The sequence below is a fragment of the Streptomyces sp. NPDC048590 genome, assembly GCF_043199535.1.
GTDB lineage: Bacteria > Actinomycetota > Actinomycetes > Streptomycetales > Streptomycetaceae > Streptomyces.
The window spans coordinates 341,351-399,021 of record NZ_JBICWC010000002.1 but is presented as its reverse complement, the minus strand read 5'-3'; the positions used below and the strand labels follow the sequence as shown (position 1 = coordinate 399,021).

41 protein-coding genes (2 of these 41 running past the window's edge) are annotated in these 57,671 nt (G+C 71.2%); 23 read left to right on the top strand and 18 right to left on the bottom strand.

The window, feature by feature from the left end:
- The 4 genes from ACGFNN_RS06100 to ACGFNN_RS06085 all read left to right on the top strand — a co-directional run.
- Positions 1-528, top strand: the 3' portion of a protein-coding gene (locus tag ACGFNN_RS06100) for an SDR family NAD(P)-dependent oxidoreductase (protein WP_393553425.1). It extends 240 nt beyond the left edge of the window; the window shows 528 of its 768 coding nt (coding positions 241-768); its start codon lies off the left edge, out of view; the stop codon is at positions 526-528.
- A 132-nt stretch (positions 529-660) separates the two neighbouring features.
- The gene (locus ACGFNN_RS06095) at positions 661-1,143 is read left to right on the top strand and encodes an Lrp/AsnC family transcriptional regulator (RefSeq protein ID WP_393553423.1); all 483 of its coding nucleotides are present in this window, start codon (positions 661-663) and stop codon (positions 1,141-1,143) included.
- A 24-nt stretch (positions 1,144-1,167) separates the two neighbouring features.
- Entirely contained in the window at positions 1,168-1,857 is a 690-nt protein-coding gene (locus ACGFNN_RS06090) for an HAD family hydrolase (RefSeq protein ID WP_393553421.1), read from the top strand.
- A gap of 241 nt (positions 1,858-2,098) precedes the next feature.
- Positions 2,099-3,280, top strand: coding sequence for a serine/threonine-protein kinase (locus tag ACGFNN_RS06085; protein WP_393553419.1), 1,182 nt, complete (start codon positions 2,099-2,101; stop codon positions 3,278-3,280).
- A gap of 10 nt (positions 3,281-3,290) precedes the next feature.
- Here the strand turns inward: ACGFNN_RS06085 and ACGFNN_RS06080 are convergent, their stop codons facing one another.
- Positions 3,291-4,283 (bottom strand): aldo/keto reductase, encoded by a 993-nt coding sequence (locus tag ACGFNN_RS06080; RefSeq protein WP_393553417.1) that lies wholly within the window; start codon positions 4,281-4,283, stop codon positions 3,291-3,293.
- Positions 4,284-4,341: 58 nt separating this feature from the next.
- Positions 4,342-5,259 (bottom strand): family 16 glycosylhydrolase, encoded by a 918-nt coding sequence (locus ACGFNN_RS06075; RefSeq protein ID WP_393553416.1) that lies wholly within the window; start codon positions 5,257-5,259, stop codon positions 4,342-4,344.
- 369 nt (positions 5,260-5,628) lie between these two features.
- Here ACGFNN_RS06075 and ACGFNN_RS06070 point away from each other — a divergent pair, with 369 nt between their 5' ends.
- Positions 5,629-6,186 carry a DNA polymerase ligase N-terminal domain-containing protein gene (locus ACGFNN_RS06070; RefSeq protein ID WP_393553414.1) on the top strand — a complete coding sequence of 186 codons (558 nt, stop codon included), beginning with the start codon at positions 5,629-5,631 and terminating at the stop codon, positions 6,184-6,186.
- A gap of 48 nt (positions 6,187-6,234) precedes the next feature.
- On the opposite strand, the gene ACGFNN_RS06065 is transcribed toward ACGFNN_RS06070, so the two are convergent.
- The 4 genes from ACGFNN_RS06065 to ACGFNN_RS06050 form a co-directional block, all read right to left on the bottom strand.
- Positions 6,235-9,330, bottom strand: coding sequence for a HEAT repeat domain-containing protein (locus tag ACGFNN_RS06065; RefSeq protein ID WP_393553412.1), 3,096 nt, complete (start codon positions 9,328-9,330; stop codon positions 6,235-6,237).
- A complete protein-coding gene (locus tag ACGFNN_RS06060) occupies positions 9,294-10,712 on the bottom strand; it encodes a hypothetical protein (protein WP_393553410.1) in 1,419 nt (472 codons plus the stop codon). The genes ACGFNN_RS06065 and ACGFNN_RS06060 overlap by 37 nt, the downstream gene beginning before the upstream one ends.
- 132 nt (positions 10,713-10,844) lie before the next feature.
- Positions 10,845-11,525 (bottom strand): class F sortase, encoded by a 681-nt coding sequence (locus ACGFNN_RS06055; protein ID WP_393553409.1) that lies wholly within the window; start codon positions 11,523-11,525, stop codon positions 10,845-10,847.
- Between the two features lie 210 nt (positions 11,526-11,735).
- Positions 11,736-12,440 (bottom strand): hypothetical protein, encoded by a 705-nt coding sequence (locus tag ACGFNN_RS06050; protein WP_393553407.1) that lies wholly within the window; start codon positions 12,438-12,440, stop codon positions 11,736-11,738.
- 426 nt (positions 12,441-12,866) lie between these two features.
- Between ACGFNN_RS06050 and ACGFNN_RS06045 the strand changes: the two genes are divergently transcribed.
- The 7 genes from ACGFNN_RS06045 (at position 12,867) to ACGFNN_RS06015 (ending at position 23,033) form a co-directional block, all read left to right on the top strand.
- Positions 12,867-14,081: an ROK family protein gene (locus ACGFNN_RS06045; protein ID WP_393553405.1), complete on the top strand. Its 1,215-nt coding sequence runs from the start codon at positions 12,867-12,869 to the stop codon at positions 14,079-14,081.
- The gene (locus ACGFNN_RS06040; protein WP_393553403.1) at positions 14,078-14,905 is read left to right on the top strand and encodes an ABC transporter permease; all 828 of its coding nucleotides are present in this window, start codon (positions 14,078-14,080) and stop codon (positions 14,903-14,905) included. The genes ACGFNN_RS06045 and ACGFNN_RS06040 overlap by 4 nt, the downstream gene beginning before the upstream one ends.
- Positions 14,902-15,681 carry an ABC transporter ATP-binding protein gene (locus ACGFNN_RS06035; protein ID WP_393553401.1) on the top strand — a complete coding sequence of 260 codons (780 nt, stop codon included), beginning with the start codon at positions 14,902-14,904 and terminating at the stop codon, positions 15,679-15,681. The genes ACGFNN_RS06040 and ACGFNN_RS06035 overlap by 4 nt, the downstream gene beginning before the upstream one ends.
- 76 nt (positions 15,682-15,757) lie before the next feature.
- Positions 15,758-16,741, top strand: coding sequence for an aliphatic sulfonate ABC transporter substrate-binding protein (locus tag ACGFNN_RS06030; protein WP_393553399.1), 984 nt, complete (start codon positions 15,758-15,760; stop codon positions 16,739-16,741).
- On the top strand, positions 16,738-18,249 hold the full coding sequence (locus ACGFNN_RS06025) for a sulfatase-like hydrolase/transferase (RefSeq protein ID WP_393553397.1): 1,512 nt from the start codon (positions 16,738-16,740) through the stop codon (positions 18,247-18,249). The genes ACGFNN_RS06030 and ACGFNN_RS06025 overlap by 4 nt, the downstream gene beginning before the upstream one ends.
- Complete coding sequence (locus ACGFNN_RS06020; protein WP_393553395.1) at positions 18,246-20,606, top strand: family 43 glycosylhydrolase; 2,361 nt, start codon at positions 18,246-18,248, stop codon at positions 20,604-20,606. The genes ACGFNN_RS06025 and ACGFNN_RS06020 overlap by 4 nt, the downstream gene beginning before the upstream one ends.
- 246 nt (positions 20,607-20,852) lie before the next feature.
- The gene (locus ACGFNN_RS06015; RefSeq protein WP_393553393.1) at positions 20,853-23,033 is read left to right on the top strand and encodes a discoidin domain-containing protein; all 2,181 of its coding nucleotides are present in this window, start codon (positions 20,853-20,855) and stop codon (positions 23,031-23,033) included.
- Positions 23,034-23,120: 87 nt separating this feature from the next.
- Here the strand turns inward: ACGFNN_RS06015 and ACGFNN_RS06010 are convergent, their stop codons facing one another.
- Positions 23,121-24,740, bottom strand: a complete 1,620-nt coding sequence (locus tag ACGFNN_RS06010; RefSeq protein WP_393553391.1) for an FAD-dependent monooxygenase — start codon at positions 24,738-24,740, stop codon at positions 23,121-23,123.
- Between the two features lie 114 nt (positions 24,741-24,854).
- Positions 24,855-27,569: a cellulose binding domain-containing protein gene (locus ACGFNN_RS06005; protein WP_393553389.1), complete on the bottom strand. Its 2,715-nt coding sequence runs from the start codon at positions 27,567-27,569 to the stop codon at positions 24,855-24,857.
- A 939-nt stretch (positions 27,570-28,508) separates the two neighbouring features.
- On the opposite strand from ACGFNN_RS06005, the gene ACGFNN_RS06000 reads away from it, so the two are divergent.
- The 4 genes from ACGFNN_RS06000 to ACGFNN_RS05985 all read left to right on the top strand — a co-directional run bounded on the left by ACGFNN_RS06000 (position 28,509) and on the right by ACGFNN_RS05985 (position 34,757).
- A complete protein-coding gene (locus ACGFNN_RS06000; protein ID WP_362672133.1) occupies positions 28,509-28,736 on the top strand; it encodes a type A2 lantipeptide in 228 nt (75 codons plus the stop codon).
- A 78-nt stretch (positions 28,737-28,814) separates the two neighbouring features.
- Positions 28,815-29,621, top strand: coding sequence for an HlyD family efflux transporter periplasmic adaptor subunit (locus ACGFNN_RS05995; RefSeq protein WP_393553387.1), 807 nt, complete (start codon positions 28,815-28,817; stop codon positions 29,619-29,621).
- The gene (locus ACGFNN_RS05990; protein ID WP_393553385.1) at positions 29,618-31,897 is read left to right on the top strand and encodes an NHLP family bacteriocin export ABC transporter peptidase/permease/ATPase subunit; all 2,280 of its coding nucleotides are present in this window, start codon (positions 29,618-29,620) and stop codon (positions 31,895-31,897) included. Before ACGFNN_RS05995 ends, ACGFNN_RS05990 begins: the two co-directional genes overlap by 4 nt.
- Before the next feature lies 1 nt (position 31,898).
- On the top strand, positions 31,899-34,757 hold the full coding sequence (locus ACGFNN_RS05985) for an NHLP bacteriocin export ABC transporter permease/ATPase subunit (protein WP_393553383.1): 2,859 nt from the start codon (positions 31,899-31,901) through the stop codon (positions 34,755-34,757).
- A gap of 110 nt (positions 34,758-34,867) precedes the next feature.
- On the opposite strand, the gene ACGFNN_RS05980 is transcribed toward ACGFNN_RS05985, so the two are convergent.
- From ACGFNN_RS05980 to ACGFNN_RS05965, 4 genes are all read right to left on the bottom strand, one after another.
- Positions 34,868-36,313: an amidase gene (locus tag ACGFNN_RS05980; protein ID WP_393553382.1), complete on the bottom strand. Its 1,446-nt coding sequence runs from the start codon at positions 36,311-36,313 to the stop codon at positions 34,868-34,870.
- 105 nt (positions 36,314-36,418) lie between these two features.
- A complete protein-coding gene (locus tag ACGFNN_RS05975) occupies positions 36,419-37,765 on the bottom strand; it encodes a purine-cytosine permease family protein (RefSeq protein WP_393553380.1) in 1,347 nt (448 codons plus the stop codon).
- A gap of 485 nt (positions 37,766-38,250) precedes the next feature.
- Positions 38,251-40,431, bottom strand: coding sequence for a transketolase (gene tkt / locus ACGFNN_RS05970; RefSeq protein WP_393553378.1), 2,181 nt, complete (start codon positions 40,429-40,431; stop codon positions 38,251-38,253).
- A 251-nt stretch (positions 40,432-40,682) separates the two neighbouring features.
- Entirely contained in the window at positions 40,683-42,386 is a 1,704-nt protein-coding gene (locus ACGFNN_RS05965) for an IclR family transcriptional regulator C-terminal domain-containing protein (protein WP_393553376.1), read from the bottom strand.
- Positions 42,387-42,608: 222 nt separating this feature from the next.
- Between ACGFNN_RS05965 and ACGFNN_RS05960 the strand changes: the two genes are divergently transcribed.
- The 5 genes from ACGFNN_RS05960 to ACGFNN_RS05940 all read left to right on the top strand — a co-directional run bounded on the left by ACGFNN_RS05960 (position 42,609) and on the right by ACGFNN_RS05940 (position 48,778).
- Positions 42,609-43,379, top strand: a complete 771-nt coding sequence (locus tag ACGFNN_RS05960; RefSeq protein ID WP_393553374.1) for a CoA transferase subunit A — start codon at positions 42,609-42,611, stop codon at positions 43,377-43,379.
- On the top strand, positions 43,379-44,026 hold the full coding sequence (locus ACGFNN_RS05955) for a CoA transferase subunit B (RefSeq protein WP_362672155.1): 648 nt from the start codon (positions 43,379-43,381) through the stop codon (positions 44,024-44,026). Before ACGFNN_RS05960 ends, ACGFNN_RS05955 begins: the two co-directional genes overlap by 1 nt.
- Positions 44,023-45,237 (top strand): thiolase family protein, encoded by a 1,215-nt coding sequence (locus ACGFNN_RS05950; RefSeq protein WP_393553372.1) that lies wholly within the window; start codon positions 44,023-44,025, stop codon positions 45,235-45,237. Before ACGFNN_RS05955 ends, ACGFNN_RS05950 begins: the two co-directional genes overlap by 4 nt.
- Positions 45,238-45,702: 465 nt before the next feature.
- The gene (locus ACGFNN_RS05945) at positions 45,703-47,526 is read left to right on the top strand and encodes a SpoIIE family protein phosphatase (RefSeq protein ID WP_393553371.1); all 1,824 of its coding nucleotides are present in this window, start codon (positions 45,703-45,705) and stop codon (positions 47,524-47,526) included.
- A gap of 148 nt (positions 47,527-47,674) precedes the next feature.
- Positions 47,675-48,778: a serine hydrolase domain-containing protein gene (locus tag ACGFNN_RS05940; RefSeq protein WP_393553369.1), complete on the top strand. Its 1,104-nt coding sequence runs from the start codon at positions 47,675-47,677 to the stop codon at positions 48,776-48,778.
- Positions 48,779-48,857: 79 nt separating this feature from the next.
- On the opposite strand, the gene ACGFNN_RS05935 is transcribed toward ACGFNN_RS05940, so the two are convergent.
- The 3 genes from ACGFNN_RS05935 to ACGFNN_RS05925 are packed head-to-tail and all read right to left on the bottom strand — an operon-like array spanning position 48,858 to position 52,170.
- On the bottom strand, positions 48,858-49,760 hold the full coding sequence (locus ACGFNN_RS05935) for a polysaccharide deacetylase (protein WP_362550989.1): 903 nt from the start codon (positions 49,758-49,760) through the stop codon (positions 48,858-48,860).
- 14 nt (positions 49,761-49,774) lie between these two features.
- Positions 49,775-50,929, bottom strand: coding sequence for a GAF domain-containing protein (locus ACGFNN_RS05930; RefSeq protein WP_393553367.1), 1,155 nt, complete (start codon positions 50,927-50,929; stop codon positions 49,775-49,777).
- On the bottom strand, positions 50,926-52,170 hold the full coding sequence (locus ACGFNN_RS05925) for an MFS transporter (protein WP_393553365.1): 1,245 nt from the start codon (positions 52,168-52,170) through the stop codon (positions 50,926-50,928). The genes ACGFNN_RS05930 and ACGFNN_RS05925 overlap by 4 nt, the downstream gene beginning before the upstream one ends.
- 234 nt (positions 52,171-52,404) lie before the next feature.
- On the opposite strand from ACGFNN_RS05925, the gene ACGFNN_RS05920 reads away from it, so the two are divergent.
- Complete coding sequence (locus tag ACGFNN_RS05920; RefSeq protein WP_393553363.1) at positions 52,405-53,091, top strand: GntR family transcriptional regulator; 687 nt, start codon at positions 52,405-52,407, stop codon at positions 53,089-53,091.
- Between the two features lie 8 nt (positions 53,092-53,099).
- Here the strand turns inward: ACGFNN_RS05920 and ACGFNN_RS05915 are convergent, their stop codons facing one another.
- Positions 53,100-54,542, bottom strand: a complete 1,443-nt coding sequence (locus ACGFNN_RS05915) for an amidase (RefSeq protein ID WP_393553361.1) — start codon at positions 54,540-54,542, stop codon at positions 53,100-53,102.
- 30 nt (positions 54,543-54,572) lie between these two features.
- Positions 54,573-55,895 carry a purine-cytosine permease family protein gene (locus tag ACGFNN_RS05910; RefSeq protein ID WP_393553359.1) on the bottom strand — a complete coding sequence of 441 codons (1,323 nt, stop codon included), beginning with the start codon at positions 55,893-55,895 and terminating at the stop codon, positions 54,573-54,575.
- Between the two features lie 258 nt (positions 55,896-56,153).
- On the opposite strand from ACGFNN_RS05910, the gene ACGFNN_RS05905 reads away from it, so the two are divergent.
- Positions 56,154-57,056 (top strand): DUF3626 domain-containing protein, encoded by a 903-nt coding sequence (locus ACGFNN_RS05905; protein ID WP_393553357.1) that lies wholly within the window; start codon positions 56,154-56,156, stop codon positions 57,054-57,056.
- Positions 57,057-57,098: 42 nt separating this feature from the next.
- On the opposite strand, the gene ACGFNN_RS05900 is transcribed toward ACGFNN_RS05905, so the two are convergent.
- A protein-coding gene (locus ACGFNN_RS05900) for a heavy metal translocating P-type ATPase (RefSeq protein WP_393553355.1) crosses the window boundary here: on the bottom strand, positions 57,099-57,671 show its 3' end. It continues 1,407 nt past the right edge of the window; the window shows 573 of its 1,980 coding nt (coding positions 1,408-1,980); its start codon lies off the right edge, out of view; the stop codon is at positions 57,099-57,101.

Here is a 57,671-nt window from a genome sequence, read left to right as displayed (position 1 = left end):
GTCCGGGAGTTCGGCGGGATAGACGTTCTCGTCAACAACGCCGGGATCATGGACAGCATGTCGGCGGCCGCCGACACGGGCGACGACGAGTGGGAGCGTGTCATCGGCATCAACCTCACCGCCCCCTTCCGCCTGACGCGGGCCGCGCTTCCGCACATGCTCGAGGCCGGCCGCGGCGCGATCGTCTTCACCGCGTCCGAGGCGTCCCTGAGGGGCAGCGCGGCGGGCGCCGCGTACACCGCGTCGAAGCACGGCATCGCCGGCCTGACCAAGTCGCTGGCCGTCATGTACCGCGACAAGGGCATCCGCACCAACGCCATCGCGCCGGGCGGCACCGTCACCAACATCCGGGTCGAGGCGGACCGCGAGGCCCATGGCCCCGCCGCCCTCGCCCCCTACATGGGCAACGTCGGCAAGCCCGCGCAGGCGGAGGAGCAGGCGGCCGCGATCGTCTTCCTCGCGTCGGCCGCGGCCGGCAACATCAACGGGGCGATCCTCCCCGTCGACAACGGCTGGTCGGCGGTCTGAGCGACGGGCACCAGCTCCCCGGCCCGGCCCGCGCCACGGCCGGCCGGGCGCGGACCGCTCCCCGCGCCCTGCCGCGGCGCCCTGGGTACAGTCGGGCGACCGGTCCCCGAGCCAGGAGGAGAACAGCCGGACATGGCGGTGGACACCCTCGACACCCGCATCCTCCGGCTGCTCATCGAGCAGCCGCGCACCAGCGTGCGCGAGTACGCACGTGTCCTGGGCATCGCGCGCGGCACGCTCCAGGCCAGGCTGGACCGTCTGGAGCGGGACGGGGTGATCACGGGTACGGGTCCTTCCCTCTCCCCGGCCGCGCTCGGCCACCCGGTGCTCGCGTTCGTCCACCTCGAGGTCACCCAGGGGCATCTGGACGAGGTGGGTGACGCGCTCTCGGCCGTGCCGGAGATCATCGAGGCGTTCTCCACCACAGGGGGCGGCGATCTGCTGACGCGGGTGGTGGCCCGTGACAACGGTCATCTCGAGGACGTGATCCAGCGGCTGATCCAGCTTCCCGGCGTGGTGAGGACCCGGACCGAGGTGGCTCTGCGCGAGCGCGTGGCCCACCGCGTCCTGCCCCTGGTCGAGGCGGTGGGGCGGACAGCGAGCGGCTCCGGCTGAGCGCCCTCGGGCATGCTGGGAGCCATGAGGATCCAGCAGCTCCCGGCCCCGGCGGTCATCTTCGACCTCGACGGCACGCTCATCGACAGCGAGCCGAACTACTACGAGGCCGGGCGCCGGCTTCTCGCCCGTCACGGTGTACATGACTTCAGCTGGGCGAACCACACCCGCTTCATCGGTATCGGCACGCGCGAGACGCTCACCGTCCTGCGCGAGGAGTACGGGATCGAGGCGCCGGTCGAGGAGCTGCTGGCCGGCAAGAACGCCCTCTACCTGGAGCTCGCCGGCAGTTCCACCGCCGCCTTCCCCGAGATGCGGGCCCTCGTGGAACGTCTGCACGGGCAGGGGGTCCCGATGGCGGTGGCCTCCGGCTCGTCCGGAGCCGCCATCGAGGCCACGCTCGCGGTCACGGGGCTGAGGGACTACCTGCCCGTCCTCGTTTCCGCCGAAGAAGTCGCCCACGGCAAGCCGGCACCGGACGTGTTCCTGGAGGCCGCCCGGCGACTGGGGGTGGCACCGGATTCCTGCGTGGTGCTGGAGGACGCGGTACCGGGCGTGAAGGCCGCCCGCGCGGCAGGAATGCGCTGTGTGGCGATTCCCGACACCGAAGTAGTCTCGGACCGGGCCGCGTTCGGAGAGGCCGACCTCCTCTTCCCGGGCGGCCAGGCCGAGTTCACCGCCGAGGCGGTACTCAGCTGGCTGAACACCGGCTGAGAACGGCTGTTTCCGGCCCACCGGTCGGGCCGATCCGCGGTTCCTGGCCAAGGCCGGGCGAACCGCGGTCCCTGGGGCGGATATCCTGATCATGCCGCGCACCCCGAAGCACCGTACCGGGGCGATGAGTCCGATGGGGTCACCGCCGCGGCAGTCGGAGCGGGCCACGATTCGAGATTGGTGTGCACAGGTGCTGGTTGCTGGGCGGTACCGGCTGATATCCCCCATCGGCCGTGGCGGAATGGGCGAAGTGTGGCGCGCCACCGACGAGGTGCTGGGGCGCGCCGTGGCGGTGAAGCTGCTGCTGGGCGACCAGGCCGACGCCTCGTCCACCGCGCGCTTCCGCCTGGAGGCGCAGACGGCCGCGCGACTGAGCCATCCTCACCTGGTGGCGGTGTTCGACTTCGGCGCGTGGGAGGACCGCTTCTTCCTGGTGATGGAGCTGGTCGAGGGCCGAAGCCTCGGGGATCTACTGGAGAGTCAGGAACGGGTCCTGCCCGAACAGGTCGCCCACATGGCCGGGCAGGCCGCCGCGGGCCTCGCCGCCGCTCATCGGCAGGGCATCGTCCACCGGGACATCAAGCCGGGCAACCTGATGCTCGACGCCGACGGCTCCGTGAAGATCGGGGACTTCGGTATCGCCCAGTTCGTGGACGATCCCGCCACAGCGCTGACCACGGCGGGACACATCGTGGGCACCAGCCTGTACCTGGCGCCCGAGCGGGCTCTCGGGCGGACCGCCGACTCGGCCTCGGACATGTACTCACTCGGCTGCGTCATCTACCAACTTCTGGTCGGACAGCCGCCGTTCCGTTCCGACACCGCGACGGCGACCCTGTACCAGCACGTGGACACACCGCCGGTGCCGGTCCGGCAACGGGGCGTCGACATCTCCCCCGCGTTCGACTCCTACTTGTTGGGCCTGCTCGCGAAGCAGCCGGAGGACCGGCCGACCGCACAACAGGTCGCGGACTGGTTCCGTACCGACGCCTGGCGGGGGCACCCCGAGCCTCTCCCCCGGCACACATCGCCGGTCGCTCCGCCCGCCCGGCCGCGAACCGCCCAGGCGTCCGCTCCGGCCCCGGCCTCCCCGCCCGACGGCGGCGCGTCGAGACACCGGCTGCCACAGGCCACCGGACGGAGGCGGGCGGCGCCCGCGGCCCGCACCGCCAGATCCGCCGCGCGTCCGGCGGCGGGGCGCCGTTTCAGTACGGGGGAAGCCATCCGTCGCCGCCCCCGCGTGGCGAGCGCGGTGGCCGGAACGGTCGCCTTCCTGGCGGCGGTCTACCTCGGCACGGTCATCTTCGCTCCGGACACCGGGGCGGCGAACACTCCCGAGCCCGGTTCCAGCCCGACCGCCGGCATCGAATCGCCCTCGGCCGCACCCGTGATGGATCCCGCCGAGGGCGACGGGGACGACTGAACCCCTCGCTTCACCAGCGCGCGTGTACCTCCGCGCGGATCCGGCGGTCGTAGAGGTCACGTACGGCGTCCAGCGTGCCCTGCGTGAGCGGCGGGAGGGCGGCGGCCGAGGCGTTGGCACGTGCCTGGCCGACCGAACGCGCACCGGGGATCACGGAGGTGACGCCGGGCTGCTGGATGATCCAGCGCAGCGCGGTCTGGGCCGGGGTGGCGTTCTCGGGCACGAGACCGGAGAACTCGGCGGCGGCCGATACCCCCGTGCGGAAGTCGACCCCCGAGAACGTCTCGCCCTGGTCGAACGCCTCGCCGTGGCGGTTGTACGTGCGGTGGTCCTCGGGCGCGAAGACCGTGTCGGCGGTGTACCGGCCCGACAGCAGCCCGGAGGCGAGCGGCACCCGGGCGATGATTCCGACCCCGGCCTCCACGGCTGCGGGAAGGACCTCGTCCAGGGGCTTGAGCCGGAACGGGTTGAGGATGATCTGGACACTGGCGACGCCGGGCCGGGAGATCGCCGTCAGCGCTTCCGCGCACGTCTCGACACTCACCGCGTAGGCGGCGATCCGCTGCTCGGCGACGAGCGTGTCGAGGGCGTCGTACACGGCGTCGGAGGAGAGCACCGAGGCCGGCGGGCAGTGGAGCTGCACGAGGTCGAGGATGTCGACGCCGAGGTTGGTACGGGAACGGTCGTTCCAGCTACGGAAGTTGTCCAGTACGTAGTTCTCCGGCAGCTGTTCGGCGCGGCGGCCCATCTTGGTGGCGACGAACACATCGGCGTCCGGACGGTCCTTCAGATAACGGCCGATGATCTGTTCGCTGCGGCCGTCACCGTAGACGTCGGCGGTGTCGAAGAAGGTGACGCCGGATTCGACGGCCGCGTCGAGGACACCGAAGGCGTCGGCCTCCTCCACCTCGCCCCAGTCCCCGCCCAGCTGCCAGGTTCCCTGCCCCACGACCGATACGTCACGGCCGGTCCTGCCGAGTGTGCGCTGCTCCATGCGGATCATGCTACGCCGGGCCGCCCGGTCCGGCGGCGGTCACCGCCGCGGGACCGGGCGCACGTCCTCAGTCGCCGGTCGTCACACGGACGTAGTCCACGACTAGCTGCTGCGGAAGGACGGTGCTGCCGTCCGGGTCGCCCGGCCAGTAGCCGCCTACGGCGAGGTTGAGGATGAGGAAGAACGGCTTGTCGAAGACCCAGGGGTTGCCGCCCAGGTCGGCGGGGGTCCTGCGCTGGTAGACGGTCCCGTCGACGGACCAGGTGATCGAGTCGGGGGCCCAGTCGACGGCGAAGGTGTGGAAGTCGTCGGCGAAGGCCGCCCCTCCCGGAAGGGAGTAGGCGGCGCCGATCCCGCCTGAACCGGAGTAGCCGGGGCCGTGCAGGGTGCCGTGGACGGTGCCGGGTTCGAAGCCGACGTTCTCCATGATGTCGATCTCGCCGCTGTTGGGCCAGCCGACGCTGCCGATGTCCGCACCGAGCATCCAGAACGCCGGCCAGATGCCCTGCCCGCGCGGGATCTTCATCCGGCTCTCGACGTGACCGTAGGTCGCGGTGAACTTGCCGGACGTGTTGAGACGGGACGAGGTGTACTCGCAGGTCCCGTACCAGCACTGATAGTTGCCGGGATTCTCCTTGCGTGCGGTGATGACGAGGTTGCCCTGGCCGTCGAGGGCGGCGTTGCTGGTTCCGGCCGTGTAGTACTGGCGCTCGTGGTTGGAGACGTTGTCACCCGTCTCGGTCAGCCACTTACCGCCGTCGACGGCGGACCCGGCGGGGCCGTCGAAGCCGTCCTCGAAGGCCACCGCCATCGTCCGGGCGGCGGGGGCCGGCGCGTCGGCGTGGGGGCCTGACGCGGCCGAGGCTCCGGCGGGCAGTGCGGTCATGACCACCGAGCAGCAGAGCAGGGAGAGCGCGGTGTAGAGCGTCGTGCGGCGCCTCTTCGAGGAGCGGTGCGGTGCGGCCTGGGGGGAAGGCACAGTCATCACATCTTTTCCGGTGGGGGGAAATGACGGTCATGCACATGACAGATGGATGTCGAGAGGTGAACGCTTGGCGCAGCTGCCCCACGCGTTTCTTTCAACACTTGATTTAAGGCAGGGCCCCGTGCCCCCGTCAAGGAGTTGGTACGGACCGCGTGCGAAGGGAAGCCGTCGGCCGTCCCGGCCTCGCGGTGCGGCACGCGGTCCACGGCAGCACAGTGGAGGGAGGGACATCGGCTCACCGGCGGCCGGGTCGGGTGGTCAGGCATCGCCGGAACGGCCCGTACCACCGCGTGAGGGAGCGGCTGGACGCGTTGTCCGGGCGTTGACGGGTCAGCGCCGTCCCACCGCTCACCGGCGGAAGGATCAGGGATGGACAGCGAGAGCGGGACCCTGCGTTTCGTGGTGCAGATCCATGACGCCCGGCGTATGCATTTCGACTTCCGTCTGGAGGTCGACGGCGTCCTGAAGTCATGGGCGGTGCCGCGTGGCCCCTCGGACAACCCGAGCGACAAACGGCTCGCCGTGCCGACCGACGACCATCCGCTGGAGTACCGCGAGTTCGAGGGCGTCATCCCCCAGGACGAGCAGGGCGGCGGCACGGTGATCGTCTGGGACCAGGGCACCTACAGCCCGACCAGCCATGACCTCGAAGGGGCACCCGTACCCTTCGCCGAGTCTCTGGAGAACGGGCACGCCACCTTCCGGCTGGAGGGGACGAAGCTGCACGGCGAGTTCGCCCTCACCCGGTTCCACATCGACGACGAGGACGGGATCCGAGGTCCGGAGGCCTGGCTGCTGATCAAGGCCAACGACCGTCAGGCCGTCCACGACCGGCCGGGCACCCCTGATCCCTACCACGCGCGATCCGCCCGCACCGGACGCACCCTGCACCAGGTGGCCGTGGCGGCGCGCGACGGCGCCGGTTGAGCGCTCGGCACAGGGTCCACCCGTGTTCGGCCCGCCGCTGTCCTCCGGTCACCCGGCCATGCGCTCCAGGACCCCTGTGTAGCGGGAGCGCCTGTCCGGACGCGCGCGCCCGGCGGCACGGCGCAGTGCGGGAACCGCCGCGTCGCCTACGCCCAGCAGGCCTTCGGCGGCCTCCTCCCGCACGGCCGGGTGACTGTGTTCGAGCAAGGCGACCAGTGTGGGAAGGGCGGGCTCCCAGGCCGCGCGGCAGAGCGTTCTGATCGCCATGCGCACGATGTCCGGCTGCGGATCGTCCAGCAGCGTGGTGGTGTGGGCCAGGTGGGAGCGCCGGTCCAGCATGGCGCGCGAGGTCCGGTGGGCGTGCAGCCTGATCCTCGGCCTGGGGTGCGTCAGCAGGGCGGCGATCACCTCCCCCAGTGCGGGGTCCCGATCGGGTTCCCGGCCGTCGTGCTCCTCCGCAAGTCGGGACAGCGCCCTGCGTATCTGTTCCGGTCCGCCGGTACGCGCCAGTCGCAGCAGTTCCGCACGTCCCGGCCGCAGCGTCCTGGCGGGTACGGAGTCGGTCGCGAGGTAGGCGGGGGCCGGTGTTCCGCCCGGGAGCAGCGTGTCCGCGAGGTCATGGCGCCCCTCCGTCCGCAGGCGCTCGCGGATCCGCCTCATCCGCGGGGAGTCGTACGGGCCCCTGCCCGCGAGAAGGTCGAGGAATCCCCAGGCACCCGCGTCCAGCCGGTCGCCGAGATGTTCGGCGAGTACGTCCACGGGCACCGAGCGCAGAGCGTGGCCGGCTTCCGTACGCAGGTCCGCCGGGCCGTGCTCCCACCAGTCCAGCAGCAGGGGGACGAACCCCACGAGCTCCCAGGGCGCCAGCCGCCGTGCGAGGCCGGCGACCCTCAGCGCCTGGGTCCCGGGGCTGCGGAGATCCGCCGGGTCGGATGTCGCGAGCGTCCGTACGGCGCCTTCCCCCGACCGGTCGATGCGCCCCCGGAGGTAGGCGTCGAGGACCGCCCGTGCCGCCTCCGGTTCCGGCCAGGACGCGAGCTCTCCGGCCGCCGCCTCTCGACGCGCCCGGTCCGATGCCTCCAACGCCACCAGCAACTCCGCACGCCGCGCGGCGGAGCGCGGGAGGTCGGCACCGGGGGTGCGGACGGTCTCCGCGGCGGGGCCGGACGTCTCGCCCAGGTTCCACGGCGGGACTCCGAGCGGCTGAAGTTCCGTCATCCAGTCGACGAGGAAGTCCCGGACCTCGTCACTGCCGGCTTCGGGATGGGCGGCCATGAGGGCGGACAGCCGCCGGCGTGAACCGGGCGGGCGGTGCTCGTGGTACCGAAGTCGTTCCAGCGCGCGGACGTCGCCCAGGGCGGAGTTCAACGCGGCCCGCCATGGCTCGGCGCGGCTGTCCCCGGCGGGCGGGCCTGGCGAGCCGAATGCCTCAGTCAGGACCTCGGCGCAGGCCTGCCGGGCGTCAGGGGCGTACCGCGCGGCCCTGAGGGCGCGGTCCAGATCGGCTCGCACCCGCACCACCCCGCAGGCCTTCAGTACCCGCAGCCCTCTCACGGCGGGCGGGGGTGACATGCCCCGTACCGCGGCGGCGACGGCGGTGCGCTCGGTGCCGGGCAGCCGGGGCGCCACGGCCTCGAGCAGGCGCAGAAGCGCCGGGTGGTACTCCTCCCGGCAGTCGAGACACCGTGTCAGAGTGCGCGCCGACCCGGCGAACAGGTCGAGCTCGAAGGGCTGCCAGGGTGCGGGGTACAGCTGGAGCAGAAGGCCCAGCACGCTGTCCCTGGCGGCTTCCGGCGCCGTCCTCGCCAGCCGCAGCCAGTCCGGAAGCATCGGCCGAAGCGCCGACAGACGGGCAGGTCGCAGAGCTGACGGGTCGTCCGCGAGACGGAGTGCGGTCCGGTCACTCCATCCGACGTCCACGAGAGCGGCGGCGCAGGCCTCCGCGTCCTCTGCGAACGCGTGCCCCGCGGACACCGCGATCCCGTACTCGCCCGAAAGCTCCGCGAGGTCGGCGATGCGCCCAGCACCGAGACGGATCCGCCCGTCGGCGATCAGGACGAGCAGATCCCGGACGAGGGGCCAACCCTGATCGGCCAGGGCGAGAACCGTGCGGGCGGTCAGACTGCCGTCCAGCGCCCGCAGCAACAGCGCGCGCTCACGGGGATCCTGACGGTGTACGGCAGCGGCCAGGACCGTGGCGGTGCGCGCCTCACCGAGGATCGCGCCCAGGGCGGCCACCATCCCGGCGCGGAGCCCGGGGTTGTCGTGCCGGCCGAGACCACGCAGCAGGCCGGGCACCTCCGCCGGTGTCCCCGCGCTCTCCAGGACCGAGGCCGCCGTCTTCCTGATGTTCATGTTGGGGTGGTCGAGAAGAGCGGTGACCGCCGGGCAGGCCCAGCTGGCTTCCGCGCGGCCGAGGGCCAGCAGAGCCTGCCGGACGGTCCGGATGTCGTCGGCCCGTGTCAGGGGGATCAGCGAGGCGGAGAGCGTCCGCGCGTCCACGCCCGAGCCGCCGGAGGCCAGGAGCGAGATGACCTGCTTGCGCACCTGCGGGTCCCGGTCGCGCAGCAGTCGGTGGATCCGGTGACGGATCCGCGCGGACGGCGCGTGCCGCAGCGTTTCGAGGAGGACGGCCCGTCGGCGTGAGGGCACGCCTACGGCCTCCACCAGGCCGAGTATCGTCCAGGCCAGCAGCGCGTCCCCCGCCTCACTGGCGTCGCCCACGTCGAGCAGGCATACGGGCCTGATCGCGCGGCGCTCGTACAGCCGGGCTCCCAGTCCGCGTACGGCGTCGACGACTTCCTCGGGAAGGGTGGGCTCCCGGGCGGCGTCCGGCCCGGGAACCCGCGCTGTTTCGACCGTCTCCCACGAGGTGGCCGCCTCTTCCGCGGCACGGGACAGCAGAGCGGTGACGACGGGCAGGACCGACGCGGTGCCGAGCGCGGCGAACGCGCGCACGCCCGCCGCCGGGTCCGCGTGTTCTGCGCTCGCGGTCAGCAGGGCGATCTCCCGCTCGTCCGGGTCCCCGAGCCCGGCCGCGACGGCCGGCGGCAGATCCATGGGGTCGACGCGGGCGAGGATATGGCGTCGGAGACCGGGGTCGGTGTTCAGCCGCCACAGGAGTTCCAGGGCCTCCCTTCGCACGGGGCGATCATGCTTCCGTCGGTCTCCGGGCCGAGTGCCGCGGTCAGCGCTTCGACCGTGCGGTCCCCGCCGATCGCTTCGAGGGTGCGCAGAGCTGCCGCCGGCACCGTGGGCAGGAGGGCGAGCACCGCCTCCTCCGCCTCCTCGTGGCGGAGTTCGCGCAGGGCGTCGAGGAAGGGCACGGGCAGCCGGGCGGACGGGAGGAGGCGGGTGATGGCCTGCCCGACGGGCAGATCCCCCGCGCCCTGTGCGGCCAGGGCTACGAGCAGTGCGAGCCTCCGGGGCATGGACGGGGCGTCGGCGGGTGCGTCGACGAGGACGCCCAGGGTCGTGCGGCGGACGGTGTAGAGGATCGTCGCGACGGTGACCGGATCGATGGAGTGGTCGTCCAGCGCGAGAGCGACGACGGCCGGGGCGTGCGACGCGCCGGGGAAGTGCCCTCTCCGGTGGAGCCCTTGGAGACAGGTCATCAGGGGTCCGCCGAGGAGCAGCGGATCCCGGGTGGCGAGGTCGAGGAGAGCGCCGATGTCGCTGCGTCCCGCCAGACCGGCGAGGAGTTCCAGCGCCCGTCGGCGCACGGCCGGTGGTACGGCCGTGTCGGCCGCCGCTTCCCGCAGCAGCGCGGCGTGACCGTGCCGTGCCGCCGTGGCGAGCGCTTGGACCGCCAGCGGGGCGGGCCGGGAGGGCGCGAGGTACGGGGCGAGACATGTGGCAGGCAGTGGGTCCGACGCCGCCCAGGGTTCGGCCAGTTCCTCCAGAGCAGCTGACGCGGCGAGCGTGTCGGTGCCGTCGGGGGCGTCGAGAAGTCCGGACAGACGGGCACGGGCCCGATCGGGCGCGAGAGTGCCCGCCCGCAGACTCTGCCGGATCAGCCTGACGGCTTCCCGCCGCAGGAAGGGAACTCCGGTCCCGGCGAGCAGAGTCACGAGCCGGTCCGGACGCGCTGCGCTGCCTCCGTCGATACCCCGCACGGCCTGGTAGAGGAGTTCACCGGGGTGCTCCTCCTCCAACACCGAGGGATGGGTGAGGATTTCAGCGGTCAGCCAGGCGATCCTCACCTGTTCCGGCATCCGGACCCCACGCCACCGGGCGAGTCGCTTGCGCGGGAGGTGGCTGCCCAGCCGCTGGTGGAGCCTCGCCAGGAGGAGGGACTCGTCCGGCGACTCCGGGATCGCGCTGGGCAGCAGGCCCGCGAGGCGGGCCTCCTCGGCGCGGGACAGCAGGGGTCCGTTCGCCCGCTCGGCGAGCAGGGTGAGGCCCCGGTGGCGCGTACGGGGGTCCGGGTCCGCCACGAGTGCCCCGATCCCGGAGACCGGGCAGACCTCTTCCGGACCGTCCTCGGGCCGCCGGGGTGTCCTCGTACGGGAGGGGGTGCTGGTCACCGTCGGATGGTAGACAGGCGTGGGAGGGCCGGGCGAGCGGATTCCTGCCCGGGTGGCCCGGGCCACTGCCGTGACGCACGCAGGCTCTCACCCGTACGTCACGGGTGAGAGCCTGTCGAACGGGGCGCCGCGTCAGGACTTGCTGACCGAGGCCAGGTGCCCGAAGACGACCACGTTGTCCTCGTAGTCCTTCTTCTTCTTGTCGTAGACACCACCGCAGGTGATCAGCCGCAGCTGGGCGGTGCCGTTGTCCTCGTACACACGCTCACTGGGGAAGTCCGCCTTGCTGAACGTCTCGACGGAGTCGACCTTGAAGGTGGCGACGGCACCGTCCTCGCGGGTGATGTCGACGGTGTTGCCCGCCTTGAGGGTGCTGAGCAGCAGGAACACCGCGGGTCCCGTCTTGGTGTCGACGTGCCCCGCGACGACGGAGGTACCGCGTTCACCCGGGGTGGCGCCGTCCTTGAACCATCCGACCAGGTTGGGATCGCTCGCCGGCGGGGCGTCGAGCTGTCCCGTGGGGCCGATCGAGAGCGGTGTGAAGGGCGCGTCCACCGCGATCGACTTGATGCGGATCCGCTCCGGATCCGACGCGGGAAGGCCGGGGTCGGTCGTCGGCGCGGGTGCCGACCGGGACGGGGCGGGGGCCGCGGGGAGAGTCACCACGGAGGGGGCCGGGGGGACTCCGGCCGACGCGTCGAAGGAGTTGTAGACGAGGAGGAAGCCCAGCCCCACCGCCGCGACGGGCCACAGCAGGGAACGGCCGAGGGCAGGGGAGGCGGGGGCTGATTCGGACGGCTGCGGGGCGGCCATGCGCATGCTGCCTTTCGCGTACGGGCTGGACGTGCGGGGTGAGGGGGCCACGGTCGGGGGCTCGACGTGCAAAGGTGCCACGGCCGACGGCTGGACGTGCGGGCTGAGGGGACCACGGCCGACGGCGTGGCCGGACGGGAAAATCGGCGCGGCCACCGCCCTGGAGGGGGCGGCGGCCACGACAGGATTCGTTCAGCGGAACGCGGACCGTCAGACGGCCGCGGTGCCCGAGGCGTTGCGGCGGCGCAGCTTGTAGGCCGCGGCGCCGAGGCCGCCGAGCATCAGCACCGAACCGGCGGCGAGGCCGCTGCCGGACAGGGCCATGGCGCCGCCACCGGTGTGGACACCGCCTTCCGGCTTCTCGTGCTTCCAGGTCTTCTCGCCGTCGCCACTGCCGGAGCCGGACTCCTTGTCCTTCTCCCAGTCGTCGGACGACACGCCGGCCAGCGCGCCGCCACCGGCGTGCACACCGCCCTCGGGCTTCTCGTGCTTCCACGAGTCCGGCTTCTCACGGTCGTCGTTGCTGCCGGACTCCTTGTCCCCCTTCTTCTCCCAGTCGTCGGACGACACACCGGCCAGCGCGCCGCCACCGGCGTGCACACCGCCTTCCGGCTTCTCGTGCTTCCACGAGTCCGGCTTCTCACGGTCGTCGTTGCTGCCGGACTCCTTGTCCCCCTTCTTCTCCCAGTCGTCGGACGACACACCGGCCAGCGCGCCGCCACCGGCGTGCACACCGCCCTCGGGCTTCTCGTGCTTCCACGAGTCCGGCTTCTCACGGTCGTCGTTCCTGCCGGCGGAGGAGCCGCTGTCCTTCTCCCACTCGTCCGCCGAGGTCACGGCGTATGCGGCGGGGACGGAGACCGCGAGGACCGCCGTGACGGCAGCCGATGCGAACAGGGTGCGGGCAGAGCGCATGGATACACAGTCCTTTCGCCACTCCCGCGCCGGCCGGCTGGTTGCCGGCTCTTCGAATCACGGGGGCGACGTGATCCACCGTCAGTCGGATTCCGGAAGCGCACCACTCGGGGAGGCCGCATTCGGGGGACGCCGTGGGCCCATCGTGTGACAGGGCGCCAGATGTCACCCGTTGGAGGGCACGCCACGCCGTGCGGAGGTTTGAGCAAAAACGATCAAGGGTGTAGAGGATCCGAATCGCGCGCGGCGGCACCCGCTGCCGGCCGGCCCCTCGGCCCTCGCTCCCCGCACCCGCTCTTGTCCTCGGCAGGCTGACGGCCCGTCCGGATTCCCGGCCTCCACGGCCCTCGGCGGGTCCGGTCCCCTCGGCGTTGCGGCAACATGAATATTTTTCCGGGTCATTGACGAAAAAATCGCGCGGTCAGCATGCTGGGCGCCATGCACTCACACGGTGGACCTCTCTCGCGGTTGAGGCGCGGGCACGAGGAACGCGTACTCGGTCTGCTGCGCCGTCACGGGCCGCAGAGCCGGGCCGAGCTCGGACGCCAGGCAGGCCTGTCGCGCACCACGCTGTACGACATAGTCGGGACCCTCGTCGCGAGTGGGGCGGTCGTGGTGGCGGCCGCCGATCCCGGGCCGCGAAAGCGTGGGCGTCCGGTCGAGCACCTCACCCTGAACCCCGCTGCCGGACAGGCCGTCGGGATCGATTTCGCGCGCCGCGCCGTGCACGTCGCGGCAGCCAACGTCGCCCACGAGGTGATCGGTTCGGCGAGCCGTCCCCATCCGCCGGGACTGTCGTGGGAGAGGCGGGTGGAGCTGGCGGAGCGGCTGGTGGCGTCGCTGGCCGGCGGCACCCTGCGGCTGTCCTCGCTCGGCACGACAGGTGCGGTCGGGGTCGGGGTCGTCGGGCCGGTGCGTACGGCCGGGGACGCCCACGAGGAGCCGCTCGCGGCCCTGGCTGCACTGCTGAGCAAACGATTCGGCGCACCGGTCCTGCTGGACAACAACACGCGCCTGGCCGCCCTCGCGGAATCCACCTGGGGAGCGGCCGCCTCGAGCCAGGACGTGCTGTATCTGCGGCTCTCGCACGGCGTGGGCGGCGGGCTGGTCGTCAACGGTTCGCTCCACCGGGGCGCCGACGGCCTGGCGGGCGAGCTCGGGCACATCACGGCTGATCCCGGAGGCGGCCCCTGCGAGTGCGGGGGCAAGGGGTGCCTGGAGACGATCGCCTCGATCGGCCCCGTGCTCGCCTCGTTCCGGGCGCTGGGGGGCCGGGCGGACGACGTACCGACCCTTCTGCGGGCGGTCGGCAACGGGGACCGGGCCGCACTGGAGGTGCTCCGGACCGCGGGCATCCGGACGGGCACGGTGCTCGCCGGGGTGGTCAACGCCGTGGGCCCGGGCGTGATCGTCATCGGGGGCGAGCTGGCGCGGGCGGGGGAAGCCCTGTTCGCCGCCGTGCACGAGGCCCTCGACGCGCACGTGATGCCACTGGCCCGCGGCAGGCTGACCCTGCTGCCCGCCGGGCTCGGCGAGGCCGGGGGCGCGCTCGGCGGAGTCGCCCTGGCCCTCCATGAATCCCCTCTGCTCGCCCGCTACCCGGATCCGGGCGGCGACGACCTTCCCGAGGACGCCCTATGAGTTCCACGGAGACACCTCCGAAGCGGTTCGCTCCGGTGAAGGACCCCGCGCCCCCTCCCCGTGCCTCCCGCCGCCGGGGCCGCGTCCCCACGCCCGCACTGAACCTGATCGCGCTCGTGGCCGGGATCGGCCTGTGGGCGTGGGTGGCTTCACTCGGGGTGCAGGCACTGCCGGGCCCGGTCGCTGTGGCGGGCCGGGCGGCCGATCTGATCGCGGACGGCACGCTGGCCGACGACGCCCTGGCCAGCCTGCGGCGCGTACTGACCGGGTTCGCGCTGGGCACCGCCCTGGCCGTGCCCGTGGGCTTCCTGATGGGCTGGTACCCGGTGGCGCGAGGGCTGCTGGAGCCCTACGTCCAGTTCTTCCGCACCGTCCCGCCACTGGCCATGATCCCCCTGGCGATCGTGCTCCTGGGCATCGGTGAGCTCCCCAAGATATTCGTGATCTTCCTGGCCGCATTCCTGTCGAGTGTGGTGGCGGCCTTCCAGGGCGTCGTCGGGGTCGAGCGGACGCTGATCGACGCCGCGCGGGTGCTGGGCGCACGTGACGGAACGATCTTCCTGAAGGTGGTCGTCCCCGCCTCGGCGCCGTTCATCCTCGTGGGCATGCGGATCGGGCTGGGGTCCGCCTGGGGAACGCTCGTCGCCGCCGAGCTGATCGCCGCTCAGGAAGGGCTCGGCTTCCGGATGCAGAACGCCCAGCTCTACTACGACCTGCCCACCATCTTCGTGGGCCTGATCACCATCGGCCTGCTGGGCCTGGTCATGGACCGGCTGCTGCTGCTCGCCGAACGCCGCCTCACCCGTTGGCAGGAGACCCGATGAACGCCAAGATCTCCTTCCGGAAGGTGTCACGGACCTTTCCGTTGCGGAAGACCGCCTTCACCGCCCTGGACCAGGTGTCGCTCGACATCGACGACGAGGAGTTCGTCACCGTCGTCGGCCCGTCCGGGTGCGGCAAGAGCACGCTCCTCAACCTCGCCGCCGGGCTCGCCGTACCGACCTCGGGCGAGGTCCTGGTCGACGGCCGGCCCGTCACCGGCCCCGGGCCGGACCGCGGAGTGATCTTCCAGCAGTACGCGCTGTTCCCCTGGCTGACCGTGCGCGGCAACGTCGAGTTCGGTCTGAAGCTGGCCTCGGTGCCCGCCCCCGAGCGGAGGCTGCGGGCGGACCGCGCCATCGCCCTGGTCGGTCTGACCGACTTCGCCGATGCCCTGCCGAAGACGCTGTCCGGCGGGATGAAGCAGCGCTGCGCGATCGCCAGGGCGTACGCGGTCGATCCGCAGGTGCTCCTGATGGACGAGCCGTTCGGCGCGCTGGACGCGCTGACCCGGGTCCAGATGCAGGACCAGCTCCTGGAGACCTGGAGCCGGGACCGCCGCACGGTCCTGTTCGTCACCCATGACGTGGACGAGGCGGTGTACCTCGCCCGTCGCGTCGTGGTGATGGCCGCGCGGCCGGGCCGGATCCACTCGGTCGTCGATGTGGACCTGCCCTATCCGCGTACCGAGGCCATGCGCCTCTCCCCCGAATTCGCCCGGATCCGCAATTCCGTGTGGACCGCGGTCTACCACCAGGCCCCGGCCGCGCCGGCCGCCTGAACCACCTCACTCCGAATCCCCGTCCCGAACACCGTTTCCGAACACCGTTTCCGAACCCCATGAAGGAATCTGCGTCATGCGTCTACCTCAACGCGCCCTGACGGCGGCCGTCGCCGTGTCGGCGCTGGCACTCTCCGTCACCGGATGCTCGGGCGACTCGTCCTCCGACGGCGGATCGACCGTCCGCTTCGGGTACATCAGCGACTACAACGGAGCGAGTCTGCTGGCCGTTGCCGACAGGCAGGGCCTGTGGAAGGAACAGGGCCTGAGCCCGCAGTACAAGACGTTCACCAACGGTCCGCTGCAGATCCAGGCCCTCGGCTCGGGCAACCTCGACTTCGGCTACATCGGCCCCGGTGCGATGTGGCTGCCCGCGTCCGGCAAGGCCAAGGTCGTCGCGATCAACACGCTCGCCCGCGCCGACCGGGTCATAGCGCAGCCCGGCATCACCTCCATCGAAGGGCTCAAGGGGAAGAAGGTCGGCGTGCCCGAGGGCACGTCCGGTGCCATGGCACTGAATCTCGCGCTGCAGAGGGCCGGAATGACGGAGAAGGACATCCAGAAGGTGCCGATGGACCCGTCCACGGTGGTCTCCGCCTTCGTCTCCGGGCAGATCGACGGGGCGGGTCTCTGGTACCCGCTGATCGACACGATCAAGGCGAAGAAGCCGGGACTGAAGGAGGTCGCCAGTACGGCCGACTTCAAGGACCGGGCCTTCCCCACCGCCTTCGTCTCGCCGGCCAGGAGCGACGACGCCCTGAACGCCAAGGTCGTCAAGGTCCTGCAGAAGGCCAACGACTGGCGCGCCGCCCACCCCGACGAGGCGATCGACGCGGCCGCGGCACTGCTGAAGGTCGACCGGGCCAAGGTGGCGGCCGACGCCGCGAACGTCGAGACGCTGTCGACGGCCGATCTGGTCGCCAGGACCGAGGACGGGACCGTGGACGGGTGGCTGGACGGGCTGGGTGCCTTCTTCGAGGACACGGGTCAGCTCGAGAAGGCTCCCCCGGCCGCCACCTACTACGAGGGTGACCTCTACACGAAGGCGTACAAGAAGTGAACCTGCTGTTCCTGATGACCGATCAGCACCGGGTGGACACCCTGGGCTGTTACGGCAACCCGCACGTCGCCACACCGAACCTCGACAGGCTGGCGGCCACCGGCACGCGCTTCGACCGCTTCTACACACCGACCGCGATCTGCACCCCGGCACGGGCAAGCCTGCTCACCGGGCAGGCGCCCTTCCGGCACCGGCTGCTCGCCAACTACGAGCGGAACGTCGGTTATCTGGAGGATCTCCGGGAGGACGCCTTCACCTTCCCCTCCGCCCTGGCCGAGCAGGGCTACCGGCTGGGGCTCATCGGGAAGTGGCACGGGGGCACCCACCGCAACGCGGCCTCGTACGGATTCGAGGGTCCGGACCTGCCCGGCTGGCACAACCCCGTCGACCATCCCGACTACCTGGCGTATCTCGACGAGAACGGGCTTCCCCCGTACCGCATCTCCGAACCGGTACGCGGCACCGCCCCGGGCGGGAATCCCGGGAACCTGCTGGCGGCGCGGCTGCACCAGCCGGTGGAGGCGACCTTCGAGTACTACCTCGCCACCCGCGCCATCGAGCACCTGGAGCGCTACGCGGCGGGCGAGGAGCCGTTCTTCCTGGCCACGCACTTCTTCGGGCCGCATCTTCCGTACCTGCTGCCGGACTCCTACTTCGACCTCTACGATCCGGAACTCGTCGAGCTTCCCCCCTCGGTCGCGGAGACCTTCGAGGGCAAACCCCCGGTGCAGCGCAACTACAGCGCGCACTGGGCCTTCGACACCATCCCCATCGAGACGACCCGCAAGCTGATCGCGGCCTACTGGGGCTATGTGACGCTGATCGACGAGCAGATCGGGCGCATCCTCACCCGGCTGGACGAGCTGGGGCTGAGCGGGAACACCTCGGTCCTCTTCACCGCGGACCACGGGGAGTTCACCGGCGCGCACCGGCTGCACGACAAGGGACCGGCCATGTACGAGGACATCTACCGCATCCCCGGCATCATCCGGATCCCGGGGGCGGCCCCGCAGGTGAGGGACGAGCTGACCTGTCTCACCGACTGCACCGCCACACTGCTCGAACTGGCAGGCTGCGATCCCTCCCCCGCCGTCGACAGCCGCAGCCTGGTCCCGCTGGTGCGCGGTGAGCGGCCCCGATGGCCTCAGGAACTGGTCGCCGAGTTCCACGGCCATCACTTCCCTTACCCGCAGCGCATGATCCGTGACGACCGCTACAAACTCGTCGTCAATCCTGAGTCGGTGAACGAGCTGTACGACCTGGTGGCGGACCCGCACGAGCTCAGCAACCGGTACACCCATCCGGAGTTCGGAGAGGTCCGCGGCCGGATGATGCGCCGGCTCTACACCCTGTTGCGCGACCGCGGCGACAACTTCTACCACTGGATGACCTCGATGTACGACATCGGTTCCTCCGACCACGACCCGAGCCTCAGCGCCTTCGAGGCCGACGACACGACCTGGACCGCGCCCGCGGATCCGGCCGGAACCCTCACGGAGACCTCATGAGACGCACCCTGGGGAAGGTCCGGCTCCCCTCCCTCCACCGCTGGGCTGCCGGAGCCGTCGCCCTGCTCGGTCTGTTCACTCTCGCGACCGTCCCGTCGCACGGAGCTCCGGTCCGCCCGGAAGCCGCGGCGACGTACACGAATCCGGTCTCCACCGGGGCCGTCGATACCTTCCCCGATCCCGCGATGATCCGGGGCAAGGACGGTCTCTGGTACGCCTACGGGACACAGAATCCCGTCATGCAGAGCAAGGGCGAGGACTGCGAACGCATCCTGCCGATCCTTCGCTCGGCGGACATGGTGACCTGGGAGTACGCCGGAGAGGTCTTCACACCCGCGAACAAGCCCGCCTGGCACCAGGGTTCGCGGCTGTGGGCCCCGGATGTGCGCTACGCCTCGGGCCTCTACCACCTCTACTACTCGGTTCCGGGCCGCAACACCGTCGGTCTGGCCACCTCCGCCACCCCGACCGGCCCGTGGACCGACCGCGGGTCCGTGCTGCCGTCGCCGAGCGGATGCCCCACGGGCAACATCGACCAGGCCCAGTTCACGGACACGGACGGCACGCCCTATCTGTACTGGGGCAGTTACGACACGATCTGCGTCGCCCGGCTGAACGCGGATCTCACCCGGACCGAGGGCGAGGTCACCCAGGTCGCCCGGGGCCGCAGGGTCGAGGGCGGCTTCGTGGTCCGGCGCGGCGCCTACTACTACCTCTTCTATTCCGACGCGGGCTGCTGCGACGGCGCGTACAGCGGCTACCAGGTGAAGGTGGGCAGGTCCACCAGCCCCACCGGCCCGTTCACCGACGACGAGGGCACCGGCCTCATGGATCTCACCAGCAAGGCCGGTGTGGTGGCCGGAGCCGGTGGCAACCGGTGGATCGGCCCGGGCCACAACTCCCTGCAGACCGATCTGTCCGGCCAGGACTGGCTCGTGTACCACGGTATCCCCGCCGAGTCCCCCGACCTCGCGCCCGCCTCGAACGGCACCCTGAAGCTGACCCGCCGTCCCATGCTCGTCGACCGCCTCGACTGGATCGACGGCTGGCCGGTCGTACGGGCGGGAGCCGGACCCTCGGACGGACCTGTGACCGCGCCGGTGACCGCCCCCGCGGTGGGCGGGACGTTCGAGGACGGCGGACTCGCGGGGTGGCGCGCCGAGGGCGGAACCGCAGCTGGGTGGAAGGCGGGGAACGACCCGGATTCGCATACGTACGCGGCTCACTCCGGCGGCGGGAACGTTCCCTCGTACCTCCTCGCCGAGGGGCGGGTCCCCTCCGGCCTCCGTGCGGAGGCCGACCTGCGGGTGACGTCGCCGGACGGCGCCGCCGGGCTCACCGTCGCCCACCGCGACCGGGACAACCGGATCGTCGCCTGGCTCGACCGCGCCCGGGGCGCACTGGTCACCGACGTACGGGTGGGCGGCAGGAGCCGGGGCGAGCAGCTCACGGCGTTGCCGGCCGCCTTCTCCTGGGACACCTGGAACAACGTGTCCGTGGAGCTGCGCGGGACGCGTCTGACGGTCGAGGTGAGCGGTGACCGGCTCCGCGACCCGGTGGCCGTGCAGTCCCGCGTCGTTCCGGCCGCCGCGGTACACCAGGGCGCGGTGGGCGCCGCCGCGCGGGGAGCGGGTGCGGCGGACAACGTGGGCGCCACCGCCCTGTACCGCCCGGTGACGAAACGGGTCACCACCGGCGGACCCGGGGACCTGCTGCCCGCCCACAGCGACGAGTTCGACGGTCCGGCGGTCCCGGGGACGACGTCCGGCTCCCCGTGGTCATGGGTGAGAGGGTCGTCCGCCGGGGTCACGATGTCCGGTGGAGCGCTCTCCTGGCCGACCCAGGACGCCGAGTTGCACCTGGGGAACAACACGGCGTCCGTACTCCTCCGGGACGCGCCGAAGGGTGATTTCACGGTCGAGACGAAGCTGCGGTTCGCACCGGACAAGGCGGCCCAGCAGGCCGGTCTGGTGCTGTACGAGAACGACGACCGCTTCTTCAAGCTCGTCCATTCCGTCCTGCCGCTCACCAACGGCGACGGAGCGCTGCTCGACGTCAGCGAATTCGGCAAGGAGGGCGAGCGCCCCACGACCACCCCGCCGACAGCCGTCGCGAACGCCCCGATGTTCGGCGGCCCGACGTCCGGCACCATGTGGCTGCGCCTCGCGTACCACCGGGACACCGAGCACGGGGAGCACGAGGTACGCGCGTCCACCAGCCGCGACGGTGCCCACTGGTCGACGGGAAGCGTCTGGACCCTCCCGGTCGAGGGAGAGCTGAGGATCGGCCTGGTCTCGCACAACCGGTCCGGCGTGACGGCCGACTTCGACTACGTGCGGACGTACGGAGCGCGGTGAACCGGTCCGACAGTTCCTGAATCCGTCACCCGTCCCATCTCACGCACCGTCACCTTCCCGATCCGCAGAGGGGGCAGCACCCAGGACTCGCCGTCAGTTCTTGTCGCCAACAGGCCCTGATACATCTCCTGTTGCACATCTCTTGACGCGTTCGCAACAAGGGTGAAGTATCTCGCACAGCCGGAGAGAGCGCTCTCTCCGGCTGTGCGTGTCGTGTACCCGCCCCCACGGCTCAGGAGACCCCAGATGTACGCACCTCCGAACCTCCGCAGACCCCTTGCCGCCCCGGCCACGAGACGCGGCGGCGTGTTCGCCGTCGTCGCGGGACTGGTCCTCTCCCTGCTCGCCCTCATTCCCCAGACCTCCGCGAGCGCCGCGCCCTCGCTGCTCTCCCAAGGGAAGGCGGTCACCGCCTCCAGCCAGGAGAACGGCGGCACCCCCGCCACCGCGGCGGTGGACGGAGACAACGGAACCCGCTGGTCCAGCGCCTTCTCCGACCCTCAGTGGATCAAGATCGACCTCGGCTCCGCCGCCTCGGTGAGCCAGATCGTGCTGCGCTGGGAGGCGGCCTACTCCACGGGCTACCGGATCGAGTTCTCCTCGGACAACAGCACCTGGAGCACCGCCTACTCCACCACCACCGGCCCCGGCGGCACAGAGACCCTGAACCTCTCTGGCACCGCACGCTACGTCCGGCTCACCGGCACCGCCCGGGCCACCGGGTACGGTCACTCCCTCTGGGAGTTCCAGGTGTTCGGAACGACCGGTGGGGGCGACCCGCAGATCCCCGGCGGCGGTGACCTCGGACCCAACGTCCTGGTCTTCGACCCCTCGACGCCCGACATCCAGGGCAAGGTCGACCAGATCTTCAAGCAGCAGGAGTCCGCGCAGTTCGGCAACGGCCGCTACGCGCTGATGTTCAAGCCGGGCACCTACAACAACATCAACGCCCAGATCGGCTTCTACACCTCCATCGCGGGTCTCGGCCTCAAGCCGGACGACACCACCTTCAACGGCGATGTCACCGTGGACGCCGGCTGGTTCAACGGCAACGCCACCCAGAACTTCTGGCGCTCCGCCGAGAACCTCGCCCTCAACCCCGTCAGCGGCACCAACCGCTGGGCCGTCTCCCAGGCCGCCCCCTTCCGCCGCATGCACGTCAAGGGCGGCCTCAACCTCGCCCCGAACGGCTACGGCTGGGCCAGCGGCGGCTACATCGCCGACAGCAAGATCGACGGCCAGGTCGGCCCCTACTCCCAGCAGCAGTGGTACACCCGCGACAGCTCCATCGGCAGCTGGGGCAACGGCGTCTGGAACATGACCTTCTCCGGCGTCGAGGGCGCACCCGCCCAGAGCTTCCCCGAGCCCCCCTACACCACCCTCAACAACACCCCGGTCTCCCGCGAGAAGCCCTTCCTCTACCTCGACGGCAACGCCTACAAGGTCTTCGTCCCCGCCAAGCGCACCAACGCCCGCGGCGTCTCCTGGAACGGCACCCCGCAGGGCGAGTCCATCCCCCTGAGCCAGTTCTACGTGGTCAAGCCCGGCGCCACCGCGCAGACCATCAACGCCGCGGTACGCCAGGGGCTGCACCTGCTCTTCACCCCGGGCATCTACCACGTGAACGAGCCGATCGAGATCAACCGCGCGAACACCGTGGCCCTCGGACTCGGCCTCGCCACGATCATCCCGGACAACGGGGTGACCGCGATCAAGGTCGGCGACGTCGACGGCGTCAAGCTCGCCGGACTCCTCGTCGACGCCGGAACACAGAATTCCCAGGTCCTCGTCCAGGTGGGTCCGGAGGGCGCCTCGGCGGACCACGCGGCCAACCCGACCAGCCTCCAGGACGTGTTCGTCCGGGTCGGAGGCGCCGGAGCCGGCAAGGCGACCACCGGCATGGTGGTCAACAGTGACGACACGATCATCGACCACACCTGGCTGTGGCGCGCCGACCACGGCGACGGCGTCGGCTGGGAGACGAACCGCTCCGACTACGGCCTCCGGGTCAACGGTGACGACGTACTGGCCACCGGACTGTTCGTCGAGCACTTCAACAAGTACGACGTGCAGTGGTACGGCGAGAACGGGAAGACGATCTTCTTCCAGAACGAGAAGGCCTACGACGCCCCCAACCAGGCCGCCATCCAGAACGGCGACATCAAGGGGTACGCCGCCTACAAGGTGGGTGACAACGTCACCACCCACGAGGGCTGGGGCATGGGCAGCTACTGCTACTTCAACGTCGACCCGACCATCCGTCAGCAGCACGGGTTCCAGGCTCCGGTGAAGCCCGGAGTCAAGTTCCACGACCTGCTCGTCGTCTCCCTCGGCGGACAGGGACAGTACGACCACGTCATCAACAACACCGGATCGCCCACATCCGGTACTTCGACCGTCCCGTCCCAGGTGGTCTCCTTTCCCTGAGCCGGGATGAGATGAGCACGATCGGCTCATCGGAAGGCGTGGGGCCCGGCAGATCTCTGATTCAGGGGGTCGTCGCCGGGCCCCACGTCATGTCCCGTACAGCGTGCGCAGGTGGGCCGCGGGCTCCGGCCCGTCTGCCGGGACGCCCCGGAAGCCGAGGTAGCCGTCGGGCCGGACCAGCACCGCCTCGCCTCCCCGGGCCCCGTACGCCAGACGGAACTCGCCGAGGCTGTCCCGGACGGCCGGCAGGTACGGCACCGGCGCGCGCAGCGCGGGGGCGAGGATTACGCATGTGTTCAGCGAGCCGGGTGCGGCCAAGGCGGCGTCGGCCGCGACCTCGTCGAACGACGGGATCTGGTCCTCACGGTCGGCGTAGAGCAGCAGGGTGTGCTCGCGCTCCCTGAGCAGGCCGAACAGCCTGACGGGGAAGGTCCCCACAGCATGGACGAGGCCTCCGCAGTCCGGCGCCCGGTCACCCGGTTCCGGGCCCTCGTGCGGGGAGCCGCCGGGCCGCACGAGCGGGCTGCCCCGGTACCCGAGCAGGAGCTGTGCCTCACGGAGGATCAGCGTCCCCGGGTCCTCCGGATCGCTCTGGACTCCCCCTCGCGCGTGACGCACGGTCCGCGCGACCACCTCCTCGCCGATGGGGCGGCGTTCGGCGTCGTAGCTGTCCAGGAGTCCCGCGCCGGCTCGGCCCCGCACCGCCGCAGCGAGCTTCCACCCCAGGTTGAACGCGTCCTGGACACCGGTGTTCATCCCCTGGGCGCCCGTGGGGGGATGGATGTGGGCGGAGTCCCCGGCCAGGAAGACCCTTCCGCGGCCGTAGCTGCCCACGATGCGGTGACTGACGCGGAAGACGGAGGACCAGCGAAGCGTCGACGCTCTGACAGGGCGGGGTGCGAGACGGTCGAGGACCGCCTGAATGTGTTCGAGACCGGGCACCCGTCCGCGTGAGTCGCTCAGGCCATGGACCACACCGTCCTCACCACCGGCCGCCGCCCGGAGTTCGGGCGGGGCCGCCATCGACATCCGGTAGCGGTTCTCGCCGGGCAGCGGGATGCACACCAGGAGGTCGTCCGGCTGCCCGTCGGCGCGGCGCGAGGCCCGGATCGCGTAGCCCCGGGGAAGGTCCCAGTCGACCTCGACGTCTCCCAGCATGTACTCCTCGGGAAGCGCCGCGCCTTCGAAGGCGAGCCCGAGCCCTTTGCGCACCGCGCTGTGCGCGCCGTCGCACCCCACGAGGTAGCGGGCCGTGACCTCCTCGGTGCCGCCTTCCGGCGGGCGCAGGACGACGCCCACCTCGGTGGGGTCCTGGGTGAAGGAGACGAGTTCGGTGCCGCGTTCGACCTGGCCTCCCCGGCGCGTCAGGAGGTCTTCCAGCAGCCGCTCGGTCTCGTACTGCGGAAGGGCCGCGAATCCGTAGGGGAACCCGGGCGGCAGCGCGAGGTCGATCCGGGGGCCCTCCTCGCCGTCGGCGTAGAGCAGTTGTCCCTTCAGGGGGACGGCTGCCTCCAACGCCTCGCGGACCATTCCCATGCGGTCCCAGATCTCGAGGGTCCGGGGCTGGACACCCACGGCACGCGCGTAGGGGAGGCGGGCGGGCAGGCGGTCGACGACCCTGCACGACACGCCACGCCGACGGAGTTCCGTCGCCAGTGTCAGGCCCACCGGGCCTGCTCCCGCGACCAGTACGTCCACATCAGCCACGGGTACCTCCCAGGGTGCGCTCACTCCAATGCACCACACAGAGGTCGATATGTCTATTTACAGCCCTACGGGCCGGTACGGCTCGGATGCTCGCCGCCGCACCGGCCCCCGGGGTCATCCGACGGTGCAGGCCTCACCGCCCAGGGTGAACGCGGTCGGGGCCGAACTGCTTCCGGTGGTCGTACCGGTGAAGCCGAAGCCCGCCGTGGAGCCGGGCGCCACCTTGCCGTTCCAGCCGGCGTCCTTCACCGTCACCTTCACCCCTGACTGCTGGAAGGAGGCGTTCCACATCTGGCCGACCTTCTGGTCGCCGGGGAAGGACCAGCCCAGCTGCCAGCCGTCGTACGGCGTGGAACCGGTGTTGGTGACCGCCACATCCGCCTGGAATCCGCCCGACCACTGGTTGGTGACCTTGTAGGTCACCGAGCAGGACGAGTCCTCGGGCTCGGGATCGGGGTCCGGATCCGGGTCGGGGTCGGGATCCGGATCCGTACCCCCTCCTCCGCTGTCCGAGGTCTCCCCGACCTGGATGCCGCGCCCGTTGGTGGACACGTAGACCCTGCCGTAGACGCGCGGGTCGCCGGTGATGGCGGCTCCGGTCCACGCCCACTGGTGGGCGTCGTCGTTGATCCGCGTCCAGGTGGCACCCTTGCCGGTGGAGCGGAAGATGCCGCGAACCCCGCCGATCTTCGCGCTGACGAACACCGTCTGGTACGAGGCTCCCGGCGCCGCCTTGCCGAAGCCCACACTGTCGGCCTGCTCGATACCGGTGAATCGGGTGAAGGTCTCCCCCGAGTCGGTCGAACGCCACAGCCCGTACGTGCCGGCCTCGGAGCCGCCCGCGAACCAGATGTCGCCCTCCGTGCCGGGCAACGCCTTGAAGCGGACGTTTCCTTCGGCGGGCAGGCCGCTCGCCTTCGCGGTGAAGCTGGCGCCGCCGTCGTTCGACACGTAGAAGGTGCCGGCCTTGAACCCGTAGAACTTCTTCGGGTTCACGCGGTCGGACTCGACCGTCGCCCCGGCCGGGATTCCGGTGGACGCGGTCCAGGAGTTCCCGTAACCGGTGGTGCGGTGGACGCCAGCGCCCTCCGGGCTCCAGACGAAGCCGCTGCCGTCCGCGGCCGCCGCGACCGTACCGCCCGCGGTGACCCCCGAGGGCTCGGAGCCCTGGAACCAGTTGGCCCCGTTGTCGGTGGAGAAGCCGATGTGCGGTGCGGCGTCGGCGTTGCCCACCCGGACGACCGTGCCGGGGGACTTCTCGGCGAAGTCCAGGCTGGTGGTGGAGTCGAGGTTCGGCGAGGTGAACATCATGGCCGGCACGGCGTCCAGGTCCGTGTGCCGGAAACCGCCGATGTCACCGAGCGCGCTGAGCAGAGGCGCTCCGGAGGGCGGGCTCGCCAGGTCGTTGACAGCCGTCTCCTCAAGCCCCTTCACCATGGGCGTGATCTTGAACTGACCGCCGGAGTCCCACGACGTGAGGTTCTCCGTGCCGTAGACCGTCGCCCCGGTGCCGTACATCATCCGGTCGGAGTCGAAGGGGTCGATCTCCAGGGACTCCGTCATCCAGCCCAGCTTGGGGGCGGTCTCCGGAGGCGAGGGGTTGGCTCCCCAGCTGAGCCAGGGGGAGGACGAGATGTCCATGGTGTAGCGGTTGGAACGGTTCGGGTAACTGGTGAAGTCCCAGGCCCTGGTCCAGGTCGCGCCGCTGTCGGTGGAGCGGAATATCTGGGTGTCGGGCCACCAGGAGCTGTAGGCGGTGGCCATCAGGGTCCCCGGCTTCTGACGGTCGACGGAGAGGCCGCTGAAACCGTGGTAGACGTCCGCCGCCGCGACGGGGCTGACGTCCTTCCACGCGCCGGAATCCGTGTCGTAGCGCCAGATCTGGCCCTTGGCGCCGTCGTACGGGCCGCCGGTGTCACTGGTCGTCAGATAGAGGTAGCCCGTGGCCGAGTCCAGCACACCCTTGTGGGCGAGGTAGCCGGTCGGCTGACCGGCGATCCTCGACCAGGTGGCGCCACCGTCCGTGGAGCGGTAGACGGTGTTCTCCTTGTCGGCGACACCGACGTAGATGTCCTGGGTGGCACTGCCCGCGCTCCCGGACCGCTCGTCGAACGTCACCCAGACGATGCCCTGGTTGTCGTTGTTGTAGCCGCTGGTGTCGGACGGATCGGCGGCGTAGTTGCCCGGGTTGGGGAACGCGGTCACCTCCGACCAGGTGACCCCGGAGTCGGTGGACCGCCACAGCCCGTTGCCGCTGGGGGCGCCGAGATACAGCACGGAGTTCTTGTTGGGGTCGACCGCGAGCCGCTCCCCCATCCCTCGTCCCGGCATGTTGCCGCCGAGCTTGAAGGGCAGCGTGGTCGCCTTCCAGGAAGCACCGCGGTCCGAGGAACGCAGGACCGCTCCGTTCGTCGGGTCCCAGCTGTTGGTGTACGTGCCGACCGCGGCGTACACGTTGTCGGGCTCCGCGGTGTCCGAGGCGAGGCTCACCACTCCGGACCAGCCCCACCGGTCCCAGTCCACCCAGTCGAGCAGCGGTGTCCACCGCTTGCCCGACTGGTCCCAGCGGTAGGCACCGCCGATGTCGGTTCGGGCGTAGGCGAGGTTCTTCTCGGACCGGTTGAAGACGATGCCCGGCACGAAGCCACCGCCGTCGATCCTCGCGTTCTTCCATGTGTAGGTGTCCGCCGCGATGGACACATCCGATGCCTGGGCGGCGACAGGGCCGTCGTCCGGGCGTGCCACGGCCGGTGTACCGGTGAGGGATAACCCGGCGGTGAGGGCGAGTGCCGCCACCAGGGCGGCGATCGGTCTGGTGCTGAGGTGCACGGAAACGTCCTCTCCGAGCTGGGCCGCCGCGCAGCGACGGCTGGGGGCCAAACGAAATGGGAGCGCTCCCATGAAGCAGCCCGATCGTAGCGTCGCTTCCGGCGCGGAGAGAAGGGTGGTGCAGCCGCTTCATCGGATGAATGAGCGGGACCCGCGGCCCAGAGCGACCCTCCGGCCGGCATTCCCGCGGCCGTCCCGCCCACCACCGGCATCTCCCACCGGCCGTCACCCACCACCCGGCATCCCCCACCGGCCGTCACCCACCACCCGGCATCCCCCACCGGCCGTCACCCACCACCCGGCATCCCCCACCGGCCGTCACCCACCACCTCGGCCGTCACGCCCGCCGCCCGGCATCCCCGCGCCGCCGCGGGACGACAACGGCACCGGCGACACAGGCTCTCCACATCCACGGAGGTTGCATGACCGGGCGATCACAGAATTCCGGGAAAAGTCCCATGCGCACACCGCCCTCACACGGAAATCGCTTTCGAGAAATAGACACACGTTCACCTTTTACAATGGCGTGAATATCGACACTTCCCGAGCGCCACCCTTGGACCGGACCACGCGAACTCCCGAATTTCGAGGGACGGCCGGGTGGAGGATCTGCACACCGTGCGCCCACAACGATCACCCGGGTAGGCGCGAACCGCCGGTTCCAGCCCACGGGATGAGGTGTTTGGTGCGGTACCGACGCACTTGCGGAGCACCGCTCCACGACAGTGGGGAATTCATCCGGTGAAGCTCGTGAAGAAATTGCCGCCACGCAAGGAACACATGTGCAGAAAATTCGGTTCGAATGACGCCGCACCGATGAATCCGCTGCGGTTCGATTAGCTGTGCGAGGTGCGAGCGTGCTTTGATCCTGAACCACACGGAGGCCGCAACACGGGTTTCCGTGGATAAGCAATTTCCATACGAAGGGCAGCGCTCACCATGAACCACACCCCCCAGGTCGAGACCGCCGAGATCTCCGACAGCGACCTCGACAACGTCTCGGGCGGCCTCGTCGGCGGCCTCGTCGGCAACGTCACGGGCACCGTCGAGGGCATCGTCCCGGTCACCGGCGTCGTCGGCTCGGTCACGGGTCTCGTCGAGTCCGCCACCGGCGTGAACACGGGCGCGGTCACCGGTCTGGCCACCGGCCTGACCGCCGGTCTCTGAGAGACGGCAGTACCCCGCCGAGCCCCGGAACCAGTCGGTTCCGGGGCTCGGTGCCGACCGAGGTGAGGAAAGAGTTCCGTGCAGTTCCGTCAGCAGGCCCTTTCCAAACTGCAGTCGCCCGAACAACTCGATCTCCCCGTGCGCTTCGCGCGCCCGCAGGGACTGCTCGTCCTCGTCGTGACCCTCGTGGTGATGGCCGGCGCCTGCTTCTGGGCGGTGACCGGTTCCGTCGCGAGCACGCTCGACGCCCCCGGCATCCTGACGCACTCCAGGGGCAGTTACATCCTGCAGAGCCCCGTCTCCGGACAGATCACCGAGGTGCTGGCCGACGAGGGCACCACCCTGCCGCGTGACGCCCCTCTGCTCAAGGTCCGCGCCCAGGACGGCGAACACGTCGTCCGCACGATCGACGCGGGCCGGCTCACCTCCGTCACCGCGACGATCGGCGCGGTGGTCACCACCGGCGCCGACGTGGCGAGCGTGGAACGGACCGGCGGCTCGGACGACCCGCTCGTCGCCCTGCTGTACGTCGCGGGCAGCAAGGCGGCCTCCGTACCCGTCGGCGCGTCGGTCGACCTGACCGTCCAGTCGGTGCCCTCACAGCAGTACGGGGTGCTTCGCGGCAAGGTGGCCGCGGTCGGCAGGAGCGCGCAGACGCAGCAGCAGATCACCCGCTTCCTCGGCGACGCTCAGCTCGGGGAGCAGTTCTCCCGGCACGGCAGGCCACTCGCCGTCGTGGTCCGGATCGAACGCGCGGCCTCGACGGAGTCGGGCTACCGGTGGTCCTCCGCCGACGGACCGCCGTACGAGATCGGCTCGATGACCCTGGCCACCGGCTCCGTCCGCCTCACCGACCAGCGCCCGATCGATTGGCTGCTCCCGTGACCGCTCCTCACCCCTCCCCCGCCGCACAGCAGTTGCCGCCCGCCGGCCGCGGACGGCACCGCCCCGAGCGCCCGTCCGGCGCCGGGCGCCGCTCGCGGTCCGGAACCGGCCGGGAGGGCGGGAGGACCAGGACCGTACGCAGCCCCACCGTGCTCCAGATGGAGGCGGTGGAGTGCGGCGCCGCCTCGCTGGCGATGGTGCTCGGCCATCACGGCCGCCATGTACCGCTGGAGGAGCTGCGGATCGCGTGCGGTGTGTCGCGCGACGGCTCGCGCGCCAGCAACGTGCTGAAGGCCGCCCGTGGTTACGGTCTGCGAGCCAAGGGCATGCAGATGGAGCCGGCCGCCCTGGCGGACGTCCAGGGACCGGCCATCCTGTTCTGGGAGTTCAACCACTACGTCGTGTACGAGGGGCCGGGTCGCCGTCTCGGACGTCGCGGGGTACACATCAACGACCCCGGCAAGGGGCGCAGGTTCGTGCCCGCCGAGGACTTCGACACCAGCTTCACCGGAGTCGTCCTTGTCCTCGAACCCGGGGAGGACTTCCGGCGAGGGGGCCGCAGACCCGGCGTCATGGCGTCGCTGCCGGCACGGCTGCGCGGGACGACGGGCACGATGCTGGCCGCTCTGCTCGCCAGTCTGCTGCTGGTCGCGGTGGGAGCGACCCTGCCGGCGCTGAGCCGTACCTACATCGACACGTTCATGATCGGTGAGCAGACGTCCCTGCTGGGCGTCCTGTTCGCCGCGATGGGCACGACCGTCGCCCTCACCGTCGTCCTGACCTGGCTGCAGCAGGCGAATCTGCTGCACGGGCGCATCATCACCTCCACGCTCGGCAGCGCACGGTTCTTCCGTCATCTGCTGCGGCTCCCGGTGACCTTCTTCTCCCAGCGCAGCCCCGCCGACCTGGTGCAGCGCCTGCAGTCCAACGACGCGGTGGCAGAGACACTCGCACGTGACCTCACCGCGGCCGGGGTGGACGGCGTCGTCGTCCTCCTCTACGCCTTCCTGCTGTGGACCTACGATCCGCAGCTGACGGCGGTCGGGGTGGGGATCGCGCTCCTCAACGTCGTCGCGATGCGGATCGTCGTGCGGCTGCGGGCCACCGGGACCCAGAAGCTGCGGGCCGACAGCGCGCGGCTGACGAACACCTCGTACACCGGTCTCCAGCTGATCGAGACGATGAAGGCGACCGGCGGCGAGGACGGGTACTTCCGCCGGTGGGCGGGGCAGCACGCCACCACGCTCGACGAGCAGCAGCGCCTGGGCGTTCCCAGCGCGTGGCTGGGCATCGTCGCTCCGGCCCTCGCGACCCTCAACAGTGCACTGATCCTCTGGATCGGTGGTCTGCGTTCCGTCGAGGGGCATCTGTCGATCGGTCTGCTCGTCGCCTTCCAGGCGCTGGTGACGCGGTTCACCGCTCCGGTCACCCGGCTCAACGGGGTGGCGGGGCGCATCCAGGACTTCGCCGCCGACGTGGCCCGGCTCAAGGACGTCGAGAACTTCCCCGTCGACACCCTCTACTCCCGGCCCGAACCTGTGGCCAGCACCCGGCGCCTCATGGGCCATGTGACGCTGGAGGAGATCACCTTCGGGTACAGCCCTCTCGACGCGCCCCTGCTCAAGGACTTCTCGCTGTCCGTGGGACCCGGGCAGCAGGTCGCGCTCGTGGGTGGCTCGGGCAGTGGCAAATCGACCGTCTCCCGGCTCATCTCCGGGCTCTACAGCCCGTGGGAGGGCACGATCCGGATCGACGGGCAGCGGCTGGAGGACATCCCCAGGGGCGCGCTGGCCGCTTCCGTGTCCTTCGTCGACCAGGACGTCTTCCTCTTCGAGGGGACGGTGCGGGACAACGTGGCGCTGTGGGACCCGTCGGTCCCGGACGAGGCGGTGGCCGAGGCACTGCGTGACGCGGCGCTCCACGACGTCGTCGCCCGGCGTCCCCAGGGCATCCACAGTCGGGTGGAACAGGACGGCCGGAACTTCTCGGGCGGGCAGCGCCAGCGGCTGGAGATCGCCCGTGCGCTCGTGCGCCGCCCCAGCATCCTGGTGCTGGACGAGGTCACCAGCGCACTGGACGCGGAGACCGAACGGATCATCATCGACAACCTGCGCCGTCGCGGCTGCGCCTGCGTCGTGATCGCGCACCGGCTGAGCACCGTCCGCGACAGCGACGAGATCGTGGTCCTGGACCACGGGACGGTCGTGGAACGCGGCCGCCACGAGGACCTGGTGGCCGCGGGCGGGGCGTACGCCGATCTGGTCAGGGAGCACTGAGATGACATCCGTCCACCCCCTCGCGGGCCCGGAGGCCCCCGGACACGACCCCGTCATCGGCGCGTTCGGCGCTCTCGGGGAGCCGGTGGACTGCACCGGGATGCGGAGCGTGTCCCTGGAGGGCCCCCAGGTGCTCTGGCTGGTCGTGGGCGGCGCCCTCGATCTGTTCGCGGTGGACGCGTCGGTGCGGGGGCACTGGCACTTCCTGGGCAGGCTGGAGCCGGGGACACTCGTCCTGGGCCCGGCCGAGGGCCCGCAGCACACTTTGGTCGGCCGGCCGCTTCAGGAGTGCGCGCTGCGCCGCATCCCGTTGCGTGAGCTGTACCGACCGGAGTATGCGGGGCAGGAGGCGTACGAGGGCCAGTACCGCAGCAGCTACGACACCGGGGACACGACCCTGAGCCTGTTGGAGCACGCCTTCTCGCTCGGTGTGGGCCGCAGCCACAGGGTGCTGTTCGAGGCCCCGCTGGACGGCCGGGCGGGCGTCGAGGACACCGTGGGGGATGACGACGTCCTGTGGCTGCCGGTCTCGCCCGGCAGTGTCCAGTACGGCGCCGCGTTCAGCGCGGAGGCCGCGGGTGACCTGCTCGTCGACCCGGACATGTGGCAGGGGATGGTCAACCAGCAGTACCGGCTGCTCTCCGCTCTGGACCGCTGGATCGAACAGTTGGAGCGGGCTCACGAGGACCGGACCGCGGCCGGCCTGAAGGCCGGCGAGACCGTCCGGAGGGAGGCCGATCAGGCTCTGCTGACCTCGATCGGCGGGTCGGGGAAGGGCGCGCCGCGAACGCCCGGGGCGTCGGACGACGCCGTGTACGCGGCCTGTCGCCTGGTGGCACGGGACTCCGGGATCGTCCTGGCCGAACCCTCGACCGGCGGGGCGGTGAGTGACCGGATGGATCCGGTCGAACGCGTCGCGGTCGCCTCGCGCGTACGGACCCGGGCGGTGCGGCTGGACGGGCGCTGGTGGCGGGAGAACTCCGGCCCCCTGGTGGGACGTCGCGCCGCGTCCGGGGCACCCGTCGCGCTGCTCTGGCGCCGTGGCCGCTACGAGGCGGTGAGCCCGCTGACCGGAAGGCGCAGCCGCCTGGGCGCTTCCTCGGCCGGTGAGTTCGAGGAGCGCGCGGTGATGTTCTACCGGCCGCTCCCCGAGCAGCCCCTGAGGAAGCGGCAGTTGCTGCGCTTCGCCCTGTTCGGCACCCGGGGCGACCTTCGGAATCTGGTGCTGGCGGGGCTGGTGACGGTCGCGCTCGGTTCACTCGTCCCGATCGCCACGGGCAAGGTGCTGGGTGTGTACGTCCCCAACGCCCAGACGTCGCTCATCGTGCAGGTGTCGCTGGCCGTCATCATCGCCGGGGTGGTCTCGGCGGCCTTCATGCTGCTGCAGAACCTCACGATCCTGAGGATGGAGGGACGCATCGAGAGCACGCTCCAGCCCGCGGTCTGGGACCGGCTGCTGCGCCTGCCGACGAGATTCTTCACCGAGCGTTCCACCGGGGAACTGGCGAGCGCGGCGATGGGCGTGAGCACGATCCGCCGGGTGCTGTCGGGTACGGGTCCCGTCGTGGTGCAGGCGGGCACGCTCGGGCTGATGAACCTCGGTCTGCTGCTCTGGTTCAGCGTGCCGCTCGCCCTCACCGCCGTCGCCATGCTGGTGGTCATCGCCGGGGTGTTCCTCACGATGGGCATGTGGGAGCTGCGCTGGCAGCGCCGTCTGGTCGAGCTGGGTAACAAGCTCAACAACCAGGCGTTCCAGACCCTGCGCGGGCTGCCCAAGCTGCGGGTCGCGGCGGCGGAGAGCTTCGCCTACGGGGCGTGGGCGGCCCAGTTCGCCCGCAGCCGTGAGCTCCAGAAGCGGGCCGGCCGTATCAAGAACCTCACGACCGTCCTCAACGCCGTCTATCTTCCCCTGTGTTCGCTGATCATCTTCCTGCTCCTGGCAGGTCCGGCACGCGGCTCCCTCACCGCCGGCGAGTTCCTGACCTTCAACACCTCGGTGACGATGCTCCTGACGGCGGTGACGCAGCTCACCGGGGCCTTCGTCTCCGCCGCGGCGGTGCTGCCGATGTTCGAACAGATCAGGCCCGTCCTCGACGCCACACCGGAGGTGCGGGCGGCGAGCACCCAGCCGGGCACGCTGTCGGGTGAGATCGAGGCGCGCGGCGTCAGTTTCCGCTACTCCGACGACGGTCCGCTCGTCCTGGACGAGGTGTCCGTGTCCGTTCGCCCCGGCGAGTTCGTGGCGATCGTGGGACCGAGCGGCTGCGGCAAGTCGACGCTGCTCAGGCTGCTCATCGGCTTCGACAGGCCGGTCACGGGCAGCGTGCTCTACGACGGGCAGGACTTGACCTCGCTGGATCAGGCGGCGGTGCGCCGTCAGTGCGGGGTGGTGCTGCAGAACGCCCAGCCCCTGTCCGGGTCGATCCTGGACTGCATCTGCGGCGCCGAGGTGTTCAGCCAGGAGGAGGCCTGGGAGGCCGCCGCGATGGCGGGGCTGGCCGAGGACATCAAGCGCATGCCGATGGGGCTTCACACGATGATCTCCGGGGGCGGCTCGATCTCGGGAGGTCAGCGTCAGCGGCTGATGATCGCCCAGGCTCTTGTGCGGCGCCCCCGGATCCTCTTCTTCGACGAGGCCACCAGTGCGCTCGACAACGAGACCCAGCGCACCGTCATCGAGAGCACCCGTGCCCTGCGCGCCACCCGGGTCGTGATCGCTCACCGGCTCTCCACGGTGATGGACGCGGACCGTGTGATCGTCATGGCTGACGGCCGTGTCGTGCAGGAGGGGCCGCCGGCCGAACTGCTGGCGGACACGGGCGGGCGGCTCCATGAGCTCGTGCGGCGGCAGATGGGCTGACTCCTCCCGGTGTTCGGCGCGGGCGGCGGTACCACGGCTCCGCCTCTCGCGCCGGACACCGCGTCAGAACGACGCGGGCGCGGTCCCGCGTTGGGCGCCCGGGCCGCCTGTCATCCCGCCACGAGCGGCGGTTCGAGGTGGGACCAAGGTGCGGCCTCCTCGTAGGCCGCGCAGGCGTCGAGGAGGCGCGCGTCGGCGAGATGCCGGCCGATGAGGTGGAGGCCGACCGGTCGGCCGTCCGCGGTCAGGCCTGCGGGGACGCTGGCGGCGGGAAGACCCGCGAGGTTGGCGAGGGGCGTGAAGGCCGTCCAGTGGTCCCCGTCGACCATCCGCCCGTCGATGACCTCGGGCCCGTGGAATCCCACCGGGAAGGCGGCGGTGGACACGGTCGGGGTGACGATCAGGTCGTAGTCGGCCATCAACCGGGCGAGCCGGTTGACCACACGCTTGCGCATGATGTTCGCCTCGGTCAGTTGCTCCGCGGTCCAGGGTGTTCGGAGGAAGTCGAGCAGGCGCGGGGACATCGTGTCACCGTGCCGCTCGGCGAGGGCGCGCAGGCCCGTGAGATCGGTGTCGGCGGCGATGACGGCGCCGAAGGTCTCCTCGTACGGGGGAAGCCGCAGGTCCGGCTGCTCGACCTTTGCGCCCAGGTCGCGCTCCAGGACCGCCACGGCCGCGTCGACGATGCCGCGTACCTCGGGGTCGACCGCGATACGGCCCAGGTCGGGGCTGTAGGCGACGCGCAGTTCGGGAATCGGGCGGCGCCCAGTCCAGTCGACGTCGCCGCAGGGGATGGAGTGCCGGTCCCGGGGATCGGGCCCTGCCAGTACGGACAGGACCAGCGCGGCGTCCGCGACGGTGCGGGTCAGCGGGCCGATGTGTTCGATCGACTCCCAGCCGGAGACGCCCGGGTAGCGGTCGTCCCGGCAGCCCGGATAGACGGGCACGCGTCCCATGGACGCCTTGAAGCCGAAGAGCCCGCAGAGCGCGGCGGGGATACGGATGGATCCGCCTCCGTCGCTGCCGAGGGCTACCGGGCCGAGCCCCGCGGCGACGGCCGCCGCGGAACCCGCACTCGAACCGCCGGGTGTGAGGTCGGTGTTCCAGGGGTTGCGGGTGGTCGGGAAGAGGGGGTTCTGGCCCACGGGTCCGAAGCCGAACTCGGATGCGTTCGTCTTGCCCAGCAGGACCGCGCCCCCGGCGACGGCGCGCTCGACGACGATGTCGTCCTCGTCGGGCACGAAGTCCCGGTAGGCCGGCGAGCCGGACGTCGTACGGATGCCCTTGGTGGAGATCAGGTCCTTGACGCCGAGGGGGATGCCGGCGAGCGGGCCGGGGTCCCGTCCCGCGGCCAGGTCGTCGGCCACGCGACGCGCCTGTGCCCTCGCGTGATCGGGGACCGGTGTGCAGAACGCGTGCAGGTGCGGGTCGACCGCCTCGATGCGGTTCAGGACCGCGTCCGTGACCTCGACGGGTGACAACTCCCCGGCGCGCACCCTGGCTACCGTCTCGGTGGCGGTCAACTTGCAGATCTCGTCGCGTTCCGCGGCGTTCACAGTGGCTCCTTCTCCTTGGGGTGGGCGCTTCAGGCGGTTGCCCTCGGCGGCGGTTCACGGTGCGGCGGACCGGGCGGCCCGTCGCACCTGGTCCCGGGCGCCCGGTCACGTGGATACGGCGGTGCCCGCGTGCGGGGCTGCGGACCTGCGGCGTACGGCCGTCTCGGCAGCGGCGTACACGGCTGCCGCCGTGAGCATGCCGACCACCGGGTCCACGAACTCGGGCGATGTGTGGTGGGTGATCGCTGCCACGGTGGCCCCGGCTGCCCAGGCGGCGAGGGCGGTGACCCGGTACCTGCCCGTGGGCCGGTCGCCCAGGCGGTCTCGCAGCAGTCGGTCGGTGATCAGTACCGCGCCGATCGGCGGGACGAGGACGCCCAGCAGATTGAGCCAGTCGAGGAAGTGACCCCACACCCCGCTGAGCGCGAGCACCACACCGACGGCTCCGAGCACGAGGGTGAGGGGGCGCATCCGGACCGGCGTGAGCGCCGACCAGCCGACGGCACCGTTGTAGAGGCAGTGGGAGGCGACGGAGCCCAGGTTGACGAAGACGAAGACCACGGCCAGGGCGGTGAGCAGAGGGCTGTGGCCGGTGAGAAGGTTGAGGAATCCGCCGCCGTCGGTGGCCGGGTCGGCGGTGCCACCCACCGCCACGACGAATCCGCCGGCCGCGTTTGCGAGGAAGTTGGCGAAGGGGAAGGCCGTGAGCGTGGCGAGGACCGCTGACCGTCCGTCCCTGGACCAGCGGGTGAAGTCGGCGGTCATGGTGCCCGAGTCCGCGAATCCGGCGACGACGATGGCGACGGCGCCACCGAAGCCGAGGGCGGTGCCCGCACCCTCGTACCCGAAGGTGTCCGCCGGCGAGGTGCGCGTGTCCAGGCCGTAGGCCAGCGCCACCACCGTGAGCACGAGAAACAGGGGCATGGCGATCATTCCGATGAGGGAGAGGGCACGGATCCCGGCCATCGTCAGGAGTGTGTAGAGAACGCCGCCGATGGCCGTCCCCGCGAGTACGGACCACCCGAGGGCTCCACCGAGCGTGGTGCCCGTGAGTCCGACCTGGAAGGAGAACCAGCCTACGACCACGGTGGCGAGCAGCCCGGCGGGCAGGTTCCGGCCGCGGCTGCCGAAGGTGTCCACGGCCAGCAGGGCGAAGTTCTTCCCGGTGCTGCCTGCCTGGTGGCTGAGCGCGCCGACGTAGGCGAAGAGCACCAGATTGCCGACCAGGATGGCGAGCAGCCCCCGGGGCAGGCCGAGGTTGTAGACGATCACTCCGCCGAAGACCGCGCTGCCCAGGTTCATCGGGAAGCCGAACCAGGTGGCAGCGACGGACAGCAGGCTGCGGCGCGCGGTCGCGGGGACGGGTATGTGCTCGTACTCCTCGGAGGAGGACACGGAGCGGGTGTCTTTTTCGGGCCTTGCGGATGCTTCGGAGCGGTGCGCTGTGGTCATGACGCCTCCGTGCTGGCAAGAGAGACCTGAGGGCGGGGTATGCGCGACGCGCGGAGGAAGGACCTTCGACGGACCGACCGCGATGGCTGGTGCGCCCGCAGCCGATCACCCTCCTTGACGTCGGCTTTCTGCGCTATGGCATACCAAATATGTGCGCCCCTCAGGCACACGTCAAGAGTTTGGTATACCGTAAATGCAGATGCCCCGGTGCCGGCCGGGTCGCGACCCGCCCCGTCCTGCGGACCGCGGGCGACGGAACCGCCGACGCCCGGTGGCGCCCTCAGGTTGTCCCACCGGCGGACCGGGCCGCACGTCCCGACCGCGCCTCCGTCATCGGGCCGCGCCGGCAACCGCCCATGGGTCAACGGGTCGCCGACACCGGTGAACCAGCCCGACGGCGGCGCGTGCTCTCCTGGACGTCGTCAGCCGGAACGGGGGCGGACATGAGGCCGCACGGATCCGCGGCCGAACGCGCCGCCCGCTCGTCAGCCCCTCTGCCCGCCGGGCCTGGGCGGCTGCACCGCGTCGCGCACGGAGGCACGTGCCGCCGCGGCGACCGCGTCGGCGGTGATGCCGAACTCCTCGTAGAGCCGCTGGTAGTCGGCCGAGGCGCCGTAGTGCTCGAGGCTGACGATCCGCCCCGCGTCGCCCACCACCTCGCGCCAGCCCTGGCCCACGGCTGCCTCGACGCTGACGCGGGCGCGGACGTCGGGCGGAAGCACGTCGTCCTGGTAGGCCTGCGGCTGCTCCTCGAACCATTCGCGGCAGGGCATCGAGACCACCCGGACCGCCAGTCCCTCGTCGGCCAGCAACTTGCGCGCGTCGAGGGCGATCTGAACCTCGGAGCCCGTCGCCACGAGGATGACGTCGGGGGCGGTCCCGGAGGCCTCGACCAGGACGTAGGCACCGCGGGCCGCGCCGTCGGCGGCTGCGTGGACGCCGTCGCCGCGGTCGAGGACCGGGAGGTTCTGCCGCGTCAGGACGAGCCCGGCGGGGCGGTCGGCGTGCTCCAGGATCGTCCGCCAGCAGACCGTGGTCTCGTTGGCGTCGCCGGGGCGTACGACGTCCAGGCCCGGGATGGCACGGAGCGCGGCCAGGTGTTCGACGGGCTGGTGGGTGGGTCCGTCCTCACCGAGACCGATGGAGTCGTGGGTCCAGACGTAGGTGGCGGGGAGCTTCATGAGCGCGGCGAGGCGGACGGCGGGGCGCATGTAGTCGCTGAAGGTGAGGAACGTGCCGCCGTAGGGGCGGGTCAGGCTCTGCAGGGCGATGCCGTTGAGGACGGCGCCCATGGCGTGTTCACGGATGCCGAAGTGCAGCGTCCGCCCGTACGGCCCTCCGGCGAACTCGCTCGTCTGGCGGTTCTCGGGGATGAACGAGGGCACGCCGTCCATGGTGGTGTTGTTGCTGCCGGCGAGGTCAGCCGAGCCACCCCACAGCTCCGGCAGCACCGGCGCGAGGGCGCTCAGCACCTCACCCGACGCCTTGCGGGTGGCCATGCCCTTGGCGTCGGCGGGGAATTCGGGCAGGGCCCCTGTCCATCCCTCGGGCAGCTCCTGTTTCCGCAGGCGGTCGAGGAGCGCCGCCCGCTCCGGATTCGCGGACCGCCAGTCGTCGTAGGTCCGCTCCCAGGTCTCCCGCGCCTTCCTGCCGCGCTCCCCCACCGCCCGGGTGTGGGCGAGGACCTCGTCCTCCATCGGGAAGAACACCTCGGGGTCGAAGCCGAGGAGGCTCTTGGTCCCGGCGACCTCCTCGTCGCCCAGCGCCGAACCGTGGGCCTTGCCGGTGTTCCGCTTCGTCGGGGCAGGCCAGCCGATAATGGTACGGAGCATGATCAGCGAGGGCCGGGACTGCTCCCCCTTCGCCTCCTCGATGGCCGCGAGCAAGGCGTCGACATCCTCGACGTAGTCCCCGGTGCGGGTCCAGTCCACAGTCTGAACGTGCCAGCCGTAGGCGGCGAAACGGGCCGGGACGTCCTCGCTGAACGAGATGTCGGTGTCGTCCTCGATGGAGATCTGGTTGCTGTCGTAGAAGGCCACGAGGTTGCCGAGCTGCTGATGACCTGCCAGCGACGCGGCCTCGGAGGCGACGCCCTCCATCATGTCGCCGTCCGAGGCCAGGACGTAGACGTGGTGGTCGAAGGGGCTGGCCCCGGGCGCCGCCTCGGGATCGAGCAGGCCCCGCTCGCGGCGTGCGGCCATCGCCATCCCGACGGAGGCGCCCATCCCCTGGCCCAACGGGCCGGTGGTGATCTCGACGCCGCGGGTGTGCTGGTACTCCGGGTGGCCGGGAGTGGCCGAACCCCAGGTGCGCAGGGCCTTCAGGTCGTCCATCTCCAGGCCGTAGCCGGCCAGGTAGAGCTGGATGTAAAGCGTGAGGCTGGTGTGGCCGCAGGAGAGGACGAACCGGTCCCGGCCGAGCCATCGGTCGTCCGCGGGGTCGTGGCGCATGACCTGCTGGAACAGCAGGTAGGCGAGTGGCGCCAGGCTCATCGCCGTACCGGGATGGCCGTTGCCCTTCTTCTGGACGGCGTCGGCGGCCAGCACCCTGACGGTGTCGACCGCCCGCACGTCCACGTCGCTCCAGCCCGCCCGCTCTGCCACCGGCAGGGCGAGCCGGGGGTCACGGGATGCGATGCTGCCGGAGGAGGTTCGCTCGGGCGCCATGGTCTTGTCTCCCTCGGATGTCGCTTCTCGTTACGACGGGGCCGGCCGCTGCGGCTCGCCACCTTCGCATCCTCTGTTCCTCCGTCGGCCTCCGCACCTGGAAGGAACGGAGGGGAGGCGAAGCCGAGGCACCGGACGGAGGTGTCCGACGATTGGCGGCGGTGGCGCGCTGCCCTCGTCGAGCGCTCGCCTACCCCGTGTGCGCCCTTTATGCCTCCGTGCAGGGACAGGCGCGAAGGCCGCCGGCCGGGTCAGACAACGGCCACCTGTCCGAAGCGGGCCGCGGTGTGCAGGTCCACCTCGATGGCGTCGGCTGTGGACCGCAGCCCCGGCAGCACCTCGTCGAGGCACTCGTCGATCGTCCGGCTGCTGCTGTGCATCGCGACGTTGACGGCCGCTACGGCAGCGCCGGAGCGGTCACGTACGGGGACGGCGATCGAACGGAGCCCTGCCTCCAGTTCCTCGTCGACCAGGGCGTATCCCTCCCTCCGCACCCCGTCCAGGACCGTCTCGAGTGCGGCACGGCGGGTGAGGGTGTGGGGGGCGAGCGGACGCAGATCCGCGTGGGCCAGCAGCGGGTCGAGCTCGGCGGCCGGCAGGCCGGCCAGCAGCACACGGCCGAGGGAGGTGGCGTAGGCGGGGAAGCGGGTGCCCACGGTGATGTCGACGGTCATGATGCGGTGGGTCGCCGCCCGCGCCACGTACTGCACGGCGTCGTCGACCAGGACGGCGAGAGAGGCGGAGTCGCGGATCCGCCCGGCCAGGCCGGCAAGGTGCGGCTGGGCGATCCGCGACAGGGTGGTGCGCGACAGCGGCGCGTAGCCGAGCTCCAGGACGCGCGGTGCGAGCCTGTGGTGACGTCCGTCGACCGTGACGTGGCCGAGGTGTTCGAGGGTGATCAGCGCACGGCGCGCCGACGCCCTGGAGAGGCCGGTGGCGCGGGCGATATCGCTGAGGGTCGGATCCTGGCCGGTGTCCGCGAAGGCGGCGATGACGGTCAGTCCCCGGGCGAGCGATTCGATGAACTCCCGGCCCAGCTCCTGTTTGGAGGCGGCGGTCCACGAGGCGAGGGCGGCCCCGCCCGGCCCGGCTCCCCCGGACGGCGAGGGGGCGGCACCGGTGGGCGCGGCGCCGGCGGGGGCCGCTGCCCGGAGGTGGCGCTCCATCTCCGCGGCAGCGTCGCGCAGTCGGGGCAGAACACCGCCCCGGAGGCCTTCGGCGGTGTGGCGGCTGGTGTGGCTGACTGCGCTGAGCACGCAGGCGATGCCTCCGGCGGCATCCCGCACCGGCACGGCGAGGGCGATGAGCCCGGGCTCGATCAGCTGGTCGTCGAGGGCCCAGCCGTCGGCCCGTGCCGATGCCACCCGCTCCTCGAAGAAGCGGTCAGGCTGACGCGGGCGCGGCGGCAGGGACGGGAAGCCCGCCTCTTCGGGGTCACGGGCCCGGCGCTCCCGCCAGGCATGCCACTCCCCGGGTTCCCAGACGGTGGCGAACAGCGCTCCTGGCGCCGTGCGTTCGACCGGAAGCAGGTCACCGATGCGGAAGCGCAGGGACATAGCCCTGCGACGGGTGGCCTGGTGCACGAAGCGGATGCCGTCACCGTCGGGTACCGCGAGGGACACCGATTCGTCGAGTTCGTCCGCGAGGGCGTCCACCGCATCACCCAGGAGCGCCGGGAAACGCGTCGAGGAGAGATACGCGTTGCCCAGCTCCATCAGCCGGGGTGTGAGGGTGACGGTCCTGCCCGCGAGGCGCACGTATCCCGTGCGGGCGAGCGTCAGGACGATCCGGTCGACGGTGGAGCGGGCCAGACCCGTGGCGCGCTCCAGCTCACCGAGGTCGAGGGAGCCGTCCGCTTCGCTCAGCCGGCGCAGGACGGCGATGCCCCGGATGAGCGGGGTGACCGACTCGGGGGGCGCCTGCGGGTCGCCAGGGGCGGTGCTGGGCGGTGTCATCTGCTCTCCGTCGGGTGGTTCCGTGCCGGATCGGCACGGTACATCGGTCGGTTGCGCACCGGGCCGCCACGGTACGGCGGGGCCCCGGCGTACCGCCGAAGCCGCCGGAGGGTGGGCCACGGGCGGCCGGACCGTTGACAGTCCTCCGGTCCGGGCGGCAGACTCCCTCCCATCATAGTGAAGGAAACTTCACTATGCGAACACTATGAGATGGGCGGTCCCATGGACAAGGTGGTCGCGTCGGCGGCGCTGGCCGTGGCCGACGTGCGGGACGGCGCGTCGGTGGCAGTGGGGGGCTTCGGCCTCAGCGGTGTACCGAACGTGTTGATCGACGCCCTGTACGCGAGCGGCGTCAGCGGGCTGAGCGTGGTGTCCAACAACTGCGGTGCGATGGACACCGGACTCGCGGTGCTGCTCACCGCCGGCCGGATCAGCCGGGTCACCGGTTCGTACATCGGCGGGAACAAGGAGTTCGCCCGGCAGTACCTGGGCGGTGAACTGGAGCTTGAACTGATCCCGCAGGGCACCCTGGCCGAACGGCTGCGGGCCGGAGGGGCGGGGATACCGGCGTTCTTCACGCCCGCCGGGGTGGGCACCCAGGTCGCGGACGGCGGACTCCCCTGGCGTTACGACGGCGAGGGTGCGGTGGCGGTGGCGTCCCCCGCCAAGGAGGTACGCGAGTTCGACGGCACCGAATACGTCCTGGAGCGCAGCATCCGCACGGACTTCGCCCTGGTGCGGGCGGCCAGGGGCGACCGGCACGGCAACCTCGTCTTCAACAAGTCCGCGCGCAACTTCAACCCGCTCGCCGCCATGGCCGGGCGCGTCACCGTCGCGGAGGTCGAGGAACTGGTCGAGCCCGGTGAGATCGACCCGGACCATGTGCACCTGCCGGGCATCTTCGTGCAGCGGGTGGTCGCGCTGACTCCGGAGCAGGCCGTGGACAAGAAGATCGAGAAGCGGACGGTCAGCGAGCGGGGAGAACGCAACTGATGGCCTGGAACAGGAACGAGATGGCTGCCAGGGCGGCGGCGGAACTACGGGACGGCGAGTACGTCAATCTGGGCATCGGCCTGCCCACGCTCATCCCCAACCACCTGCCCGACGGTGTCCACGTCGTGCTGGAGTCCGAGAACGGAATCCTCGGCACCGGCGCCTTCCCCTACGACGAGGACGTCGACCCCGATCTCATCAACGCGGGCAAGGAGACGGTGACGGTCCGCCCCGGCGCCTCCTTCTTCGACTCGGCGCTCTCCTTCGGGATGATCCGCGGCGGCCACATCGACGCCGCCGTGCTGGGGGCCATGGAGGTCTCCGCACGCGGTGACCTCGCCAACTGGGCGGTGCCCGGCAGGATGGTGACCGGAATCGGCGGAGCCATGGACCTCGTCCACGGCGCACGGCGTGTCATCGTGACCATGACGCACACCGCCAAGGACGGCAGCCCGAAGATCGTCGAGGAGTGCACCCTGCCGCTGACGGGCAAGGCCTGCGTCCAGCGCGTCATCACCGACCTCGCGGTGCTCGACGTGACCGCGGACGGCCTGGTGCTCGTGGAGACCGCCCCCGGGGTGAGCACCGCCGAGGTGCTGGAGAGGACCGCCGCCCCGGTCCGTACGACCGGAAGGACCGCCTCGTGAGTCTCCGAACCCGCGACGTGTACGTCGTGGACGCCGTCCGCACCCCGATCGGCCGGTACAACGGGGCGCTCGCGGGAGTCCGCCCCGACGATCTGGCCGCGCACGCCATCCGCGCACTGCTCGGCCGCACCCCGGATCTCGACCCCTCGCGCATCGGTGACGTCGTGCTCGGCAACGCCAACGGCGCGGGCGAGGAGAACCGCAACGTCGGCCGGATGGCCGCGCTCCTGGCCGGTCTGCCGGTCTCGGTCCCGGGAGTCACCGTCAACCGGCTCTGCGCCTCGGGCCTCGAAGCCGTCGTGCACGCGGCGCGCTCGGTGGCACTGGGGGACCACTCGCTGGTCGTGGCCGGCGGTGTCGAGTCCATGACCCGCGCCCCCTACGTGCTCCCCAAGAGCGACCGCGCCTTTCCCGCCGGGCACACCGAGATGTACTCGACCACGCTGGGCTGGCGCATGGTCAACCCGCGGATGGATCCGCAGTGGACGGTGCCGCTCGGCGAGAGCGCGGAGCTGATCGCGGAGAAGCACTCGATCAGCAGGGAGCGGCAGGACGAGTTCGCGCTCTCCTCCCACCGGAAGGCGTCGGCGGCCCGTGCCGCCGGGCTGTTCGACGGGGAGATCGTGCCGCTGACGCTCCCCCGGCGCAAGGGTGACCCGGTCGTGGTGGACCGGGACGAGTGCGTCAGGGAGGACGCGTCGCTCGAAGCGATGTCCGGGCTGCGCCCCTCCTTCCGGACGGAGGGCGGTACGGTCACCGCGGGCAACTCCTCCCCGCTCAACGACGGCGCGGCCGCCCTGCTGCTGGCCGACGAGGAGGGCTTGCGGGCCACCGGCCGCGAGCCGCTGGCCAGGATCACCGCCTCCGCCGTCGCGGCCAACGAACCGCACTACTTCGGGCTGGCTCCCGTCGAGGCCGTGAACAGGGCACTCGACCGGGCCGGACGGTCGTTCGCGGACCTCGCGACCCTCGAACTCAACGAGGCCTTCGCCGCCCAGGTGCTGGGCTGCCTGGCCGAATGGCCGGGACTCGACCCGTCCGTGCTCAATCCGCGCGGCGGGGCGATCGCGATCGGCCACCCCCTCGGAGCGTCGGGGGCCCGGCTTGCGGGTTCCGTCGCGCATCAGCTCAGGGCCGCCGGCTCCGGGGTGGGTGTGGCGACCCTGTGCATCGGTGTGGGCCAGGGGTCGGCGCTGGTGCTCGAGAGGTAGCGCGCGGGAGAGCCTTCCGGGCCTGCGGGCCCCCGTCCGTCGAGACGGACTGCCGCGCTTTCTCACTGCTCCCGTCCGCCGAGGCCGTCCGGGCGGGCTCGGACTCCGCATCCGCCGGAGCTGCCCGACACCTCGGCGGACGGACCGGCGACGGTGCGGGCCCCGGTGGGAAGGGGCGCGTCCGCCGAATGCCCCGGCCGGCGGACCGCGGGCCTCTCCCGAGCGGCGGATCGGGTGCGCCGGGTGAATGATGAGCTGATGACGTGGCGCCGTGGGTGCCCTCCGGCGGTCCCGTCGGGACGCACAGCCGCGGCTCCGACCACGAGGCGGAAGGCATGAGCACATGATCTGCCGGACCGCTGCTCCGGCGGCGGAGCGGATCCCCCCGCGCGTCTCCCTGCGCGGCGCGGGACGCGCGAGCGGGGTCGGCCCGGGCCGACGCAGGGGGCGGACGGGAGCCGGTCCATGAGGTCGCAGGACGGGCTGCTCGAGGTCGGCTTCATGCGCACGGTCTTCGACAGCTTGGGGGCTGGGGTGTTCGTCACGGACATGACCGGCCGGCTCACCGCGTGCAATCCACGCGCGGCGCAACTCCTGGGCAGGACACGGGACAGGATGCTGGGGCACGACCTCCACGACCTGCTGCACCGGCGACGCGACGGCGGGAGGATCCCGCGGAGCGAGTGCGGTCTTCTGGCCGTGCTGGAGAACGGCCGCGCGGCCGAGGGGACGGAGGAACTCTTCCTCCGCGGCGACGGCAGCCTGGTCCCCGTCATCTGGGCGGCCACTCCCCTGCGCCACGAGGGGCATCCGGAAGGCATGGTGATCGTCTTCCACGATTTCAGCCTGCACCGGAACGCCGCCGAGCAGACGGCCGCCTACCTCGCCGCGCTGGAGGGCCTCACCGCCCGGCTGACGATGGTCGCGGAGGTCTCCTCGGTCCTCATCTCGCCCTCGGACACTCCCGAGACACTCACAAAGCTGGCCGCACTCCTCGTACCCGACATGGGCGACTGGGCGGCGATCGACCTGCGTTCACCGGAGAACACCAGCTCGATGCGTCGCGTGGCCGTACGTTCCGCCGACGACCAGGAGACGGCGGACTCGCTCACGGGCCCGCTGCCGTCGCTGCCCGAATCCACCCGCTCCGCGGCGATCCAGGCACTGCGGACCGCGGAACACGTGGTCCTGGACTCGGACGCCCTCGCGGAGCGCCCTGACAGCCCTCTCGCCAGGGCACACCGCGAACTGTTCGACCGTCTGGGGGGCGTCTGCGCGGTCGTGGTGCCCCTGCACACCCGACGGCAGGTCCTCGGCGCACTGACCGTGGCCCGCGTCGCGCCGGGATCCTCCTACACGGAGGCGGAGATCTTCGTGCTCGCGGACATCGGACGCCGCGCCGGCCTGGTCATGGAGGCGGCGGAGCTTTTCGAGCAGCAACGCCACGTGGCCGAGACGATGCAGCGCCAGCTCCTCACCCCGCTGCCGCAGGTCGACCACCTGACGTTGGCTGCCCGCTACCGTCCTGCCGAGAGCGCAGCCGAGGTGGGCGGGGACTGGTACGACTCGTTCCTGCTGAGCGACGGGGCCCTGACGATGGTCATCGGCGATGTCGTCGGCCACGACCTCAGAGCGGCCGCCCACATGGCCGAGGTGCGCAACATGCTGCGCGCTCTGGCGTGGGACCGGACGGAGCCCCCCAGTCTGATCATGCGCCGGCTGGACGAGGCGATGACCCATACCAGTGACGCCCCGATGGCCACGTGCGTCTTCGCGCGCATCGAGGGACCGGAGGGTGGCCCCTGGCAGCTCCAGTGGGTCAACGCCGGGCATCCGCCGCCCCTTCTCGTCACCGCGGACGGGGAGGCCAGGTTCCTCGACGCCGGGCACGGGCCGCTCCTCGGCCTCAGTTCGGCACTGCACCTGGGGCTGGGTTGGCCCGACGCCCGAGCGGATCTCCCGCCACGGTCCACGCTTCTGCTCTACACCGACGGACTGGTCGAGAGCCGCACCCGTGACCTGGAGGCCGGGCTGGACGCACTGCGCCGGCACGCCTCGGCCCTGGCCGGCCGCGATGTCGAGGACTTCCTCGACGAACTCCTGGAACGTATCGACCCGAGCGGCGACGACGTCGCCATGCTCGTCCTCCGCATCCCCGAGGCAGGTGCCGGTTCCGGTGACGGGCAGGCGCCCGCCCGGCACGCGCACAGTCCGGCGGCCCCCGGCCGCGGAGCACCGGGCTCGCGCGTCGAGGACACCCCTGTCAGGGATACCTCCGAACCGTCCTGACGCACACGACGGGCGGTCGGGCAAGGGGGCTGGACGCACCTTCGATTCGGGACGGAGCCTCACCGACTCCGGCCCGCGGCCCTGGCAGGGTCGTCGTGAGCACCGGGTCCACACGTCGGATCCGGCGCAACGACCCAGGGGGAAGTCCATGCGCAGCAGGAGCGTCACAGTCGCAGCACTGTTCACCGTCCTGGCGGCCGGGGCACTCGCACCAGCGGCCGAGGCCCGCCCGAAGGATCCGGTGCGACGGCAGCTGGATCTGCTCGTGCACCGGGACGGTGTGCCGGGTGCCCTCGCGTACGACGGGGTGGTGACGCGCACCGCGGGAGCGGGGGATGCGGTCTCCGGCACCCGTATGCCGGATGAACGGGGCCGGTTCCGGCTCGCCAGCAACACCAAGGCGTTCACCGCGACGGCGGTCATGCGCCTGGTGGCCGACGGCCGCATCCAACTCGACGACCGGGCGGGGCAGTACGTACCCCAGCTCGCCGGACACGCGGTCACCGTGCGGCAGTTGCTCAAACAGACCGCTGGCCTGGCCGAGTACACGGCGCTGGTCGACTGGTCGCGCGCCGGGACTCCGGAGCAGTACCTGGCACTCGCGCTCGCCGCCGGGCCCGACTTCGAGCCCGGTACCGGCTGGGGCTACTCCAACACCAACTACCTGGTGCTCGGCATGGTCGTCGACAAGGTGTCGGGAGTCGGCTTCCGCAGCTACGTCGAACGCACGGTCCTGCGTCCGCTGCACCTGGACGACACCTACTGGCCCGAGCCCGGCGAACTGACGCTGCGCGGGCCGCACGCACGGAACTACGGCGTGAACCCGGCGTTCCCCGAGGCCGGTGTCGTGGACGTGACGGAGCTCCCCGGGTACGAGTTCGGAGCGTCCGGCGGGCTCGTCTCGACTCCCGCGGATCTCAACACGTTCTGGAACGGCTTGTTCGGCGGCCGTCTCCTGCCCCTCTGGGCAACTGAGCTGATGACGCGGGACACCACGGCCGTCGGCGGCCGGGACGTCTATCCGGCGGGCAGCCGCTACGGCTACGGTGTCGCGTCGATCCCCCTCAGCTGTGGCGGTGCCTACTGGGGCCACGGCGGCGACCTGCCGGGCAGTTCGGTGGGCGGCGGCCGGGCGACCGGCGGGCGGGGAACGGTGACCGTATACACCACGGCGTGGGCCGGGGAGGGCAGGAGACTGAGCCGTCTGCAGGGAGCGGTGGACGCCATGTTGTGTGCGGAGCGCCGCGGGTGACCGCACGGCGCGCGGGGGCCGCGAACCGCCGCGCGCCCGGACGCCGCGAACCGCCGGTCGCGGCGCCCGCGCCGCCGGGTCAGCGCATGTCGGCCGGTCGTTCGCGCCCGTCGAAGGGGAACCGTCGGCGGAAGTCGTCCGCCGCGTCCTCCAGGGTGCAGAAGGACACGCCCTCGAAGCCCGACACATAGGCGATGAACCGCTCCAGCATGAGCAGCACCTGGGGCCGGCCCGACACGTCCGGGTGGAGCGTGACCGGCACGACCGCGTAGTCCAGCTCCCGGTGCACCCAGTCGAACTGGTCCTTCCAGTCCTGCTCCAGCGCGCGGGGTGACACGTAGCCGTGACTGTTGTGGGAGTGCTTGTTGAACATCATCGGCGGAAGGTCGTCGACGTACCAGTTGCCGCAGAACTCGACGAGGTCGACCTCGTGACCGTGGACGAGCGGCTTCATCCAGTCCTTGGCCTCCCGGGAGTAGTCGATCTTCGTCCAGGAGTCGCCGACGCGGGCGTAGAAGGGGGTGAAGTCCCGGTAGTTCTGGGAGTGGTCGTAGGAGAAGCCGTACTTGTGGAGCAGCCCGGCGGTGGACTCGGACATCTCCCACCAGGGGGCGACGTACCCCTTCGGCTTCCGCCCGGTGAACTCCTCGATCAGTTCGACCGACCTGGCCAGTACGTCCTCCTCCTGCTGCGGGGACATGGCGACGGGGTTCTCGTGGGAGTAGCCGTGCGCGCCGACCTCGTGTCCGGCCTCGACGATCATTCGGGTCTGCTCGGGGAAGGTCTCGATCGAGTGACCGGGGATGAACCAGGACGTCCTGATGCCGTGGCGCTCGAACAGTTTCAGCAGGCGCGGGGTACCGATCTCGCCCGCGAAGACACCGCGCTGGATGTCGTTCGGGGAGTCCTCCCCGCCGTACGAGCCGAGCCACCCGGCGACGGCGTCCACGTCCACGCCGAGAGCGATCTTGATGTCCTTCATGCGGAGCTCCTTGTTCAGAGGGCGGTGCGGATGCGGGTGACGGCGGCGGCGAGGGCCGCGGTGTCGGTGTCCGTCCAGTCCCGCTCCCGGAGGCTGTGGACGGAGATCCAGCCGGTCATGGCTCCACCGGTCTCCACGGGGGCGAGCATCTGGGCGCGGACCCCGTAGACGTCGACGAGCGCCTCGGGCGGGTGGGGTTCGGCCTCGAAGTGGGGCTGGATCAGGGGCGTGCGGTGGGCTTCGAGCCACTCGACGGTGTTGAGGCGGCGCTGGTCGAGGGAGGCGTCACGGCGGATCGCACGTACCCCGGGGCGCAGCGCCTCCCCCGCCGTGATGTCGACGTGCAGTGCGTGTTCGGGCAGGTCGACGCGGAAGGTGGTGCGGTCCGCGCCGGTGGCGGCCAGGAGCCCGGTGAGGGTCTCCCCGATCCGGGCACGCAGGCTGCCGGAGCGCATGAGGTCGCCGCGGCCGGGAAGCGCGGGGGCCACGCCGGCGAGGTCCAGGGCCTTCCACAGGGTGGCGGTGACCGAGTCGAAGACCGGGAGCCCCAACTTCTGTTCGAGCGGGGCGGCCTGCTGGGCGCCGTGGACATTGGTGCAGACGACGGCGACGGCGTGTACGGCGTTCCGCGCGGCCCGTTCGATCTGCGCCGAGACATCGGCCGCCGGGATGCGGGCGAATGCCTCGTTGTCGTCCACGCCGAAGGGCTCGGCGAGGTCGCATTCGATGCCCTCGTCCGCGTAGGTCTTCACGATCCGCTCGCAGACGTCCGGTGTGTACGGCAGTGCGAGTCCGAGCCGGGTGACGCCGTACGCGGCGCACGCGTCGAGCAGGGCAAGGGTGGACGTGGTGGCGGGGATACCGGTGGCCTCGGTGATCGCCCGGGTGAGGGCACGGTCGCGGTCAGGCCCGAGCCAGGAGCCGGAGGTTCCGTTCCAGGCGATGACGTCCACCTCGGCGTCGGCGAGCTGCCGGGCGGCCTCCAGCATCGGGCCGAAGGCGAACTGCGCGTCGCTGTCGCCGTCGAGCGCGATCCTGGTGACCGGCACACGGGCGAAGTGCGCGGTCGCGGCGGAGGCGCCTTGCAGCAGGGCGTAGGTCTCCGGCTCCAGGCAGGTGTTGGACGACGGGGTCAGCATGCCGAGCCGCGGGGGTGTGTGGCTGCTCATCGGACTGCGAGCCTCCTGGAGTAGTCGATGACGAGGGACGAGAGGGTGAAGAGGGCTCCGGCGCCCACGAAGTAGAGGAGCGCCCAGGTGTAGGAGCCCGTGGCGCCGACGATGAAGCCGACGGCTATCGGCGTGACGATGCCTGCGATGTTGCCGGAGAGGTTCATGGCCGCTCCGACGACGCCGGCGTTGGCACGGCCGCCCAGGATCGAGGGCAGCGACCAGTACAGGCCGGCCCAGCGCAGGAAGAACAGGACGACGGCGAGCAGGGTCACCGCGGTGATGGCGTCGGGGACGAGGACGACGCCGAGGAGCCCGCCGACGACGGCCGCGCCCGCGATGCCCATCAGCGTGCGCATCACCCGGTTGGCTCCGGCACCGGCGGCCTGCCAGCGGTCGGAGAGCCAGCCGCCGATGAGTTCGCCGACGAACCCGGCGCCGAAGATGACCAGGGTCGACCAGCCGATGGACTTGATGTCGAAGCCCTTGGTCTCCGAGAGGTAGAGCGGGCCCCAGGTGAGGATGCCGTAGAAGACGCCGTTGAAGCCCATCCATCCCAGGCACATGCCCCAGAAGGAGCGGTACCTCAGGTAGTCGGTCAGCCGTCCCCGCCCGTCGGTCCCGGCGGCCCTCGCGTCCTCGGCGGCGTGCGCGTCCTCGATGTACGCGGCCTCCGCCGCGTTCACCCCGCGATGGGCGCGCGGGGTGTCACGGAGGAACCACAGGGCGAAGAGGCCGATGCCCACGGTCAGGGCGCCCGCGATGACGAAGCTGAAGCGCCAGCTCCCGGTCCATCCGATCAGGCCGGAGATCGCGATCCCGCCGATCGCGGAGCCGAGGGGTGCCCCGCCGTCCATGAGAACGGCTCCGCGGCCTCGTTCCTCCGCCGGCAGCCACTGCGCGTTGAGCTTGCCGCCCGCCGGCATGACGGGTGCCTCGACGGCGCCGAGGAGCAGGCGGAAGCCGAGAAGGGAACCGACCCCGGTGGCAGCACCGGTCAGCGCCGTGGCGAATCCCCAGCCGACGCAGGCGCCGCCGGCCATGAAACGGGGGCCGTAGCGGTCGATGAGCCGGCCGGCGGGGATCTGCATGAGGGCGTACGTCCAGAAGAAGGCGCTGAGGACGAAGCCTGTGACCTCCTTGGAGAGATGGAGGTCCTCGGTGATGAGCGGCAACGCCACGGACACCGACCCGCGGTCGATGTAGTTGAGCGACACGACGGCGAGCAGGAGGACGAACACCTTCCACCGTGTGCGGGTGGGCCGTGTCCCCTCGGACGCCCCCGGGGAGTCCGTAGGTCTGGCGTCCGTCGTGATGGCTGGGCGAGTCGGCGGCATGGCGAACCCTCAATCTGCGAAATTCGGGTACGTGCTGACGTGCAACTTTGTCGCTATGGCATACCAAACAATGAAGGGCACGCACCGCCGCCGTCAAGCGTTTGGTATACCGTGATGACTTCTTTGCAGGGAGAACACATGGCACAGGAACAGCCCTCGGCGGCGAACCCCGGCGGGACGGTGTGGCTGCGGGACCAGGTCTGTGAGGGGATCCGGGACCAGATCATCACCGGGCGGCTGAGGCCGGGCGACCGCCTCGTCGAGCGGGACGTGGCAGAGGAGTTCGGTGTCTCCCGGATCCCGGCCCGTGAGGCGATCCGGATCCTGATGGGTGAGGGGCTCCTCGAAGCGCTCTCACCGCGCCGCATCGTGGTCAAGCAGCTCTCACGGCGAGACGTCCTGAACCTGTTCGACCTACGCGAGGCGCTGGAGGTGCTCGCCGCGCGGCGCGCCGCGGAGCGCGCGGACGAGGCCCAGCTGAGGCAGTTGGGAAAGTTGCTGGAGAGCGCCCGCAAGGCGACGGACTCCGGTCGCCCCGAGCGTGTCTCCCACGCCAACACGGCTTTCCACCATTACATCGTGGAGATCGCCGGCAACGAGCTGCTCGCCAAGGCGCTGGAACCCCTGGAGGGGCGCCTGCGCTGGCTGTTCCACCAGATCGACGACCCCGCCTCGGTGTGGGAGGAGCACCGCCGCCTCCACGACACGGTCGTGGCGGCCGACGCCGATGCGGCGGCCGCCTGCGCGCTGAGCCATGTGCGCCACTACCGCGAGGTGGCGCTGCGCCTGCTGTTCGACGGTCCCGACGGGTCGGCCGCCCCCTGATCCAGGGGTTACGCGGGCCACCTGTGGGCCCAGGGCGCCGCCCGCTCGAACGCCGCCGCCGCGCGCAGGACCTGGGCGTCGGCGAGGTGACGTCCCACGATCTGCATGCCCACCGGGAGCCCGTCGCGGGTCCAGCCGGCGGGGACGCTCACCGCCGGTGCCCCGGTCAGGTTGGCCGGGAAGGCGAAGCCGGTCCAGGCGGTGTCCGCCACCTCCCGGTCGTCGACGAGTTCCGGCCCCTGGATGCCGACGGCGAACGGCGGCACCGCCGCGGTCGGGGTGACGAAGAGGTCGTAGGCGGACATCAGCCGCGCCGTCCGGTTGACGACGGCCTTGCGGACCATGTTGGCGTCGGTGAACTCCTCCGCCGTCCAGGACCGTCGCATCATGGCCACCAGGTGGGGCGACATCCGTTCGCCGTAGGTGTCGATCAGGCGCCGCATGCCCGTCAGATCGGTCTCCGCCGCGATGAGCGCGGCGAAGGCCTCGGAGGGGTCGTCCCAGCCCGGGTCGACCGCGTCGACATGGCAGCCGAGGTCCTTCTCCAGGACGCCGACCGCGGCGCCCACGACGCGGCGGACCTCGGGATCGACGGCGAGATATCCGAGGTCGGCGCTGTAGGCGATCCGCAGACCGCGCAGATCCGGGTCCCCTGGCCCGTTCGTCCAGTCGACGTCGCCGCACGGGATCGAGTGCCGGTCACGGGGATCGGGCCCCGCCAGGACCGACATCACGAGTCCGGCGTCCGCGACGGTGCGGGTCAGCGGGCCGATGTGTTCGAGGGACTCCCAGCCCGAGACGCCCGGGAGGCGCTCGTCGCGGCAGCCCGGCCACACGGGAACCCTGCCCATGGCCGCCTTGAAGCCGACCAGCCCGCAGTGCGCGGCCGGGACACGCACCGAGCCGCCTCCGTCCGAGCCGAGCGCGACGGGACCGAGCCCGGCCGCGACCGCGGCGGCCGAGCCCGCGCTCGAACCTCCGGGCGTCAGCGCGGTGTTCCAGGGGTTCCGGGTGGCGGGGAAGACCGGATTGTGGCCCACCGCGCTGTAACCGAACTCCGTCGCGTTGGTCTTGCCGAGGACGACCGCTCCGGCGTCCAGGACGCGTTCCACCACGATGTCGTCCTCGTCGGGTACGAAGTCCTCGTAGGCGGGCGAGCCCGACGTGGTGCGGATGCCCCGGGTGGTGATCAGGTCCTTCACCCCCATGGGCACACCCGCGAGCGGACCGACGTCCTCGCCGTGCGCCAGCCGCTCACCGATACGGCGGGCGCGCTCGCGGGCCTGGTCCGGGACGGGCGTGCAGTAGGCGTGCAGAGTGTTGTCGGCGTCCGCCATCCGGTCGAGCACCGCGTCCACGGCCTCCAGGGGGGACAGCTCGGACTTCCGTATACGGACGGCGAGTTCGGTGGCGGACATGCGGCAGATCTCGTCGCGTGCGGCGCGGTCCATGGGGGTGCACTCCTCGATGGGGTGGGCGGGTCAGGCCGTCCGGGCGACGGCGGCGGTGCGCTCGACGGCGAAGTAGACGCCGCAGGCGACGGCCATGCCGGCCACCGCGTCGACCGAACCAGGCAGCAGATAGTGGGCGACGGTCGCGGCGACCGCCCCCGCGGCCCAGGCGACGAGCGCGGACGGCCGGTAGGCCCGGGGTGCCCGGCCCGCGGTGAGCCTGCGCATGACGAGCTGATCCATGATCAGCACGGCGCCGATGGGCGGCACGAAGATGCCCAGCAGGTTCAGCCAGTCCAGGAAGAGGCTCCAGACTCCGGTGAGCGCCGCGACCAGGCCCACGGCGCTCAGGGCGATCGCGAGGGGACGCATCCGGAGGGGAGTGATCGCCGACCAGCCGACCGCTCCGTTGTAGAGGCAGTGGGAGGCGACGGAACCGAGATTGACGAAGACGAACACGACCGCGACCGTGGTCAGCTGGGGGCCGTGGCCGGTGAGCAGTCCGAGGAATCCGCCCCCGTTGACCGCGGGGTCCACCGCTCCCCCGACCGCCACGACGAGCCCGCCGATCAGATAGGCGACGCTGTTCGCGAAGGGGAAGGCGCAGGCGGCCGCGGTGACCGCGGCCCGGCCGTTCCGTGCCCAGCGCGTGAAGTCGGCGGTCATCGTCCCGGAGTCGGAGAAGCCTGCGATGACGATGCTCATGGCCGCTCCGAAGGACAGCGCGTGTCCGGTGCCCTCGTACGACCAGGCATGTCCGAGCGAGGCATCTCCCTCGGTCACCCCGTACCAGAGGGCCACACCGGCCAGCACGACGAACAGCGGGGTGGCGACGAGGCCGATCAGTGAGAGCGCCCGGATCCCGAGGACCGTCAGCACGGTGTAGAACACTCCCCCGGCGAGCGCCCCGAGCAACGGCGCCCACCCGAGGGCCTCCTGAAGGGTGGTCCCGCTGAGACCGATCTGGAAGGAGTACCAGCCGATGACGACCGTGGAGAGGAAGCCGGCTGGAATCCTGCTGCCGAGAGTGCCGAACGTGCGGGCGGCCTGGTGGGAGAAGTTCTCGCCGGTGCGCCCCGCGAGCCAGCTGAGGGCACCGACGTAGGCGAAGAGGACCAGGTTCCCGAGGACGATCGCCGCCGCTCCCCGCGCGAGACCGAGGCTGTGGACGATGACTCCGCCGAACACCGCGTTCCCGAGGTTCATCGGGAAGCCGAACCACACCGCGGACACGGACAGCAGTCCTCGCCGGGCGCCGGCCGGAACCGGCTCGTGCTCGTACTCCTCGCCGAGCGTGCCGCCCTGACCGCGCGTCGCCTCGCGCCGGTCCGTATCCCTGATGGTCGTGGCCACAAGCCCTCCCGGTTCTTGGTATACCGTTACGACGGTTGGACGGTAGGTTCCGGGTGTTTCGGCCGCGGACACGGCTTGTTACGGGCACGGGACACCCGAATCCCCTTCCGCCCGCGGCCGGTTCGCGGCGGGCGGACGCTCGGAGGGGCAGCCCCTCGGAACGGGGCTCGCTCGCACCTCCCTCCTCCCGGCTCCGGATCCCGCTCCCCCGGGGACAATCCAGGTGCCCCGGCTGATCGGAGCAGGGACACTGTGCGGATGAACTCCGCGGACCCCAGGACTCCTCAACAGCACGCCCTCCGGCATGTCACGGAGCTGTCGTCGGGCCCGCCGCTGGACCCGGCCCTGCGGGTGACCCTCAACTTCCACCCGGACCGTCTGCTGCACGGCCGGCCGATCCTGGAGGCCATGGCCGAGGAGGGCGTCTACCGCTCCCAGTTCGTCACGGGGACCAGCAACGGTGGACTGACCGCCTTTCCCGGCGGTGACCGGTGGCGCTGGGAGAGCCGGATGTTCGACGGGGCCTACGACGACGCGCCCGCCCATGAGCGTCCGGTCTACGGCGCGCTGAACTTCCGTCGCAAGCCGGTGGGGGCGGCACCACGCTTCGGCTCCGCGCACTTCCGGCTCACGGCGGAGACGTCCACGCGGACCACGTTCTGCTACCCGGACAGCTTCGTGGAACCGACCGACTTCGGGGTCGCCGGCCGCATGGAGCTGATCGAGCTCGCTCTCGCCGACCGCCAGGACGATCTCGACGACTACGTCGAGGCCCAGGTGCACGGACCGGTCCGCCCTCATCGCGACGCGGAGGCACTGGTCCTGGACCCCTGCTTCCGGGGCACGGCGGTCGAGTCGGCGGCCCTGCGCCTCGGCTGCCCCGTGGAGTGGCACCCCGGATTCAGGCTGGACGTGGAAGAGCTCCGCCACCACCACGCCTACCGGGGCCAGGAGTACGTCGACCTGGCCGGGCGGATCGCCGTGGACCGCGTGCTCGATCCGGGCATCGTCGGAGCGGCCACACGTACGGGCCTCCATGACCCGCAGGCGGTCAAGAAGGTGTGGCACTACCTCGCGCGATTCGGGACGGCCGTGGACGGCCGGGCCGACTTGGACGGTGGCACTAACGGCGCCCCCGTCGCCGGGTGTTCGCCGCCCTGAGCAGCCCCTGTCCGCGGTGGTCCGGGCGGCCCGGGCGCGGGCTCACCGGGCTTCCTCGGCGGCGCGGTTCCAGGCGGAGTCGCGCAACAGGCGCAGGCCGTTGAGGCCGACGACGACGGTCGAGCCCTCGTGGCCGAGGACACCGAGCGGCAGGGGCAGATGCCCTGCCAGGTCCCAGACGACCAGGCCCGAGATGAACACCCCGGCGATGACCAGGTTCTGGACCACCAGACGGCGGGCGGCGCGCGAAAGGCCGATCACGGCGGGTACGGTCGCGAGTTCGTCGCGGACGACGACGGCGTCGGCGGTCTCCAGGGCGAGGTCGGAGCCGGCCCGCCCCATCGCGATGCCGGTGTGGGCGGCGGCCAGCGCGGGGGCGTCGTTGACGCCGTCACCCAGGACCAGCACCCTGCGGCCCCGCGCCTCCAGCCGGCGTACGGCCGCGACCTTGCCCTCCGGCAGAAGGCCGGCGTGGACCTCGTCGCCCGCGATCCCCGCCTCGGCGGCGAGGCTGGCGGCTGCGCGGGGATTGTCGCCCGTCAGGAGCATCGGGGAGCTGCCGGTCAGCATCGTCAGGGCGGCGACCGTCGAGGCGGCGTCGGGCCTCAGCCGGTC

Coding starts and splice junctions, on each gene's coding strand:
- ACGFNN_RS05930 (WP_393553367.1), bottom strand. CDS start 50,929: ATGAGCAGCCACACACCCCCGCGGCTCGGCATGCTGACCCCGTCGTCC.
- ACGFNN_RS06045 (WP_393553405.1), top strand. CDS start 12,867: ATGCTGGGCGCCATGCACTCACACGGTGGACCTCTCTCGCGGTTGAGG.
- ACGFNN_RS06015 (WP_393553393.1), top strand. CDS start 20,853: ATGTACGCACCTCCGAACCTCCGCAGACCCCTTGCCGCCCCGGCCACG.
- ACGFNN_RS06090 (WP_393553421.1), top strand. CDS start 1,168: ATGAGGATCCAGCAGCTCCCGGCCCCGGCGGTCATCTTCGACCTCGAC.
- ACGFNN_RS06020 (WP_393553395.1), top strand. CDS start 18,246: ATGAGACGCACCCTGGGGAAGGTCCGGCTCCCCTCCCTCCACCGCTGG.
- ACGFNN_RS05945 (WP_393553371.1), top strand. CDS start 45,703: ATGAGGTCGCAGGACGGGCTGCTCGAGGTCGGCTTCATGCGCACGGTC.
- ACGFNN_RS05935 (WP_362550989.1), bottom strand. CDS start 49,760: ATGAAGGACATCAAGATCGCTCTCGGCGTGGACGTGGACGCCGTCGCC.
- ACGFNN_RS06080 (WP_393553417.1), bottom strand. CDS start 4,283: ATGATCCGCATGGAGCAGCGCACACTCGGCAGGACCGGCCGTGACGTA.
- ACGFNN_RS06070 (WP_393553414.1), top strand. CDS start 5,629: ATGGACAGCGAGAGCGGGACCCTGCGTTTCGTGGTGCAGATCCATGAC.
- ACGFNN_RS05975 (WP_393553380.1), bottom strand. CDS start 37,765: ATGACCACAGCGCACCGCTCCGAAGCATCCGCAAGGCCCGAAAAAGAC.
- ACGFNN_RS06095 (WP_393553423.1), top strand. CDS start 661: ATGGCGGTGGACACCCTCGACACCCGCATCCTCCGGCTGCTCATCGAG.
- ACGFNN_RS05960 (WP_393553374.1), top strand. CDS start 42,609: ATGGACAAGGTGGTCGCGTCGGCGGCGCTGGCCGTGGCCGACGTGCGG.
- ACGFNN_RS05955 (WP_362672155.1), top strand. CDS start 43,379: ATGGCCTGGAACAGGAACGAGATGGCTGCCAGGGCGGCGGCGGAACTA.
- ACGFNN_RS05940 (WP_393553369.1), top strand. CDS start 47,675: ATGCGCAGCAGGAGCGTCACAGTCGCAGCACTGTTCACCGTCCTGGCG.
- ACGFNN_RS06030 (WP_393553399.1), top strand. CDS start 15,758: ATGCGTCTACCTCAACGCGCCCTGACGGCGGCCGTCGCCGTGTCGGCG.
- ACGFNN_RS06055 (WP_393553409.1), bottom strand. CDS start 11,525: ATGGCCGCCCCGCAGCCGTCCGAATCAGCCCCCGCCTCCCCTGCCCTC.
- ACGFNN_RS06040 (WP_393553403.1), top strand. CDS start 14,078: ATGAGTTCCACGGAGACACCTCCGAAGCGGTTCGCTCCGGTGAAGGAC.
- ACGFNN_RS05905 (WP_393553357.1), top strand. CDS start 56,154: ATGAACTCCGCGGACCCCAGGACTCCTCAACAGCACGCCCTCCGGCAT.
- ACGFNN_RS05920 (WP_393553363.1), top strand. CDS start 52,405: ATGGCACAGGAACAGCCCTCGGCGGCGAACCCCGGCGGGACGGTGTGG.
- ACGFNN_RS06085 (WP_393553419.1), top strand. CDS start 2,099: ATGGGCGAAGTGTGGCGCGCCACCGACGAGGTGCTGGGGCGCGCCGTG.
- ACGFNN_RS05915 (WP_393553361.1), bottom strand. CDS start 54,542: ATGGACCGCGCCGCACGCGACGAGATCTGCCGCATGTCCGCCACCGAA.
- ACGFNN_RS06035 (WP_393553401.1), top strand. CDS start 14,902: ATGAACGCCAAGATCTCCTTCCGGAAGGTGTCACGGACCTTTCCGTTG.
- ACGFNN_RS06050 (WP_393553407.1), bottom strand. CDS start 12,440: ATGCGCTCTGCCCGCACCCTGTTCGCATCGGCTGCCGTCACGGCGGTC.
- tkt (WP_393553378.1), bottom strand. CDS start 40,431: ATGGCGCCCGAGCGAACCTCCTCCGGCAGCATCGCATCCCGTGACCCC.
- ACGFNN_RS06075 (WP_393553416.1), bottom strand. CDS start 5,259: ATGACTGTGCCTTCCCCCCAGGCCGCACCGCACCGCTCCTCGAAGAGG.
- ACGFNN_RS06000 (WP_362672133.1), top strand. CDS start 28,509: ATGAACCACACCCCCCAGGTCGAGACCGCCGAGATCTCCGACAGCGAC.
- ACGFNN_RS05965 (WP_393553376.1), bottom strand. CDS start 42,386: ATGACACCGCCCAGCACCGCCCCTGGCGACCCGCAGGCGCCCCCCGAG.
- ACGFNN_RS05985 (WP_393553383.1), top strand. CDS start 31,899: ATGACATCCGTCCACCCCCTCGCGGGCCCGGAGGCCCCCGGACACGAC.